We start from the raw sequence: 56380 nt of genomic DNA on the forward strand, positions 1-56380 counted from the left end.
GGCGGCATCTTCAACACGCCGTCGGCGCGGGCCGAAATCTACGACAGCTCGATCCTCGACAACATCGCCAACCGCGAGGGCGGGGGCATCCGCTTCGACGCCGCGGGGACCCTCGTCAACTCGACCGTCGCGCGCAACCGCGTTCTCGCCAGCTGCTGCCCGGGCGGCTCGTTCGACGGGAGCCTGGTTGGCGAGGGCGGCGGCATCGACACCCGCGGCGCGGGGCCGGTGACGATCATCAGCTCGACCATCGTGGACAACCACGCGGCCACCGGCGGCGGTGGGCTCAACGCTGCGACCGGCTACCAGGGCAACCCGGGCGGCTTGCTCCCCGCCATCGGCGGCAAGGTGACCGTCCGCAACACCGTCATCGCGCGCAACACCTCCGACAGCGGCGCCGCGAACTGCAAGCACACCGTCGCGCCGCTCGTCTCGCTCGGTCACAACCTCGAGGACGCCTCGTCCTGCCCGTTCACCGCGGTGGGCGACGTACGCGGCACGGACCCGCAGCTCGTTGGTCCGGCCGACTTCGGTGGTCCGACCGACACCTATCTCCCCGCGCAGACGAGCCCGCTGCTCGCGGCGGCGACGGCCGGGCCGGCGTACGACCAGCGCGGTGTGCCGCGTCCGGCCAGCTGCACGATCGGAGCCGTCGAGGGCTCCTCGCCGATCTGACTGCTCAGACTCAGCGCGTGATCAGCGGGTCGATCGCGACAGCGACGAAGAGCAGCGAGAGATACAGGTTGGAGTGGTGGAAGAGCCGCATCGGCTTGATCACCGACAGCTCCTCGGTGCCCTTGGCGCGGTGCGCCATGCGGTGCGCCTCCACGAGGAAGACAACGCCGAGCACGAGCGCGGCGGCCGGGTAGAACCAGCCCAGGTTGCCGATGGGCCACAGTGCCAGCGAGGTCGCGACCATCACCCACGAGTAGAGGACGATCTGGCGCCCCACCTCGGCGGCCGGCTTCACGACGGGCAGCATCGGCACGTCGACGTTCGCGTAGTCCTCGCGGTAGCGCAGCGCCAGCGCCCAGGTGTGCGGCGGCGTCCAGAAGAAGACCACGAGGAACAGGATGACCGGCGTCCACGCGAGGTGGCCCGTGACCGCGGTCCAGCCGATGAGCGCCGGGAAGCAGCCGGCGATGCCGCCCCACACGATGTTCTGCGTGGTGCGGCGCTTGAGGAGCATCGTGTAGATGAACACGTAGAACGCGTTGGCACCGATCGACAGCTCCGCGGAGAGCGGGTTGACCCCGAACCACAGGATCACGGTCGACAGCACGGCGAGCACGGTCGCGAAGATCAGCGCACCCCGCGCACCCACGAGGTGGCGCGGCAGCGCACGGCGGCGCGTGCGACGCATCTGCTCGTCGATGTCACGGTCGTAGACACAGTTGTACGCCGAGGCGGAGCCGGCGCTCAGCGTGCCACCGATGACCGTCCAGACGACGAGCATCAGGTCCGGGATGCCACGCGCGGCGAAGAACATCACCGGCACGGTGGTCAGGAGCAGCAGCTCGATGACGCGGGGCTTGGTGAGCCCGACGTACGCAGCGACCACGTCCTTGAACGTCGCGGGTCCGTCGTCGGTCGTCACAGCCGGAAGGGGCTGGTCCACGCCCGGGGCGGGCTGGTCGACGTACGTCACGGGAACCTCTGGGGAACGGGGTGGGATGCGGGTCGAGTCTAACGGCACGACCGACTAGGCTCGGACTCGTTGCCGAGACCGGGCAACGTGCCGATCGTCACCCTCAGGAGAGGACCCTCGTGAGCCCCGCTGCCACCCCGCTGGACTGGACCGATCTCGACCGGCAGGCGGTGGACACCGCACGTGTGCTCGCGATGGACGCCGTGCAGAAGGTCGGCAACGGCCACCCGGGCACCGCGATGAGCCTCGCCCCGGTGGCGTACCTGCTCTACCAGAAGGTCATGCGGCACAACCCGGCTGACACCTCCTGGATCGGCCGCGACCGCTTCGTCCTCTCGTGTGGCCACTCCTCGCTCACGCAGTACGTCCAGCTCTACCTGGGCGGCTTCGGTCTCGAGCTCGAGGACCTCAAGGCGTTCCGCACGTGGGGCTCCAAGACCCCCGGCCACCCGGAGTACGGCCACACCGCCGGCGTCGAGACGACCACCGGCCCGCTCGGCCAGGGCATCGCCACGGCGGTCGGCATGGCGATGGCCGCGCGCCGCGAGAAGGGCCTCTTCCACCCGGACGCCGTCGACACGGCCTCGCCGTTCGACCACGACATCTACGTCATCGCCTCTGACGGCGACCTGCAGGAGGGCGTCTCCGCGGAGGCCTCCTCGATCGCCGGCCACCAGCAGCTCGGCAACCTCACCGTCATCTACGACGCCAACCGCATCTCCATCGAGGGCGACACCGACGTGTCGTTCTCCGAGGACGTGGCGGCGCGCTACGCGGCGTACGGCTGGGACGTGCACCACATCGACTGGACCAAGGGCGGCAACCACGCCGACGGCGCCGGCTACCACGAGGACGTCGAGGCGCTCTACGCCGCGATCCAGGCCGGCCGCGAGGTCACGGACAAGCCGACCCTGATCGTGCTCAACACGATCATCGCGTGGCCCGCGCCCAATGCGCAGAACACCGAGGCCTCCCACGGCTCCGCGCTCGGCGATGCCGAGGTCGCGGCCACCAAGAAGCTGCTCGGCTTCGACCCCGAGCAGACCTTCGAGGTCCCGGCCGCGGTGCTCGAGCACTCCCGCAGCCTCGTCGCCCGCGGCAAGGAGGCCGAGCAGGCCTGGGCCAAGGAGTACGACGCCTGGGCCGCCGCTCACCCCGCCGAGCTCGCGATCCTCGAGCGCACCAAGACCCGCGCCCTGCCTGCGGGCCTCGCCGACGTGCTGCCGACGTTCCCGGCCGACGCGAAGGGCGTTGCCACCCGCGCCGCGTCCGGCAAGGTCATCAACGCCATCGCGCCGCTGATGCCGGAGCTGTGGGGCGGCTCGGCCGACCTCGCCGGCTCCAACAACACCACGATTTCCGACGCCCCGTCGTTCCTGCCGGCCGCGCACGCGACGCACGACTGGAAGGCCGACCCGTACGCCGGTCGCGTGCTGCACTTCGGCATCCGCGAGCACGCCATGGGCGCCATCCAGAACGGCATCACGCTGCACGGCGGCACCCGCGTCTTCGCGGGCACGTTCCTCCAGTTCGCCGACTACATGCGTCCGGCGGTCCGCCTCGCCGCGCTCATGAAGGCGCCGGCGATCTACGTCTGGACCCACGACTCCGTCGGTCTCGGCGAGGACGGCCCGACCCACCAGCCGATCGAGCACGCCGCGGCGCTGCGCGCGATCCCGCACCTCGACGTCGTCCGCCCGGCCGACGCCAACGAGACCGCAGCTGCCTGGCTGACGATCCTCGGCCACACCGACCGCCCGGCCGGTCTGCTGCTGAGCCGCCAGAACCTCCCGACGTTCCCCCGTGGCGAGCAGGGCTTCTCCACGACGGACGACGTCGCCAAGGGCGGCTACGTCCTGATCGACGCCGACGGCGGCGAGCCCGACGTGATCCTGATGGGCACTGGCTCCGAGGTGCAGCTGGCCGTCGCAGCCCGCGAGCAGCTGGCGGCGAAGGGCATCAACGCCCGCGTCGTCTCGCTCCCCTGCATCGAGTGGTTCAACGCCCAGACGCAGGCCTACCGCGACTCCGTCATCCCGCCGATCGTCAAGGCCCGTGTCTCCGTCGAGGCGGGCATCGCCCAGGGCTGGCGCGAGCTGGTCGGCGACCACGGCCGGATCGTGTCGATCGAGACCTTCGGTGCGTCGGCGTCGGCCGAGCGCATGTTCGCGGAGTACGGCATCACTGCCGAGGCGGTCGTCCGCGCCGCCGAGGACAGCATCGCCGCCACCGCCTGATCCAGACCCCGCTACACGAGGAGCAAGACTCATGTCCGCACGTCTCGAAGCACTCTCCGCAGCCGGTGTCTCCATCTGGCTCGACGACCTCTCCCGCGAGCGTCTCGAGACGGGCAACCTCGCCGACCTCGTCGCGACGTCGTCGGTCGTCGGTGTCACCACCAACCCGACGATCTTCGCCGGCGCCCTCTCCAACGGAGAGCGCTACACCGCCCAGCTGCGTGAGGTCGCTGCCGCGAGCGGCACGGCCGCGGACGCGATCTTCGCGCTCACGACCGAGGACGTCCGCAACGCCTGCGACGTGCTCCGCCCGGTCTACGACGAGGACGCCTTCGACGGCCGTGTCTCGATCGAGGTCGAGCCCGGTCTGGCCATGGACACCGACGGCACGATCACGCAAGCGCGTGAGCTCTGGCAGGCGGTCAGTCGGCCCAACGTGATGATCAAGATCCCGGCGACGAAGCCCGGCCTGCCGGCCATCACGGCCGCCATCGCTGCGGGCATCAGCGTCAACGTGACCCTGATCTTCAGCAACGAGCGATACCGCGAGGTCATGGACGCCTACCTGACCGGTCTCGAGCGGGCCGTCGAGGCAGGCATCGACATCTCGACGATCCACTCCGTCGCGTCGTTCTTCGTCTCGCGCGTGGACTCGGAGGTCGACAAGCGCCTCGACGCCATCGGCAGCTCCGAGGCGACGGCGCTCAAGGGCAAGGCCGCGCTCGCCAACGCCTGGGCCGCGTACGCCGCGTACCAGGAGGTCTTTGGCAGCGAGCGCTTCGCGGCGCTCGCCGGCGCCAACGTGCAGCGTCCGCTGTGGGCGTCCACGGGCGTCAAGGACCCGGCGTACCCGGACACGTTGTATGTCAGCGAGCTCGTGGTCGACGGCTGCGTCAACACGATGCCGGAGAAGACCATGCAGGCCTTCGCCGACCACGGTGAGGTCACGGGCGACACCGTCACCGGACGCGGCACCGAGGCGGACGAGGTGTTCGCCGCCCTGGCCGCGGTCGGCATCGACTTCGACGACGTCCTCGAGGTGCTCGAGCGCGAAGGCGTGGAGAAGTTCGACGTGTCGTGGGGCGAGCTCGTCGACACCGTCACGGCGCAGCTGGCGGCGGTCGCCCAGTGAGCAAGCGGCCGCCGGTCGACGCCACCCTGACGACCGCGTGGCAGGAGCTCAGCCAGCACGCGACGGCGTTCCAGCCGGACCTGCGCGGCTGGTTCGCCGCGGACGCCGGCCGCGTCGAGCGGATGACGCTCGACGCCGCTGACCTGCACGTCGACCTGTCGAAGAGCCTGGTCACGCCGGAGATCGCGCAGACCCTGCTCGACCTCGCGGAGCAGGTGGGGCTGGCCGAGCGTCGCGACGCGATGTTCAGCGGCGAGCGGATCAACGTCACGGAGAACCGCGCTGTCCTGCATACCGCGCTGCGCGCTCCCGCCGACGCGACGGTGATGGTCGACGGCAAGAACATCGTCGCCGACGTCCATGCCGCGCTCGAGCACATGTACCACTTCGCGACCGAGGTCCGTTCGGGTGAGTGGAAGGGCATCACCGGCCGCCGGATCCGCACCGTCGTCAACATCGGCATCGGCGGCTCCGACCTCGGTCCGATGATGGCGTACGAGGCCCTCGCGCCGTACCGCCACCTGGACCTCGAGTGCCGGTTCATCAGCAACATCGACCCGACCGACGCGGCCCGCAAGCTGGCCGACCTCGATCCGGCGTCGACGCTCTTCATCGTGTCCAGCAAGACGTTCAGCACGCTGGAGACGCTCACCAACGCGCGCCTGTGCCGCGACTGGCTGATCAGCAACCTGCGTGCCCGCGGCCTGATGCGGGTCGACGACAAGGCCGCGATCTCGCGCCACTTCGTCGCGGTGTCGACCGCTCTCGACAAGGTCGCCGAGTTCGGCATCGACCCGGCCAACGCCTTCGGCTTCTGGGACTGGGTGGGTGGCCGCTACTCGGTCGACTCCACGATCGGCACGTCGCTCGCGATCGCCATCGGTCACGACCGCTTCGCGGAGTTCCTCGGCGGCATGCACATGATGGACGAGCACTTCCGGACGGCGCCGATCGAGCGCAACGTGCCGGCGCTGATGGGCCTGCTCAACGTCTGGTACCGCAACTTCCTCGACGCCGGCACCCACGCCGTACTCCCCTACTCGCAGCTGCTGCACCGCTTCCCGGCGTACCTCCAGCAGCTGACGATGGAGTCCAACGGCAAGTCGGTCCGCTGGGACGGCTCCCCGGTCACGTCGGACACCGGCGAGGTCTTCTGGGGCGAGCCCGGCACCAACGGCCAGCACGCGTTCTACCAGCTGATCCACCAGGGCACGGACCTCGTGCCGGCCGACTTCATCGCGTTCGCCAACCCGGCGTACCCGCTGGTCGACGGCGAGCAGGACGTGCACGAGCTCTTCCTGGCGAACTTCTTCGCCCAGACCCAGGCGCTCGCCTTCGGCAAGACGGCCGGCGAGGTCCGCGCGGAGGGTACGCCGGAGCGGATCGTCGCCGCGCGGGTCTTCCCCGGCAACCGCCCGACGACGTCGATCATGGCGCCGGACCTGACCCCGACGGTCCTCGGCCAGCTGATCGCGCTCTACGAGCACATCACGTTCGTGCAGGGCACGGTCTGGGGCATCGACAGCTTCGACCAGTGGGGCGTCGAGCTCGGCAAGCAGCTGGCGCAGCAGATCGTTCCCGCCCTGGGTGAGGACGATGAGGCGCTGAAGGCGCAGGACGCGTCCACGCAGGCCCTGATCGACTACTACCACCGGCACCGGAGCGAGTGATGACCATCTCCGTCGAGGTCTCGGCCGACGCGGCGACGCTCGTCGGCGACGTGGCACGAGCGCTCACCTCTCGCCTGGCTGCCGTGCAGGCCTCGGGCCGGGTGCCGCGCGTGGTGCTGGCCGGCGGATCGATCATCGAGGAGCTGCACCGCGCCCTCGCCGCGTCACCCGGGGCCGTCGACTGGTCGCGCGTCGAGTTCTGGTGGGGCGACGAGCGGTACGTCGAGTCGTGGAGCGCCGAGCGCAACTGTCTGGCGGCTTCGCGCGACCTGCTGGGGGTGGTCGGCGCTGCTGCTGAGCTGGTGCACGTCCCGCCGGCCACCGACTCCGGTCAGCCGGTGCAGGACGCCGCTGCGACGTACGCGCAGGAGTTCCCTGCTGAGGACTTCGACGTGGTCCTGCTCGGCATGGGACCGGACGGCCACACCTGCTCGCTCTTCCCGGGCCGCTCCGACGACGTGCTCTCGGCGCGTGACGCTGTCGCCGTCGTCGACTCCCCCAAGCCTCCGGCCCTGCGGCTCTCCATGACGCCTGCACGTCTGTCTCGCTCGACAGTTGTCTGGCTGGTCGCGTCGGGCTCGGCGAAGGCTGCGGCTGTGGGCTCGGCGCTGGCGGCTCCGGGCGGCACCGTGGACCCGGTCGAGGTGCCCGCAGTGGCTCCGCGTGGTCGCGAGGCGACCGTGTGGTGGCTCGACCAGGACGCTGCCGCTCTGCTCTGAGGATGGGCGGGGCTGCGAGCGCCGTCCGCGCGGTGCCGGGCGCCGCGCACCGTACCTGACCTGCGGAAACTCTTTTCCACAGTCGGACATATCGGGTCGACATCGAACACACGTTCGATAGAATGAGGTCATGACCTCGGCCCCCGAATCCGCCCCCGACGTGCTGGCGTACGCGCTCGCCGAACGGCGCGCAGCGGACCACTCCGAGGCCAACGTCTTCCTCGCCGCAGCCACCTGGGCCGACCAGCACACCGCCGACACCCTCGCCCGCGCCCGCGCCGACTGGGACGAAAAAGCCATGCCCCTGGCCGGCGAAGGCACCCCCGAGGTCGCCGAGTTCTGCATCGCCGAGTTCGCCGCCGTCCTCGGCTTGACCACTCACGCCGGACGCGCCCTGATCGGCGACGCCCTCGAAACCCGCCACCGCCTGCCCAAGGTCTGGCACCGCGTCACCACCGGCACCCTGCAGGTCTGGCGTGCCCGACAGATCGCCCACCTCACCTACGGCCTGCCACCCGACGGCGCCACCTACGTCGATGACCACGTCGCCGCGTTCGCCCACCGCATCGGCTACGCCGCCCTCCAACGCCTCCTCGAAGAGGCCCGGATCCGGTTCATCGCCGGCTACGAACCCCAAGGCGGCCCCATCCGGCCCGACGGCCGCAAGGTCACTATCAAGCTCGGACAGATGTCCACCAACGGCACCGCCGACATCTTCGGCGAGCTCGGCTACGCCGACGCGTGCGACCTCGAACAAGCCCTCGCCCGCCGCGCCTCCCACCTCGCCGCCGAAGGCGCGATCGGTGAAGGCCTCCCCCTCGACGCCCGCCGCGCCCTCGCCCTCGGCGAAATGGCCCGCGACGACCTCACCCTCAACCTCACCACCGGCGAACGCTCACCCCGCACCGGCGTAGAGCTCAAGGTCCACGTCAACGCCGACGACCTCACCACCAACCCCACCGGCGCCCCGAACACCTCAGGCCTGGCCCGGGTCGAAGGCACCGGCGGCAACGGCGCCTTCATCACCCTCGACACCCTCCGCACCTGGCTGCAGCGACCCGACGCGAAGATCTCGATGCGCACCGTCATCGACACCACCGCCACCATCCGCGTCGACCAATGGGAAATCCCCGACCGCCTCCGCCACCAGATCACCGAACGCGACGGCACCTGCCGCTTCCCCCACTGCAACCACCCCGCCAGCACCAGCGACATCGACCACATCACGCCCTACGACGCCGGACCAGACGGATCAGGCGGCCCACCGGGCCAGACCGCGAGCGACAATCTCGCACCGTGCTGTCGCACCCACCACCGCCTCAAGACCCACGCCGGCTGGAGCTATTCGATGCTTGACCCCGGCCACTACCTCTGGCGCTCCCCCAACGGCCACCGCTTCCTCGTCACACCCCACGGCACCCGGATCCTCTGAGAAGTCCGGGCCGCGGGCCTGCGTTCGTCGCACTACCGTGGCGCTGTGACGATCACGCGCGAGTCCTCCAGCTGGTTCGGTACCGAGCAGGCTGACATCCAGGCCTACCTCGAGGCGATCGCTGCCGAGGGTTATCCGGTGCAGGAGGTTGTCGACGCCCGCTGCTCGGCGTGCGGCGGGAACGTGTTCGACATCGAGATCGACGACGACGAGGGCTACGTCCTCCGCTCCTGCGCGGGCTGCGGCGAGCGCTTCGAGATGCTCGACTCTGCGGACGTCGCCGAGGAGGCCGAGATCGGTGACGCTCAGTGCCCGTGCGGCTCGGAGCAGTTCGAGATCGCCGTGGGGTTCGCGCTCCGCGAAGACCAGGAGATCAGGTGGGTCTACGTCGGCGCCCGGTGCGTCGCCGACGGCCAGCTCGGTGTCTATGCGGACTGGAAGATCGACTACTCCCCCAGCCGGCACCTGCTGCAGCAGGTCTGACGAACACACGAGGACGCACCAATCGCGCATGAGCGGCCGCGACGAAACCTAGTCGGCTAGCTCGGCGCCGCGCGCGACCCTCATCCGTTACTAGGTTCGCTGCTATCGCGCTGCTCGGCAGTTGCCGGTGCAGGCCCTTGCAGCGCCCAGAGGCTCACCGCCACGACAGCCAGCCCGATGTAGATGCCCCGCACATCGCCTGCCCACACGCCGAGTCCGCAGATGGCAAGCCCAACGTACGTCCCGAACGGGACTGCCAGGAGCCAGGCGAACCAGCGAGTCATGCGGCCAGTGTCGCAGTCGCCTGCGCATTCGCTGCACAGATTCGGCGTTCGAAACTCGGCATGAACCGAACTGCTCGCGGCGTGAGCGGTCACGCTGCGCCGTCCTGGCCGCGGCAGAACTGATTGGTAGGTCTCAGCTGCCGACGATCAGAAAAAGACACCACATCGCTGAAAGGATGGCCGGAAGGCTCAACGCAGCGCCCGCCACGCAACCAAGGCCGAAGGGTCGCCATTCAGACGTCACCTGCAGGGCAAGCCCGCCTGCAGCCGTAACGGCTGCAACTACCAGCGTCGGCTTGAAGAACGCATCCCCGTCCGGCCCCGAGCGAAACCAGAGGTAGTTGGCGCCGACTGCAACCACCAAACCCGTGACAAGGCCAGCGAAGAACCGCGCGCCACCCCAATCCTCGCCGAAGCTCGACGGTTCGGTCGCCATGCGTTGACGCTAATGCCGGCTGTGCGGCGTCATTGGCAGAACCGAACTATTCGCGGCATGTCCGAGCGGTTCGCCATGTGCTTCCGTCACGATGTCGACATGACGAATCTCGTCCGCGTTGGGTACTGGCGGAGCGCACTGGAGCCTGATTTGCCGCACCCAAGCTCCTACGTCGACCTGGCGTGGAACGAGGAAGAGTGCAACGTCGTTGTCGACTATCTGCGCGGCGGGCTACCGGTGCTGCACATGCTTGGCTTCTCGCCTTGTCGTATGTGCGACCTCGCCCAGAACGGAAGCGCGGAGCTGACTGACGGTGCCTATCTGTGGCCAGAAGGGCTTGCGCACTACGTCGAGCGCCACCGGGTGCGTCTTCCAGGGGAATTCGAGCGTCATGTGCTCCAGCGCTGGGAGACCCTCGAAGCGGCGGCAGTGGCGAGTCGCCAGGTTGCTCCTTCGGACTGGCTGCGCATGACGCAATAGCGGCAGATCCGCAGGCTAGCGCCTGGGCCGCAATACCGCCGCTGAGTACTGACGAGCCCATGAATTGACCTCACACTCAGCTGCGAAGTCGCGTGCGGCGCCTTCGCTCTCGAAGTGGAGAGCCTGCGTGACTCGCGGGGTCCATTGCGACTGCCCGGAGCGCTCGGACTCAGTCGAGTAGAACAGCACCTGACCGTCGGCCACACGCACCGTCACCGTCCAGGCGTCTTGGTAATGCTCCGCGCGACGCGTTCGACTACCCACAGCCACATGATCCCTTAGATGCGCGTATCGCGGCATGAGCAGTCACGCGGTGCCGCACTGATCGCCGCATAAGCGCGTGTTTTCAGCATGGGCGAACAGCCGCCGCGGTATCGGCACTTCCGAGACTCAGTGCGACGGCGCCCCTATGCTCGCGGCATGCATCGGTCGAGCCTTCTCGGACTCCTGGTAGCACTGCTCGTCACCGCCGCGTGCAATCCCGCCGAGGACCCGACGGCGACGAGCCCAGGCGCAGGCATAAACGAGCCGAGCATGTCCCCGTCGGTGTTCCCTTCGCCAAACGACGTCACAGACGGTCCCTCGGCTTCTGGCGGAAGCTACGTCCCTTGGGAAGCGATCGTCGACGAGGCAACCGGGATCCGATTCGTGACGTCCAGCCGCATGGGAAGTGCCGAGAGTCGCAAGCCGAGGATCCAGCAGCAGGGGACACAGACCGCGCGGTACTACGAAGGCGGCGACCTACGCTTCCCGGACCGGCTGGGCATGAACGTTGCGATCTTTCCGGAGGATCCTCGCTCAGCCCGCGAGGTGGCCCAGCAGAGCCGTTCGCTTGCAGCGACCGCATTCTCTGCAGACGGCGAAGTCAGCCCCGTCGGTCCCGTGATCCACAGACCGACCGCCCACGAAGATGCATACAACTACGAACTAGCAATTGACCTTGGGCACGGCGCAGGGCTGCCAGCACTATTCACCGCGGTCAGGTGCGACACCGGAACCGTTCTTCTCGAGACCCTCGCGTTCGGCACGACGCCAAACCGCCGCCAGCTCGCCAAGTTCCACGACGCGTTCCGGGACGGCGTTCGCTGCCCGACCTGAGCCGCATCGGTAGAGCCGCGCCAACCGCGGCAGATCCGAGTGCCGCAGCGCGGTGTCTGCCGGTCGCTCGACCTCCCTCCGAGGGACACTTCACTTTGTGTCCCTCATTCAGTACGCCGACCCTGACTTTCGGATCTGTCGCCTCCGTTCGAGGGGCTAGTTGCCCTCCAGCGACGGGCTGAAGCACTGGAGTGGGGCACGCGGTGGTCCTCGGAGGCAGCACTTCGGGCACAGTTGCGCGACGACGAAGTGCTGCTGATGACCTTCATGCGCGAAGAACTGGGAGGCGGCGTCCGCGCCATCCGGTGCCTTGTACTCGCAGCGCTCGCCGAGGACTCGGCTGGAGGTCTTGCGACCATCGACGTCGAGCCGGAACGACTGCCGTCGATGGGCCGGGAGGTAGCCGACGCCGCAGTGCGCCGCTCGCTGCATCGTGTCTTTCGGCTCGGGTTGAACGGCATCCAGGTCGTTTCCAAGCCCTGAGCCCGGCATTGGGACATCGGCAGATCTCTTCAGTGCTCCCGGAACAACAACGACTCCACTAGGTTCACGGCATGGGCGCTTGGGGACCTGCGATCTTCTCGGACGACACGGCCTGTGACATTCGTGGTGACTATCGCGAGCTTCTTGAGGATCAGGTTCCGGACGACGAAGCGACGCAACAGACCATTGATGCATACGCCCACCTCGGCGAGGACGAGAAGCACGCCTTTTGGCTTGTCCTGGCTGCCGCCCAATCAGCCCTTGGCCGGCTCGACGACAACGTCAAGACGCGTGCACTTGAGGTGATCGACCGCGGAATCGGCCTCGAACTGTGGGAGGAAGAAGGACCCCGCGAACTCGCTAAGCGCAAGGCTTCTCTGGCGAAACTCCGCACTCAACTCACAGGCGAGCAGCCGGTCCGCAAGGCGGTCCGTCGTCCGTGGCGCGACGTCACCGAACTGGCGGCGGGCGACGTTCTCGCTTTCGAAACGGCCGGGACCCTCAGATTGCTTCGCGTACTTCGGATCGACGATCACCGAGTTGGCATTGCGCCAATCGTCGGCTGGCTCGACTGGGCCGGAAATCGGGTTCCGTCAGAGCGCAAGATTCGCAAACTCAAGGTCCGAATGCGCGCACACGACGGCCTTCGCAGCACGCAGGCGCGAAGCGACACCTATCGAGTCGCCCGTCACCGGAAGAAGGACCCCGACTGGGCCGGACTCGGCTTCAAGGTCGTCGCCCACCTCCGCCCTCGACCGGAGGACACACGCGCCGAGGCATGGAGCTACACCGCATGGACGGGCTTGGCGCGAATCCTCGAAAGCGACCGTGGCGCCTAGCTGGCACAGCCACGGGAGTGAAGATCACGGGATGCCAGTTGACCTCGGCAACGCCCTCAATTCGGTAGATCCGCACGCATGCCCTCAAGACGCACAACGGGCGGCCACCCACGAAGGGTGGCCGCCCGGCGTACAACGGAGCAGAAGCTCAGAAGATGATGTCGCCCGACTTGCGGCGCGAGCGGAGGAGCTGCAGCGCCTCCTCGAGGATGTCCTTGGCCTCGTCCTCGGAGCGGCGCTCCTTCACGTAGGCCAGGTGCGTCTTGTACGGCTCGATCTTGACGGCCGGCGGCGCGTTCTCCGCGTCGAGACCGGCGGGCAGACCGCAGCGCGGGCAGTCCCACGACTCGGGCGCGACGGCCTCGAGCGCGAAGGTCACCACAGAGCGGTGCTCCTTCGAGCAGAAGTAGGTGACACTCTGTCGCGGTGCGGCATCGCCGCGCTCCGCCTCACCCATCGGACCGGCACCGACCCGACTACCGCGGATCGCGTTTCCAGCTCCAGCCAACTTCGTCGTTCTCCTCGTGAAAAAGCGTGTGGCTCAGGCGCCGTAGGCGTAGAGCAGGCCCAGCGCGACGATGCACGCCGACCAGACGAGACCCAGCCCGACCGTCAGGCGGTCGAGGTTGCGCTCCGCGACGGACGAACCGCCGAGCGTGCTCGAGACGCCGCCGCCGAACATGTCGGACAGGCCTCCGCCGCGGCCCTTGTGCAGGAGCACGAGGATGACGAGCAGGAAGCTGGTGGCGACGAGCAGGATCGTCAGGAGCAGGGTCACGATGCGGAACTCTACTTCACGTCTGGTCGGGTTCTGCGCCCCGGCTCAGAGCACCGGCATGTCGTAGAAACGGCAAATGCCGCCGAACTCGTCCGCCTGCAGGCTGGCACCGCCCACAAGCGCTCCGTCGACGTCGGCCTTGGCCATGATTCCGCCAATGTTGCCGGCCTTGACCGAGCCGCCGTACAGGACGCGTACGGCGTCAGCCGTGGCGTCACCGTGCGTCTCGCGGATCCGCTCGCGGATCGCGTGGCAGACCTCCTGAGCGTCGTCCGGGGTCGCGACCTCGCCCGTGCCGATGGCCCAGACGGGCTCGTAGGCGATGACGAGCGCGCCGACCTGCTCAGCGGTGAGACCGGCGAGCGAGCCGTCGACCTGCGCGAGGCAGTGACCGACCTGCTCCCCCGCCTTGCGGACGTCGAGACCCTCGCCGACGCACACGATCGGCGTCATGCCGGCCTTGATGGTCGCCTTCGCCTTGGCGTTGACGATCTCGTCGGTCTCCGCGTGGTACTCGCGACGCTCGGAGTGGCCCACGACCACGAACGTGCAGCCGAGCTTGGCCAGCATCGCCGCGGAGATCTCGCCGGTGTAGGCGCCGGACTCGTGCACGGAGACGTCCTGCGCGCCGTACTTGATGCCGAGGCGGTCGCCAGAGACGACCGACTGCACCGAACGGATGTCGGTGAACGGCGGGATGACGGCGACCTCGACCCGGGCGAAGTCGTGCTTCTTGTCCGACAGCGTGACCGCGAGCTTCTGCACCAGGACAACGGCCTCCTGGTGGTTGAGGTTCATCTTCCAGTTGCCCGCCATCAGCGGGACGCGCGGCGCGCGAGCCATGAGTCAGCCCCCCAGAACGTCGATGCCGGGGAGGGTCTTGCCCTCGAGGTACTCCAGCGAGGCACCGCCACCCGTGGAGATGTGGCCGAACGCCGCCTCGTCGAAGCCGAGCGTGCGGACCGCAGCAGCGGAGTCGCCACCACCCACGACCGACAGGCCGTCCGTCGTCGTCAGGGCCTCGGCGACGGCACGCGTGCCCTCGGCGAACGCGGCCTGCTCGAAGACGCCCATCGGACCGTTCCAGAAGACCGTCTTGGCGTCAGCGAGCGCCGCAGCGAACGCCTTGCCGGACTCCGGACCGATGTCCAGGCCGAGCGCCTCCGCCGGGATCTCGGACGCCGCGACGACGCGCGCCGAAGCCTCGTCACCGAACGCGTCGGCCACCACGATGTCGGTCGGCAGGATGATCTCGACGCCGGTCTCCGCAGCACGGGCCAGGTAGTCGAGGCAGACCGGGATCTGGTCCTCCTCGAGCAGCGACTTGCCGACCTCGTGGCCCTGGGCCTTGAGGAAGGTGAAGACCATGCCGCCGCCGATCAGCAGCTTGTCCGCCTTGCCCAGCAGGTTGTCAATGACACCGAGCTTGTCGGAGACCTTCGAGCCACCCAGGACGACCGCGTAAGGACGCTCCGGAGTCTCGGTGAGACGCTTGAGGACGTCGATCTCCGCAGCGACGAGCGTGCCCATCGCGTGCGGGAGACGCTGCGCCACGTCGTACACCGAGGCCTGCTTGCGGTGGACGACACCGAAGCCGTCGGAGACGAACGCGTCCGCCAGGGACGCGAGCTCATCAGCGAAGGCACCGCGCTCCGCATCGTCCTTGGACGTCTCGCCGGCGTTGAACCGGACGTTCTCCAGCAGCGCCACCTGGCCGTCAGCCAGACCCGCCACGACGGCCTGCGCCGACGAGCCGACCGTGTCGGCCGCGAACGCCACCGGCGCACCCAGCAGCTCGCCCAGACGCGCGGCGACCGGCGCCAGCGAGTAGCGGTCCTCCGGCTCACCCTTCGGGCGGCCCAGGTGGGCGGTCACCACGACACGGGCGCCGGCGTCGGCAAGGGCCTTGATCGTCGGCACCGAGGCGCGGATGCGGCCGTCGTCGGTGATGGTGGTCCCGTCGAGCGGAACGTTCAGGTCGCTGCGGACGAGGACGCGCTTGCCGCGCACGTCGCCCAGGTTCTCGATGCCAGTCACGCGTCAGAGAGTAGTGCCAATGTGCCGCACGAGGTCGGCAAGCCGGTTGGAGTAGCCCCACTCGTTGTCGTACCAGCCCACCACCTTGACCTGCTGGGCCTGCACCTTGGTCAGGGGCGCATCGAAGATGCACGACGACGCGTCGGTGACGATGTCGCTGGAGACCAACGGCGCCTCCGAGTACGTCAGGTACGGCGCGAGGTCGCCCGACTCCGCCGCAGCGCGCATCAGCGCGTTGACCTCCTCGACACTCGTCTCGCGCTCCGCCTCGAAGGTCAGGTCGGTCAGCGACCCGGTCGGCGTCGGCACCCGGACGGCGTACCCGTCGAGGCGGCCGCTCAGCTCCGGCAGGACCTTGCCAATCGCCTTGGCCGCTCCGGTCGACGTCGGCACCAGGTTGAGCGCCGCAGCACGGGCGCGGCGCAGGTCGGTGTGGATGTTGTCGTGCAAGTTCTGGTCAGCCGTGTAGCTGTGCACCGTCGTCATCAGGCCGTGCTTGATGCCGAGGCCGTCGTGCAGCACCTTCGCCATCGGCGCCAGGCAGTTCGTCGTACAGGAGGCGTTGGAGACGACCACGTGCCGCTCCGGGTCGTACGCCGCGTGGTTGACGCCCATGACGAGCGTGACGTCCTCGTTGGTCGCCGGCGCCGAGATGATCACCTTGCGGGCGCCACCGCCGAGCACGTGCGCACGCGCCTTGTCCGCATCGGTGAAGAAGCCGGTCGACTCGATGACCACGTCGACGTCGAGATCACGCCAGCCGAGCGCCGCGGGGTCGCGTTCGGAGAACGCCCGCATCTCCTGCTCGCCCGCCACGATCGTGTCCGCCGTCGCGTGCACGGGTACGTCGAGGCGCCCCAGGATGGTGTCGTACTCGAGCAGGTGCGCCAGTACGCCGTGGTCGCTGAGGTCGTTGACCCCGACGATCTCGATCTCCGTGCCCGAGGGATCCAGGGCATGCACTGCCCGGAAGAAGTTGCGTCCGATGCGGCCGAAGCCGTTGATGCCCACCCTGACAGCCATGAACCGACGTTAGCGACGTCGGGCGCGAGGCAACAGGGTGAGCGCGGGTCAGGCCTCGTCGGCCAGCATCTCGGGCGTCAGCGACGCCTCGGTGTCCGGGATGCCGAGGTCCTTGGCCTGCTTGTCGGCCATGGCCAGCAGGCGGCGGATCCGGCCGGCGATCGCGTCCTTGGTGAGGACCGGGTCGTGGAGCTGGCCGAGCTCCTCGAGGGAGGCCTGCTTGTGCTCGAGACGCAGGTGGCCCGCGAGCTTGAGGTGGTCCGGGACGTCGGCGCCGAGGATCTCCAAGGCCCGCTCGACGCGCGCACCGGCGGCGACAGCTGCCCGGGCCGAACGACGCAGGTTGGCGTCGTCGAAGTTGGCCAGGCGGTTGGCGGTCGCGCGCACCTCGCGGCGCATGCGGCGCTCCTCCCAGGCCATGAGCGTCTCGTGGGCACCGAGTCGGGTCAGCAGCTCGCCGATGGCGTCGCCGTCACGGATGACGACGCGGTCGACGCCGCGGACCTCGCGGGCCTTCGCCTGGATACCGAGGCGGCGGGCAACACCGACGAGGGCCAGCGCGGCCTCGGGGCCGGGGCAGGTCACCTCGAGGGACGACGACCGGCCGGGCTCGGTCAGCGAACCGTGAGCGAGGAACGCACCCCGCCAGGCCGCGACCGCGTCGCAGGCACCGCCGGAGACGACCTGCGGCGGCAGGCCGCGGACCGGGCGGCCACGCTGGTCGAGGAGACCCGTCTGGCGAGCCAGCTGCTCGCCGTCACGGACGACACGGAGCACGTAGCGGCTGCCGCGACGGATGCCGGCACCCTGGACGACAGCGACCTCGGAGTTGTGGCCGAACATCTCCGCGATGTCCCTGCGCAGACGGCGCGCTGCACCGCCCGTGTCGAGCTCGGCCTCGACCACGATCCGTCCGGAGACGATGTGGATGCCACCAGCGAAGCGGAGCATCGTCGAGACCTCGGCCTTGCGGCAACACGTCTTCGTGACCACGCTGCTGGCCAGCTCGGACTTCACCTGTGCCGTCATCGCCATGGCGCGAATGATTCCACACCGCCGAAGATCCGGGCATACGCATCCGCGAGCCTGACCGGGTCGTGCTGCGTCGTGCTGCCGGCCACCGCCACCTCGGCGAGGACGAGCTGGGCACCGTGGGTCCCCAAAGCCCCCTCGAGGGCGACGGGATCGGGCACGCTGGCGACGTCGGCGAGCACCGTGTGGATCCTCAGCCCGGGAGCGTGCTCGAGCAGCGCGGCAACGTGGTCCTCAGGGGCGTAGCCGTCGGTCTCGCCCTTCTGCTCTCCCAGGTTGAGGACGACGAGGATCTTCGCGTCGGTCTCGACGAGGGCCTGCCGGAGCTCGGGCACCAGCAGGTGCGGGATCACCGAGGAGTACCAGGAGCCGGGGCCGAGCACGATCCAGTCGGCAGCGAGCACGGCAGCCACCGCCTCCGGACAGGCCGGGGCGGTCGCCGGGTCGAGACTGACGCTGGTGATGCGTCCGGGAGTCGTCGCCACCTGCACCTGTCCGCGCACGGTCGACCGCGCGTCCCTCTGCGTGGGGTCGTGGCCGATGACCTCGGCACAGAGGTCCACGCCGGCAAGCGTCATCGGCAGCACCCGTCCGCGGGCGTCGAGCAGCCGACCGACCCAGTCGAGGCCGTCGACGTGCTCCCCCAGCTGCTCCCAGAGGGCGACGATGAGCAGGTTGCCGAGGCTGTGCCCCTTCATCTCCCCCTCGCCCGCGAAGCGGTGCTGCAGCACCTTGGCCCAGGTCTGGCCCCACTCGTCGTCGCCGCACAGCGCCGCAAGAGCCATCCGCAGGTCGCCCGGAGGCAGCACCCCGAACTCCTCGCGGAGGCGGCCGGAGGAGCCGCCGTTGTCGGCCACCGTCACGACCGCCGTCAGGTCGTCGACGACACGACGCAGCGCGGCGAGCGACGCGGAGAGGCCGTGGCCGCCACCGAGGGCGACCACGGCGTCGGGAAGGATCGGCTGACCCGTCAGGCCGGCCGCAAGCTCTGGCGTCACTCGCGCCCCAGGTCCCGATGCGTCGCGGTGGCGTCGAAGCCGAGCTCGCGCAGACGGCGCGCCATCTCCTCGGTCATCGCGACGCTGCGGTGCTTGCCACCGGTGCATCCGATCGCGATCGTGGCGAAGCGCTTGCCCTCGCGGAGGTAGCCCTCGGCGACCGTCTGGATGACCGGGACGTACTGGTTGAGGAAGTCCTGGGCGCCCGGACGCTCGGTGACGTACGCCGCGACGGCCTCGTCTCGGCCGGTCATCGGGCGGAGCTCCGGAATCCAGTGCGGGTTCGGCAGGAAGCGCATGTCGGCGACCAGGTCGGCGTCGACGGGGATGCCGTACTTGAAGCCGAAGCTGGTGCAGGTGATCTTGAGCCGGAGGTTGTCCGGGGCACCGAACGCCTCGGCCACCCGGGCCGTCAGCTGGTGCACGTTGAGGTTGCTGGTGTCGATGACGACGTCGGCGTCGCTGCGCAGGTCGGCGAGGACCTGGCGCTCGCGCTGCAGTCCGTCGAGCAGCCGGCCACCGGCCTGCAGCGGATGCGGTCGGCGGGCGGCCTCCTGGCGGCGTACGAGGACGTCGTCGGTCGCCTCGAGGAAGAGCAGCGTCGTACGCCGACCGGTCGCGCCCTGCGCGAGGTTGGCCTGCAAGGTCTCGAAGAACGAGCCCGAGCGCACGTCGACGACGACCGCGATCGGCTGCTCGAAGCCACGCGTCTCGTCGACGAGCCGCACGACGTCGCGCAGCAGCGTCGGCGGCAGGTTGTCGACGACATAGAAGCCGAGGTCCTCGAGCTCCTTCGCGGCGGTGCTGCGGCCGGCTCCGGTCATGCCGGTCACGACCACGAGCTCGCCGCGGTGCGACGTGCCGCCGTCCTCGGGTGGGTACATGCTTCCTCCTCGACTCAGGCGTGGACGTTACTCGCCGACCTCGAGCGCCGCCTGCATGTCCGGGACGGTGAGCATCCGGGCGTTGTCGTTGGCGGCGTTGAGCGCGAGCGGGAGCCCTTCGGCGACGAGGTGACCGAAGAGATCACGGCCGGAGGCAGCGTGGGCGACGAGCTTGCCCTCGGGCCGGTCGCCCGACGCGGTCGCCGCGCCCAGCCAGCGGTCGAGCCGACCCGGGTGCGTGAACGCCAGCACAGCGGGGCCGTCGCCGAACTCACGCACCTCCGGCGAGAAGACACCGGCAGCGTCCTCCTGGCCGGGCATGCCGAGGTGTGCCTCCAGCAGGGCTGCGGCCACCTCCTCGAGCGGTGCGTCGTCGTGGAGCAGCTGCTCGACGTCGTTCTGCGGCGGGAGCTCGGGGGCGAGCGGATCGAAGGTCATCTCTCTCCTGGTCAGGACTCGGTGATCTCACCGGTGGTCATGTTGATGGTCGGGGCGGTCGGCTTCGCCGCAGCGACGGCCGCGGCGATCGCCTCGGCCGTGCGCGGCCCGATGCCGGGAACGACGGCGATCTCGTCGACCGTCGCAGCACGCAGCTTCTTGAGGGAGCCGAAGTGCTTCATGAGCACCTTGCGACGCACCTCGCCCAGGCCCGGTACGTCGTCGAGGACGCTCTCGACCATCGACTTGCTGCGCCGGTTGCGGTGGTGGGTGATCGCGAACCGGTGCGCCTCGTCGCGGATCCGCTGCAGCAGGTAGAGGCCCTCGGAGCTGCGGGCGAAGATCACCGGATCGTCGTCCTCGGGGAGCCAGACCTCCTCGAGCCGCTTGGCCAGCCCGACGACCGGGATCTCGTCGGCGAGACCCAGCCCGGTCAGCGCGTCGACCGCCGCCGCCACCTGCGGCGGACCGCCGTCGACCACGACCAGCCCCGGCGTGTACGCGAAACGACGCGGGCGGCCGGTCTCCGGGTCGACCAGCAGGGGGCCGTCCTCGACGGCAGTGCCGCGCTCGTCGAGCAGGCGCCGGAAGCGTCGGGTGATCACCTCGTGCATCGACGCCACGTCGTTCTGGCCCTCGACGGTCTTGATGACGAACCGGCGGTAGTCGGACTTGCGGGCGAGGCCGTCCTCGAAGACGACCATGCTCGCGACGACCTCCGTGCCCTGCAGGTTGGAGATGTCGTAGCACTCGATCCGGAGCGGCACCTCGGCCAGGCCGAGCGCCTCCTGGATCTCTGCCAGCGCCCGGTTGCGCGTGGTCAGGTCACTCGCGCGCTTGGTCTTGTGCAGCGCCAGGGACTGGGCCGCATTGCGCGCGACCGTCTCCTGAAGCGTCTTCTTGTCGCCGCGTTGCGGGACGCGGATCTGCACGCGGCTCCCCCGGCGTTCGGACAGGAGCTCCTCGAGGACGCCGGCCTCCGGCGGCAGCGCGGGCACCAGGATCTCCCGGGGTACGCCGTCGCCCTCCTCGCCGCCGTAGAGCTGGACCAGGAAGTGCTCGACCAGCTCGGGGGTCTCGCCCTCTTCGACGCGGTCGGCGACCCAGCCGCGCTGACCCCGGATCCGGCCCCCGCGGACGTGGAAGACCTGCACCGCCACCTCGAGCGGGTCCTCGGCGAGCGCGATGACATCCGCGTCGGTGCCGTCGCCGAGGACGACCGCCTGCTTCTCCAGCGCAGTGCGCAGCGCCCCGACGTCGTCACGACGGCGCGCCGCCTTCTCGAAGTCCATGGCCTCGCTGGCGGCGTACATCTCGCGCTCGAGACGCTTCACGAACCCTGTCGTGTTGCCGGCCATGAAGTCACAGAAGTCGCGCGCGATCTGGCGGTGCTCCTCGGCGCTCACCCGTCCGACGCAGGGCGCCGAACACTTGTCGATGTAGCCGAGCAGGCACGGCCGGCCAGTCTGCTCGGCTCGCTTGAAGACGCCCTGGCTGCAGCTACGCATCGGGAAGACCCGGAGCAGCAGGTCGACCGTCTCGCGGATCGCCCACGCGTGGCTGTAGGGGCCGAAGTAGCGGGTGCCCTTCTTCTTCGCGCCGCGCATCACCTGTACGCGTGGGAACTCCTCGTCGAGGGTCACGGCCAGCCAGGGGTACGACTTGTCGTCGCGATACTTCACGTTGAAGCGCGGGTCGAACTCCTTGATCCAGGAGTACTCCAACTGCAGCGCCTCGACCTCGGTGCCGACGACCGTCCACTCGACGCTGGCGGCCGTGGTGACCATGGTCGCCGTCCGCGGGTGGAGGCTGTGGATCGGCTGGAAGTAGTTGGAGAGCCGTGCGCGGAGGTTCTTCGCCTTGCCGACGTAGATGACCCGGCGGTTGGTGTCGCGGAAGCGGTAGACACCCGGCTGGGTCGGGATCTCCCCCGTCTTGGGGCGATACGTCAGCGGATCGGGCACGCCCCAACCCTAGTGCGGAGGACTGACAGCGTCAGTCGCGCACGGTTCGTGCTCGAAGGCGCCTCCACCGCTCGGCCAGGACCAGTCCCGCAATGAGTGGAACCACGAGCACGAAATGACGCGTGTCGTCGCGTACGAGCGAGGCGCTGCCGTCCATCGGCACCAGGAGTACGAGCCCGACGACGACAGCAAGTCCTGCGATCACCGTCAGCCGCTCCGCGAGGTCATGCGGGTCGACGAGTTGCCAGAAAGCACCAAGCAGCAGGGCCAGCCCGTAGGCACCGCCAGCACCCATCCGCGAGCCGGCGTCCTCGAACCACCTGGTAGCAATCGTGAAGCCGACATAGACAGGAAGCCACGCCCACCAGATGGGCATGCCGCGAGCGAACGCCGGATTCTTCGTCGCGATGCCTTCACGCCATGGCCGCTTGCTCACGGCGTGAGAGTGCCACGCGGCCCGACGTGAATGCACACGTTCCCTCGATGCTCAGTCGCGCTTGCGCTGCCACTGCTCGCCCAGGACGAGACCGGCGATGAGGCCCGGCATCGCCATCAGGCTTGCGAGGTTCTTGTGTGACGGCTCGTCAAACCCGGGAATCGCGGGGAGCGTGCCCCACAGGATCATGGCGGTCACCAGCAGCCACGAGAGCCAGACAAGCCGGTCGGCGAGATCGCGCCGGTAACAGACCTGCCACGCCGCTCCCGCGCAGGCTGCAATAGCCAACCCGAGCGCGAGCCACACCGTCGACTGCTCATAACGCGCCGCGACACTGCCGCCGATGCTCAGACCCATCGAACCGATGACCCACGACCAGGGTCGGCGTTCGTCAGCGGACGCGTCAGTGACCAGACCGTCGCGCCACGGTGCAGAACTCATGAAGGCAGTCTTGCCTACAACGACGCGCTGTGCGGCGCAGGTCTTCACACGGGTGAAGATCTGCGCGGTTCCAGACCCGTCGGAACGTACAAGTCTTCGCCCGGGCGAGGACCTGCACCGACCTCAGGCTGGCATCGCGTACGCCGCGATGCCGGTGTCGAGGAAGACGCACTCCTCGTCGCCGTCGACCCACGCGTCGTGTCCGGGCGCGATGGTGACGACGTCACCGGGACCCATCTGGGCCTCCGAGCCGTCATCCATCCGCACTGTCATGTGCCCGGAGAGGCAGATGCCGCTGTGCGCGGTCTGGCAGGAGTCGGTGCCCGCGAGCGGCTTGACGTCGTTCGACCAGCGCCAGCCGGGTTCGAAGACGGCGCGTCCGAGAGTGAAGTCGCCGAGCGTGACCACGTCCAGGTGTCCGTGGCCATGGAACTGCCGCGTCTCGTGAGGCGCTTCCATGTTGCGTGTCGCGATGCCGGTCATGCTTCGACGGTAGGACTCACGCCACCTGCCGACGACCCCAGTGCGGGATCCCGGGGTCAGGCAGCCACGATGTCCGCGCCCGAGACCTTGATGGCCACTGAGGCGAGCTGGCCACCGGTGGGTGCCGGCGGACCGGTCACCTTGCCCGTGGCCGCGTCGTACGTCGAGCCGTGGATCGTGCAGGTGATCGTGTTGTCCTCGACCTTGCCGACGTCGAAGCCCTGGTGCAGGCAGCGCGAGCTGAACGCCTTGAACACGCCCTTGCTCGGCTGGGTGATGACGATGTGGCGGTCCTGCAGGACGATGCCGCCGCCGACGGGGATGTCTGCTGCGACGGCGAGCTTCTGGCCTGCGGCACCGGGGGACGCCGTCGCGCCGCTGCCCGAGGCGCCACCGCAGCCCGCGAGTGCAGCGGCGACGCCGAGGGCACCGAGACCCTGGAAGACGATCCGGCGGGAGTACGCGTCCTGACTCATGGCACCGACCCTAGAACGGCAACCTGAAAGCACCCCGTGAAATCCGGGCGTCAGCCCAGCAGCGGCTTCAGGAAGCGACCGGTGTGACTGTCGCCGTTGGCGGCAATCTCCTCGGGCGTGCCCGTCGCGACGACCGTGCCACCGCGCGAACCACCCTCGGGGCCCATGTCGATCAGCCAGTCGGCCGTCTTGATGACGTCGAGGTTGTGCTCGATGGTCAGCACCGTGTTGCCCTTGTCGACGAGGCTCTGCAGCACGCCGAGCAGCTTGCGGATGTCCTCGAAGTGCAGACCCGTCGTCGGCTCGTCGAGCACGTAGACGGTGCGCCCGGTGGACCGCTTCTGCAGCTCGGAGGCGAGCTTGACGCGCTGTGCCTCACCGCCCGACAGCGTCGTCGCCGGCTGGCCGAGCCGGACGTAGCCCAGACCGACCTCGCACAGCGTCTTCATGTGGCGCGCGATCGCCGGGACGGCGGCGAAGAAGTCCGCTGCCTCCTCGATCGGCATGTCCAGCACGTCGGCGATGGTCTTGCCCTTGTAGTGGACCTCGAGCGTCTCGCGGTTGTAGCGCGCGCCGTGGCAGACCTCGCACGGGACGTAGACGTCCGGCAGGAAGTTCATCTCGATCTTGATCGTGCCGTCGCCGGAGCACGCCTCGCAGCGACCGCCCTTGACGTTGAACGAGAAGCGCCCCTGCTGGTAGCCGCGCATCTTCGCCTCGGGCGTCTGCGCGAAGAGCTTGCGGACGTGGTCGAAGACACCGGTGTACGTCGCGGGGTTGCTCCTCGGCGTACGGCCGATCGGCGACTGGTCGACGTGGATCACCTTGTCGACGTGCTCGAGGCCGGTGATCTTGCGGTGTCGGCCCGGGACGGTGCGGGCGTTGTAGAGCGTCTTCGCCAGCGACGTGTAGAGAATGTCGTTGACCAGCGTCGACTTGCCCGAGCCCGAGACGCCGGTGATCGAGACGAAGCAGCCCAGTGGGAACTCGACCGTCACGTCCTTGAGGTTGTGCTCCTTGGCGCCGTGGACGACGAGCGAGCGGCCCTTCGTCGGAGGGCGACGGGTCAGCGGCACCTCGATCGACTTGCGACCCGACAGGTAGTTGCCGGTCTCGGACTTCTTGTTGGCCAGCAGCCCCTTGACGGTGCCCGAGTGGACGACGTGGCCGCCGTGCTCGCCGGCGCCCGGACCGATGTCGACGACCCAGTCGGCCGTCTTGATGGTGTCCTCGTCGTGCTCGACGACGATCAGGGTGTTGCCGAGGTTCTTCAGCCGGAGCAGGGTCTCGATGAGCCGCTCGTTGTCGCGCTGGTGCAGACCGATCGACGGCTCGTCGAGCACATAGAGAACGCCGACCAGGCCGGCGCCGATCTGCGTGGCCAGCCGGATCCGCTGGGCCTCGCCACCGGACAGCGAGCCGCTCGGCCGGTCCAGGGAGAGGTAGTCCAGACCGACGTCGAGCAGGAACGTCAGCCGCTCCTGGATCTCCTTGAGCACCCGCTCGGCGATCTGCAGCTCGCGCTCGCTGAGCACGAGGTTGTTGAGGTACTCCGCGGCATCGCTGATCGGGAGCGCGCAGACCTCGGCGATGTTCTTGCCGCCCGCCTCCTTGGCGCCAAGGGTCACGCCCATCGACACCGGCTTGAGGCGGGAGCCGTTGCAGGCGAGACACGGCACCTCGCGCATGAAGCCCTCGAACCGCTCGCGCGCCGTATCGGACTCCGACTCGCGGTGCCGGCGCTCGACGTACGGCCGGACACCTTCGTACGCCGCGAAGTAGCTGCGCTCGCGGCCGTAGCGGTTGGTGGTGCGGACGTGGACCTTGGACGGGTGGCCGTCCATGATCACGCGCTGGTGCTTCGCGGAGAGCTTTTCCCACGGGGTGTCGAGGTCGAAGCCGAGCTCCTCGCCGAGCGCCCCGAGCAGGCGCTGGAAGTACTCCGAGACGTGGGCGCCGGTCCACACCTGGATCGCACCCTCGGCCAGCGTCGCCGACGGGTCAGCGATGACCAGCTCGGGGTCGACCTCCATCCGCGTGCCGAGACCGTGGCACTCGGGACAGGCACCGAACGGCGAGTTGAACGAGAAGGAGCGCGGCTCGAGGTCGTCGGTCTCGATGGGGTGCTCGTTGGGGCAGGCCATCCGCTCGGAAAACTTGAGCTCGCGCGTCTCGTCCGGGCCAGCGTCGACCATGTCGAAGACGATCAGGCCGCCAGCCAGGTTGAGCGCGGTCTCGACCGAGTCGGTGAGGCGGCGCTTCGCGGTCTCCTTGACGGCGAGGCGGTCGATCACGACCTCGACGGAGTGCTTGAGCTTCTTGTCGAGCGTCGGAGGGTTGTCGAGGGGGTGGGTCTCCCCGTCGACACGGACCCGGCTGAAGCCCTGGGACTGCAGCGAGCGGAAGAGGTCGACGAACTCGCCCTTGCGACCGCGGACGACCGGTGCGAGGACCTGGAAGCGCGTGCCCTCGTCGAGCTGCATCATCCGGTCGACGATCTGCTGCGGCGTCTGCCGCTCGATCGGCTCGCCACAGGTCGGGCAGTGCGCGCGACCCGCGCGCGCATAGAGCAGGCGGAGGTAGTCGTAGACCTCGGTGATCGTGCCGACGGTGGAGCGGGGGTTCTTCGACGTGGACTTCTGGTCGATCGAGACCGCGGGCGACAGGCCCTCGATGAAGTCGACGTCAGGCTTGTCCATCTGCCCGAGGAACTGGCGCGCGTACGCCGAGAGCGACTCGACGTAGCGACGCTGGCCCTCGGCGAAGATCGTGTCGAACGCGAGGCTCGACTTGCCCGATCCGGACAGGCCGGTGAACACGATGAGGGCATCACGCGGAAGGTCGAGCGAGACGTCCTTGAGGTTGTGCTCACGTGCGCCACGGATGACGAGCTGATCAGCCAACGCTGGTCCCTTCGGGGGCCGGTTCGAACATGTGTTCGTCATCCTACACTGGCCCACATGAGCGAGCAGGCCACGGCCGACAACCCGATCACGGCCGTCCTGGAGGCGACTCAGCGCTACCTGACGACCGTCGCGGGCCTCACCGAGGAGCAGCTCCGCGAGCCGTCTGTCCTTCCCGGCTGGACCCGCGCCCACGTGGTCGCCCACGTCGCCCTCAACGCCCACGGATTCGCCGGCGCACTCCGCGGCCTGCGCACCGGCACGCCCACTCCCGTCTACGCGAGCGACGAGCAGCGCGACGCCGACATCGAGTCGTACGCCGCCGCGTCCCTCGAGCAGCTGCAGGCCTTCACCCAGATGCAGTGCCTCCGGATCGCGGGCGAGCTCAACATGCTCAAGGCCGTCGGCTCGGTCGAGCGCACCCCCGGCGGCACTGTGCTCTCCGTGGTCGACGTCGTCGAGCTGCGCTGGCGCGAGGTCGAGATCCACCACGCCGACCTGGGCCTCGACTACTCCCCCGCCGACTGGCCCGCGACGTTCGCGGCGTACCTCGTGGAGGAGGCGGCCTGGGACCGTGGCGAGGAGTTCACCGCCACGCTGCACGCCCAGGACATCGGCAAGACGTTCCGGGTCGGCGCCGGAGGACACGGAATCGCCGGCACCGCTGGTGCGCTCGCGTGGTGGCTGGTCGGTCGCGGCACCGGCGATGACCTCGTCGCCATCCGGGGCCTGCCTACGCTGGGCCCATGGAAGCGACGTACACGGGTGCAGTGACCCCGTCCGGCCAGCCCGCAGTCCGCGAGCTCACCGGCCTCACGATCACCAAGTACGCCGTCGATCCCCAGATGGCCAACAACTGCTATCTCCTGCGCTGTACGACGACCGGCGCGCAGCTGCTGATCGATGCGGCCGACGACGCCCCCGCCCTCATGGAGCTCACCGGCGGCATCGTCGACACCATCGTCACGACGCACCAGCACTGGGACCACCACCGGGCCCTCGCCGACCTCGCGGCCGTGACCCGGCCGATGACGGTGGCCGGCGAGCCGGATGCTGACGCGATCGCCGACGCCACGGGTGTCGAGGTGACCCGGAGAGTCGGCGACGGGGACATCGTCCACGTCGGCGACGTCGCTCTCGAGGTGATCGCCATCGCTGGCCACACCCCTGGCTCGATCTGCCTGCTCTACACCGATCCTGACGGTCACCCGCACCTCTGGACCGGCGACTCACTCTTCCCCGGTGGCGTCGGCGCGACCTTCGGCGACGCAGAGGCGTTCGCTACCCTGATCGACCAGGTCGAGACCAAGATCTTCGACCGGCTGCCCGACGAGACGTGGTTCTACCCCGGCCATGGCGGCGACTCCACGCTCGGCGCCGAGCGATCCAGCCTGCCGGAGTGGCGCGCCCGCGGCTGGTAGGGCCGCAGAGTCAGCCGGCCTTCTTCTCCGACGTGGGCGCCTGAACGACTTTGGCGCCCGGCGCCGCACCGCGCGGCGGCGGGGAGAGCTTGGTGACGAGCTTGGTCGAGGAACTGTAGCCACCGCGCTTCTCCACGGCGAAGCCCGTGGTCTTGCGAACGCTCTTGGACATGGCTGCCTCCTCAGGCATCGATGAATTCAAGGTACTCGACTTCCTCCCACCGAACGAGGACGCCACCCGTTCGCAGGCGGGGCGCACCGTCTTCGTCAAACAAGAACTCACCGGTCTCCGGATCGATGTCAGCAGCGGTCGCCAGGAAGACGTCCTGCGGCTCTGGGTAGCCCGCGGTGTAGGACTTGAGACCCGATTCCGTTGTGGCGAATGCGCCCCCAATCCACGACCCCGACTTGAGCCGCAATCGGATCCAGCCGTCGCGGCCACCTTGGAACAGGTAGTCCCACGCACGCGGAGCAGGGTCAGGTCCCGTGAACGCCCGCGCCCAGCCCCTGCCATTCCTACTACCCCATCCGATGGCCGTGCCGGCGGCCAGCGAGAGGAGGACGTAGGCGAGTGGCGCCAGCCACAGCCACCAAGTCACAGGGTCACCGTTGCGCACTGAAAGCCACTGGGAACGCCAGAGAAGGTACGTCGCGGGTGCCGCGACCGCGTGGAAGACGGCCGACGTACCGACGAACCGAAACAGCCGGTCGCTCAGCGCAACGCCCCACCGTCCAGCCATGCGCTCGACGGACCAGATGTAGAGCGCGCCAGGAAGGAGGCTCAGCACAAGTGCGGCAGCGGCCTGTATCGAAGTTGGCACGCAGGCACTGTCGCAGCAGCCACCGACATCCTGAGGTCGCCCTCCACAGCCTTACACCGAGAGGATCGCCAACCCCGCAAAGGTCCCGATCCACCACACCGTCCAGACCGCCGTGAGCCAGCGCGCCGAGCCGCGCACCTCGACGTACTCCGATGCGACGAGGGCGACCTTCGGGGCTGCCAGGCCGAGCACGGCGAGGCGCAGGGCAACGCCGGACGACACGTCCGCGAGCAACACCGAGAGCGCGAGCAGGCCGGCGAGCAGCACGAGCACGACCAGTGCAGGAAGGTGGCGACGAGTCGCCTCATGAGCACGCACGACAGCCTCCGTCAGCCGAGGTAGATGAGGGTGAAGAGCACGATCCAGACGATGTCGATCACGTGCCAGTACGTCGCCGCCGCCTCCTGCAGCACCATCGGCCGTGCCGCGCCCGCAGGACCGCGACCGACGCGCGCCCGAGCGACACCGAGCAGCACCATGCCGAGCACGACATGGAGTGCGTGGACTCCTGTGAACACGAAGTAGTCGATGTAGAACGGCCCGGCGAGCGCGTCCACGCCGTGCCGGAGGTGGCCGGCGTACTCGACCGCCTTGAGCACCAGGAAGACGGCACCGCCGAGGATCGCGAGTCCGTACGCCGCGCGGGCAGCCCGCTCGTCGTCGCGGCGCAGTGCGGCGATCGCCCGCACCACCGCCGCCGATCCGGCGAGCAGCACAAGCGTGTTGGCGATCCCGATCCCGCGGGCGAGCGTCGCGCGTCCGTCGGCGAAGTGTGCCGGGTCGGCGCGCTCCCCCGTCGTCCACACGAAGAAGAAGACGGTGAAGAGGGCCAGGTCACCGAGGACGAGGATCCAGAACTCCGGCTCCGCCGGCACCCGGCGGGCCGGTCGCTCTGCGACCGGATCAGGCTCGGTCGTCGTCAGCGAGGACACGGGCCACCGCCGGGGCGAGGACGAACGGCGACGCGGCGAGGTAGCCGATCAGCAGGACTGCGGGGATCCAGAAACCGACAGCGCCGTTCCACGCGAACGGGCCGGTCTGGAAGAGGAAGACCAGCACCTCCGGCAGGAAGCCGACCACCACGAGGACGCTGACGTAACCGACCCAGCGCGGGAAGAGCTGGATGCCGGTGCGCGGCTGGGTCACGAGGATCGCGTAGCCGAGCAGGCCCCAGATCGCCAGGAACATCGGAGTGCCGCCCATGAACTGGAGGAAGGCGGCGTCATCGAAGGCCTGCACGATCTCGGCCGACCGGCCCGTCCGGAACGCCGCCACGTCGAACGAGAGGCCCGTGTAGAAGGTCAGCACCATCGTGGTCGCGACCGTGAGGCCCATCATCAGCGTGAGGGCACCGACGCCCCGCTCGATCTTCGCGGTCAGCTGCATCAGCAGCGCGCCGAGCGGGAGGAGCATGACGGTCGAGACCATCATCGCGACGGCCGCCACCATCAGCGCCCAGTGGTGCTCGGTGTAGCGCGCGGCCACCGCCGCGGCCGACGCCGAGGGTGCGATCGGCGGCATGAAGTGCGCCAGCACCAGCCAGCCGAGTCCGAACATCGCGATGTAGGCGAACCCGGACCACGCGCCCAGGCGCATGAGGAACTTGTCGTGCACCATGGCGGCGCTCCCTTGCAGACGAGGAGGACCCGACGGCGATCGGCCGTCTGACCGATCGGTCATTTAACCGATCGGTCAGAACCATAGGCGCGCCAGGACAGCCGTGCCAACGAGACCTGCCTCACCCGCCCGAGAGTGCGACCGGCCCCGGACGCGACAGGGCCCCGCAACGAGCGTGTCGTGGCGGGGCCGTTGTCGACGGTCGGTGGCCAGAGGGGGGGGAAGTCACCGGGACCATCAGGAGGTGAAGGCCGGGAGGGGCTTTCGTGACCTCAGACTAGGCAGCGATCCGGCTACTGCGGCAGGGCCGTAAGTCTCTAGTTGTCCCGACTTTCGTCGGCGACGGTCGTCACACCCTCAGCGGAAGAGGCCACCAAGGCCGGGGACCTGCCCGGCCACGCCGCGTACGACGGCCGGCAGCTGCGACTTGACGACGTACTCCCCCACGCCGACGGCGGACGGCTTCGTGATCGCGGGCTCCTTGCCGCGGCCCATGCGCCACAGCTGCGTCGTGTACCAGACCACCTCGGCCATCGCGTCGAGCTTGCGGATGCCGATGGAGCGCGGCTCCATGCCCGCGACCTCCGAGCGCTTGCCCGCCAGGAGCAGGCGCGGGAAGTCGGGATCCACGGCGAGCGGGCGGCCCAGGCCGATCACGTCGACGGCGCCGGTCGCGATCGCCTCGTCCATGCCCTCCTTGGTGCGGAAGCCACCGGTGACCATGAGCGGCAGCGAGACCTCACCACGGAGGCGCTCAGCGAAGTCCAGGAAGTAGGCCTCGCGCTGCCGCGTCGACTCACGCTTGGTCACGCCCATCATGGCGCCAACCTCGTAGGTGCCGCCGGAGATCTCGAGCAGGTCGACACCGGCCGCCTCGAGCGCCTTCGCCACCACGATCGACTCGTCCTCACTGAACCCGCCGCGCTGGAAGTCGGCGCTGTTGAGCTTGACCGAGAGCACCTTGTCGGCACCGATCGCGGCACGCGTCGCGGCGGCGATCTCGAGGAGGAAGCGGGCCCGGTTCTCCGTGGAGCCGCCGTACTGGTCGGTGCGCTGGTTGGCGAGTGGCGAGAGGAACTGGCTGATCAGGTAGCCGTGCGCGCCGTGCAGCTGTACGCCGTCGAAGCCGGCCTCCACGCACACGCGGGCCGTCTCGGCGTACCGGGCGACGAGGTCCTGGATCTCGGCCACGGTCAGCTCGCGCGGGACGGCGAACGCACCACCCATGCCCTTCAGGCCGATCGCGGACGGCGCGACGGGACGCGGCGACAGCGAGCGCGGCGACTGGCGGCCGGGGTGGTTGACCTGGACCAGGGCGACGGCACCGTCGGACTTCGCCGCGGCGGCCCAGGCGGAGAGCGCCTCGAGGTCACGGTCGTCCTCGACGACGACGTTGGCCGGTTCGCCCAGTGCACGGCGGTCGACCATCACGTTGCCCGTGACCAGGAGGCCCGAGCCGCCCTGCGCCCAGCGGGAGTAGAGCTTGACCAGGCGGCCATCCGGGGCGTGCGACCCGATCGTGCCAAGCTGCTCGGAGAGCGCGCTCTTGGCCAGGCGGTTGGGCAGCGTGACGCCGCAGGGCAGGGTCAGGGAGGTCTCGATCACCGGCGCAATCTATCCACCCGTGAAGGACCCCGGCGTCCACCCACGGGAGGAACTTCGACGTACGCCTCCAGGTGGAGCCTCAGGCGCCGTCGGCGTCGGAGGCTCCGACCTCGTACTCCACGGTGTCGACGGAGAAGCCGTCACCGAACGGGTTGCCGGCAAGCGACACGAACTTCTCCTGGTGACGACGCTCGCGTGGGAACTCCAGCTCGCGCAGGGCCAGCGACACGGACTTCATGAACGGCCCCGGGCCACAGCAGAACGCGTCGTACGACGAGAACTGGGCGGCGAACGCCTTCAGCTGGTCCTGCGTCGGCAGGCCCTGGACGCTTTCGAGCCAGTGGACGACGAGCAGCCGGTCGGGGTGCATTGCAGCGAGCTCGGCGAACTCGCGCGCGAAGATGACCGACTTCTCGTCGCGGTTGGCATAGAAGACGACGATCCGCCCGGAGCCGTGCGCGAGCGCCGTGCGGGTGATCGACATGATCGGCGTGACGCCCGAGCCGCCGGCGAAGAGCAGCAGGTCGTCGTCGAGGTCCTTCGGCGTGAAGATGCCGGCGGGCGGCAGCACCCGCAGGCTGTGGCCGGGCTTGAGGTTGTCGGCGATCCAGTTGGACGCATAGCCCTCGGCAGTGCGCTTGATCGTCACGCGCAGCGGGCCGCCGTCATGCGGCGAGGACGACAGCGAGTAGCAGCGCGCAGCCAGCTCGTGGGTGTCGCTCGGCACGGCGATCGTCAGGAACTGGCCGGGCCGGTAGTCGAACTCCGCAGCAAACTCCGCGGGCACCTCGAGGGCGACCGTGAGTGCATCGTGGGTCTCTTCCACGACCTCGACGACAGGGAGGAGGTACGAGTCAATTTCGACAATCTGGCCTGACATGTAAAGCAGACTACGGGTTACCGGGACACCACGTCGCCGTGACCACCGTCACTTGAGCAGGGCCGCCGTGCCGTTGGTGAGCTGCACGACGTAGAAGCCGGAGTTGCCGTCGGTGTACCAGACCTGGCCGCGTGCCGCGTCGTACGCCGGAGCGCTCATCGCCCACGAGCCGATGGCCGGCGGGAGGATGACCGCGCCCTTCGCCTTGGTGAGCGGACGGTTGAAATACGCCGCCTCCTTCGGGTGCGCCAGGTCGCTGATGTCGAAGAGCCGCAGGCCCGACAGGATCATCGAGCAGCCGACCAGCTTCGGGGCGTTGGTCCGCGGGATCGAGCAGTAGTGGGCGGCGTACCCCTGCGCGGGGAACGACGCACCCGGGTCGCTCCACTCGGCGTCGCGGCGCTCGGGCTGCTGCGCCTCGAGGCGGAGGTTGGAGATGATCTTCGGGTGGACCGGGTCGGTCACGTCGATGATCCGGGCGGCTCCCACCGGCGCGGTCTTCATGCTGGTCAGGCCCTTGAGCGAGAACAGGTCGATGAACTCGTCGACCTCCATGACGTACTTCCGGCCGTTCTTGGTGAACGGCTCCGCGACCTGCGGGATCGACAGCTCACGCCAGGTCAGGCTGGAGAGCGTCTTGATCTGCGGGTTGCGCACGCGGTCCTGGACCTGGCTGACGTCGAGGATCCGGAGGCCGCCACCGGAGATGCCCGTGGCGGAGGGCGAGCCGATGTTGGCGACGTACATCGTTCGGCCGTCGGGCGAGAGCCGGACGCCGTGGTAGACGACGCCGGTCTGCAGCTTGAGCAGCTTGGGCGTGCGCGGGTTGGTCAGGTCGATGGCCGCCAGCGTGCCGGCGATGCCCGCGCTCCAGAACGTCTTGCCGTCCGGCGCGAAGCCGGACTCGTGGCCGAGGATGCCCATCGGCGAGGTGGAGAGCAGCTTCGGGTGCCGGCAGTCGGTCTTGACGTCGTAGACGTCCATCACGCCCGGGAGGGTGGCGAGCGTGCCCATGACCGCGACCAGCAGGCCACGCGCCGGGTTGACCAGCAGGGTCTCGTGGGGGCTGAGCATCGCCGGCGTGACCAGGCTCGCCGTCTTGACCGGCGCGGCCGGGTTGCTCATGTCCAGCACCTGCACGCCGAGGCCGGAGCCGTTGAGCGTGTTGCTGAGGATGTCGCGGCCGGCGACCAGCGTGGAGTCATAGAACGCGCACGTGTGACCGCTCGGGTCGGTGTAGCGCTGCACCTTGAAACCGCCGGACGAGCCCTGGTGGGCCACCTGCTTGGTGTTGCAGAAGTAGCCCTGCGCGGCGCGACCACTGTCGTAGTCGGCCTGCGGGACGCGGCCCTGCCACGACGTCTCGGGCAGCGAACCCGGGCCGCACACGGCCTTCGGGGTCGCGGCCGGCCAGGCGTCGTCCGCGCCCTGCGAGACACCCGCGACGCCGAGCGTGCCCAGACCGAGGGCGACGACGACGGGCGCGATGAGCCGACGGACGGCGTTGCGGTGATCCATGCATCCGTCAACGAACGACGGTGACGGCGGTCACGCGCCGACGTACTCCGCGAGGTGCTGGCCGGTAAGGGTCGAGCGGTCGGCGACCAGGGCCGCCGGCGTTCCCTCGAAGACCACGCGGCCTCCGTCATGTCCGGCGCCGGGGCCGAGGTCGATGATCCAGTCGGCATGGGCCATGACCGCCTGGTGGTGCTCGATCACGATCACCGTCTTGCCCGCGTCGACCAGCCGGTCGAGCAGCCGCAGCAGGTTGTCGACGTCCTTGAGGTGCAGGCCCGTGGTCGGCTCGTCGAGGACGAACACTCCCCCGGTGTCCTTCATGTTCATCGCGAGCTTGACGCGCTGGCGCTCGCCACCCGACAGCGTGTTGAGCGGCTGACCGAGGCGGAGGTAGCCGAGGCCGACGTCCTCGAGCCGGGCCAGGATCGAAGCGGCGGCCGGCGTCTTCGTCTCGCCTTCACTGAAGAACGCGAGCGCCTCGGTCACCGGCAGGTCGAGCACCTCGGCGATGTTGAGCCCGCCCCAGCGCAGCTCGAGCACGTCCGCCTGGAAGCGCTTGCCGCCGCAGTCCTCGCACGGCGTCGAGACCGTGTCCATGAAGCCCAGCTCGGTGATGATCACGCCGGCGCCGTTGCAGGTCGGGCAGGCGCCCTCCGAGTTGGCGCTGAACAACGCGGGCTTCACGCCGCACGCCTTCGCGAACGCCTTGCGGATCGGCTCGAGCAGTCCCGTGTACGTCGCCGGGTTGCTGCGGCGGGATCCCTTGATCGGTGCCTGGTCGACGACCACCACGCCTTCGCGGCCTGCGACGGAGCCGTGGATGAGCGAGCTCTTGCCCGATCCCGCCACACCCGTCACGACGGTCAGCACACCGGTAGGGATGTCGACGTCGACGTGGTCGAGGTTGTGCGACGTCGCATCGCGCACTTCGAGGACCCCGGTCCGCTCGCGGACCGTCTCCTTCAGCGCGGCGCGGTAGGCCAACGCGCGCCCGGTGTGCGTGTCGGCGGCCCGCAGCTCGTCGTACGTGCCCTCGAAGACGACCTCGCCGCCGTGTGTGCCGGCGCCCGGCCCCATGTCGACGACGTGGTCGGCGATCGCGATCGTCTCGGGCTTGTGCTCGACGACGAGCACCGTGTTGCCCTTGTCGCGGAGCTCGAGCAGGAGCGTGTTCATCCGCTCGATGTCGTGCGGGTGGAGGCCGATCGTGGGCTCGTCGAAGACGTAGGTGACGTCCGTCAGCGCCGAGCCGAGGTGGCGGACCATCTTCGTCCGCTGCGCCTCGCCGCCCGAGAGCGTGCCGGACGGCCGGTCGAGGGAGAGGTAGCCGAGGCCGATCTCGGTCAGCGCGTCGAGGAGGTGCAGCAGGCCAGCGACCAGGGGCGCGACGCCGGGCTCCTCGATGGTCCGGACCCAGGCAGCCACGTCGGTGACCTGCATCCGGCAGACGTCGCCGATGTCGACGCCCTTGATCTTCGAGGTGCGGGCCGAGTCGTTGAGCCGGGTGCCGTCGCAGGTCGGGCACTCGCCGAAGACCGCGGCCCGCTCGACGAACGCCTTGATGTGCGGCTGCAGGCTGTCGGGGTCCTTGCTGAACATGGACTTCCTGATCTTCGGGATCAGGCCCTCATAGGTCATGTTGATCTTGTCGACCTTGACCTTGCGCGGCTCGGCGTACAGCAGGTCCTGCTTCTGCGCGTCGGTCAGCTTGCCGACGGGCACGTCGGACGGGACGACCGCCTTGAACGCCGCCACCATCCAGCCGTCGGCGGTGTAGCCGGGCACCAGAATCGCGCCCTCCTCCAGGCTCCGGCTCTCGTCGACGATCGCACTCAGATCGAGCTCGGAGACCGTGCCGCGCCCCTCACAGGCCGGGCACATGCCGCCGAGGTAGACCTGCTGCTTGATGACGTTCTTCTTGCCGCTTTCGGTGACGCTCACTCCCCCGACCTTGGTGGTCGGGATGTTGAAGGAGAACGCCGTCGGGCCGCCGATGTACGGCTGGCCGAGCCGGCTGAAGAGCGAACGCAGCATCGCGTTGGCATCGGTGACCGTGCCGAGCGTCGAGCGCGGGTTCGCCCCGATCCGCTCCTGGTCGACCAGGATCGCGGTCGTCAGGCCGGACAGGACATCGACGTCAGGCCGCGGCAGGTTCGGCATGAAGCCCTGCACGAACGTCGAGTAGGTCTCGTCGATCAGCCGCCGGCTCTCGGCCGCGACGGTGCCGAAGACCAGCGAGCTCTTGCCCGAGCCCGAGACACCGGTGAAGACCGTCAGCCTGCGCTTCGGGATCTCGACCGAGATGTCCTTGAGGTTGTTCTCGCGGGCGCCCTGCACCCGGATGACGTCGTGGTTGTCCGCAGCATGCACGAGGCCCATCATGCCGGTGCGGGCACAAGTAGCATCGCGCTCATGCGTTCAGCCAAGGACTTCTTCTCCCCGCTCGCCGTCGGCGCTCCGGCACCGGTCCGCGAGATCCCGGCCAAGCCGAGCCGTGCGATCCACTTCTTCGACCCGGGCAACCCCAAGATGGCCGCCAAGGTCCCGGACATGGTCGGCACCGTCGACGTCCTCCTCGGCAACCTCGAGGACGCCGTCAAGGCCGAGAACAAGGAGATCGCCCGCGAGGGCCTCGTGAAGATCGGCCAGGAGGTCGACTTCGGTCCGACCCAGTTCTGGACCCGCATCAACTCGCTCGACTCCCCGTGGGTGCTCGACGACCTGACCACGCTCGTCCCCGCCATCGGCGAGAAGCTCGACGTGATCATGGTTCCCAAGGTGCAGGGCGCCGAGGACATCCACTACATGGACCGGATCCTCGCCCAGCTCGAGGCGAAGGCCGGGATCACCAAGCCGATCCTCATCCACGCGATCCTCGAGACCGCTCGGGGCGTCGCCAACATCGAGGAGATCTGCGCCGCGTCGCCGCGCATGCAGGGCCTCTCCCTCGGCCCGGCCGACCTCGCCGCCGACCGCCGCATGAAGACCACCCGCGTCGGTGGCGGCCACCCGGGCTACCTGGTCCGTGCCGACGCCCCGCGCAACGAGGCCGGCGAGCTGCAGTACGACGCCGCCCGCACGACGTACCAGCAGGACCTGTGGCACTACACGATCGCCCGCATGGTCGACGCGTGTGCGATGCACGGCCTGTTCCCGTACTACGGCCCGTTCGGCGACATCAAGGACACCGTCGCCTGCGAGGACCAGTTCCGCAACGCGTTCCTGCTCGGCTGCGTCGGCGCCTGGTCGCTGCACCCGGTCCAGATCAAGATCGCCAACAAGGTCTTCTCGCCGTCTGTCGAGGACATCAAGCACGCGCGCCGCGTGATCGCCGCCATGGGCGACGGCACGGGCGCCGTTATGCTCGACGGCAAGATGGAGGACGACGCCTCCGTGAAGCAGTGCAAGGTCATGGTCGAGCTCGCCGAGCGTCTCGCCGCGACCGACCCCGACCTGAAGGCCATGTACGACGCGATCGAGGTGGACTGAATCCATGACTGAGCAGGCTTTCCGCCCCCGCCGTACGGTCCTCTACATGCCGTCGTCCAACGAGCGCGCGCTGGAGAAGGCGAAGACGCTGGCCGTCGACGCCCTCATCCTCGACCTCGAGGACGCCGTCGCCCCCGACGCCAAGCCGCAGGCGCGCCTCAACGCCGCAGCTGCGGTGAAGTCGGGCGAGTACGGCGCCAAGGAGCTCACGATCCGCATCAACGGTGCGGACACCGAGTGGCACGCCGAGGACCTGGCGGCCGCCGCTGCCGCCGGGCCGGACGCGATCGTCGTTCCGAAGGTCAACTCCGCCGAGCAGGTGCGCGAGCTCATCGCCTCCTTCGAGGCTGCCGGCGTCCCGGAGCACACCAAGCTCTGGGCGATGATCGAGTCGCCGCAGGCGATCCTCGACGCCCGCGAGATCCTCGGTGCCTCCGACCGCCTCACGGTCGCCGTCCTCGGCACCAACGACCTGGTCAAGGAGCTCTTCGTCGACCACGTCCCCGGTCGCACGAACCTGGTCACCTCGCTGCAGCACGCCGTCCTCGCGGCGCGCGCCACCGGCAAGGTCATCCTCGACGGCGTCTACAACGAGGTGAAGAACGAGGAGGGCTTCCTCGCGGAGGTCGAGCAGGGCCGTCAGTTCGGCTTCGACGGCAAGACGATCATCCACCCGGGCCAGATCGCGCCGGCCAACGAGGGCTTCGCCCCGTCCGAGGCCGCGGTCGAGAACGCCAAGGGCCTGATCGAGGCGTTCGAGTCCTCCGACGGTGGCGTCGTGACCTACAACGGCAAGATGGTGGAGAACCTCCACGTCGAGTCCGCCAAGCGCACGCTCTCCATCGCTGCTGCGATCGAGGCACTCGCCGCCAACTGATCCATCCGCGAAACCCGGGTTTTGGTCCGCCGAAACCCGGGTTTTGGCGTCTTCAGACCCGGGTTCTGGTCAGGAGAGGCGGCCGGTCAGCTTCCACTGACGGCGGGCATCGAGCCGGTGCGGCTCCGCCCGGGGGTACGGCGCGGCCTCGTCGTCCCAGGCCTCGATCTCGCCGACCGGCTCGGCCTGGAGCGCGCCACGCACCGCCGGAGTGAGCGCCTGGACCAGGTCCTCGAGATCCATCGACGCGAGCGGCTCGAGCTTCATCTGGTAGCGCATCATCGCCGCGGCGGAGAGCGTGCCGAGCGCGAGCTGGAGGCGCACGGTCGAGACGTGCAGGCCCGCGGGTCCCGCGAGCGGCACGAAGACGAGCCGGTTGAGCCGGCGGAAGACCTTCTGGCTGCGGCCCTCGCCCTCCATCGCCGAACGGATCGTCGCGATGACCGCCGCCTGGGTGCGCTGGTTCTCGCAGAAGCCGAAGAAGCGACGGGTCACCTTCTCGGCGAAGTCGTCCATCGTCACCGGAAGGCTCCACGGTGATACAGCAGCGGCTCCGCGTCGGAGAGCTTCGACAGCGCACGCACCTGACCGATCACGATGTCGTGGTCGCCCGCGCTGTGGACGGCCGCGATGGTGCAGTCGACGTACGCCAGCACGCCCTCGAGGATCGGCGCACCGCTCCCGGCCGGGCGCCAGGCGAGACCGGCGAACTTGTCCGCACCCTTCGACGCGAAGACTCCCGCCAGATCGGCCTGGTCGGCAGCAAGCACGTTGACGCAGAAGTGCCCGGCCTCACGCATCAACGGCCACGACCGCGACGTACGGGCGGGGATGAAGCTCACCAGCGGCGGGTCCAGCGAGACGCTGGAGAACGTCTGGCACGTCATGCCCACCGGCCGACCCTCGACGTACGCCGTCACCACGACGACGCCCGTCGCGAACTCGCCGACGACCTCGCGGAAGTAACGCGCCCGGACCCGCGCCGCAGCGGAGTCGTCGATGTCGACGGGTTCGCCCGGGCGCAGCTCGAAGTCGGAGGTGCCGGGCATGGGAGAAGTCTCCCAGACCGCTACGGTGACCCGGTGACCGAGACCCCCTCCGCTGCCCAGTCGACCCTGTCCGACGAGCTGCGTGACCTGATCCGTGGCACCAAGGGCTTCATGCCCGAGGACGAGGGGATGCTGCTGCACCGCTGGGCGCTGGCCCAGCTGCCGACCGGGCCGGCGCTCGAGGTCGGCAGCTACTGCGGCAAGTCCGCGGTCTACCTCGGCGCGGCGGCGAAGGCGGTCGGCGACGGCGTCGTCTTCGCACTCGACCACCACCACGGCTCGGAGGAGAACCAGGCCGGCTGGGAGCACCACGACACCGACGTCGTCGATGCCGAGACCGGCCGCATGGACACCCTGCCCTTCTTCCGTCGCACCATCGAGCGCGCCGGCCTCGAGGACCACGTCGTCGCGCTGGTCGGCCAGTCCGGCCCGGTCGGCCGCGTCTGGCGTACGCCGCTCGCGCTGTTGTTCATCGACGGCGGCCACGGTGTCGAGCCCGCGCGCACGGACTTCGAGACGTGGGTGCCGCAGGTCGCCGTCGGTGGCGTCCTGGTCATCCACGATGTCTTCCCCGACCCCGCGGACGGCGGCCGGCCGCCGTACGAGGAGATCTACCTGCCGACGCTGGCGCGCGGTGACTTCGAGGAGATCGAGGCGCTCGGATCCATGCGGGTGCTGCGCCGCACGCACTGACCGCATGCCGGCCGATCAGCCTGATCGATCGGGCTGAATTCCCGGGCAGACGGGTCATTTGTGTGACCCATGTCGCCAAAATGGCAGAAGTCACCTAGCGTGTCTTCCGTGATTCGTGGGAACAAGCGTGTACAAGGTGCGCGCGCAGCGCGGGCGTCGGTCGTGGCGACCCTGCTCCTCGCTGCACCCGTGGTGCTGTCGGGCAGCGCCACCGGATCGACCGCCAGCGGCGGCACGCTCGCCGTGAGCCGCACCTCGGGCATTCCCGGTGAGGCACTCACGGTCAAGGTCACCGCACTCCCCGGCCCGGCAGCCCGTTCGGTCCGCCTCGACCGCTGCGTGGGCTACAGCGGCTCGACCTGCAGCTACTGGGTCGCCGTCATGAGCGCCACGACGAGCAACCACGCCTACACGTTCTCCACGCGCGTCCACGCCATGGAGCAGAACCGCTACCGCGTCTACGCCGCCGCCACCTCGACCGACGGCGCCCGCCTCACGCCGAGCCTGCGCGTCGACGGCCTCCAGCAGGACGCCAGCATCGCGCTGCCGAAGACTGCCACCGTCGGCTCCACGGTCACGGTGACCCTCGGATCGGGCACCGGCCCGATCCGGGCCGGACGCGAGATGTCGCTGCAGCGCCGCAACGCCGACGGCACCTGGACCTGGGTGGCCGGCCCCTTCGCGCTCGACAGCACCGGAAAGGCGACGGCGTCGCTCACGCTCGACTCGGCCGGCACCCGGACCTACCGGGCCGTCGCCCGCGACTGGGCCCCCGCGGGCACCAACACCCTGGTCGGCTGGTTCCCGTCCTTCCCGGCGACGGTGGTCGTCTCGTGACCCGCCGCTTCCGCGCGGGCATCGCGACCGCAGCGGCCGCCCTCGTCGCCGCGGGCCTGAGCCCCTTCATCTCCCCGCTCGGCGGAGCGAACGCCGCGACGACCGCCAGCTCGACGTACGGCTGGGGCGGCGCCACCGAGGTCTGGGACTGGGAGCGCGGCGAGTCGACCGTCGGCTGGCGCGACTTCGTCGACGGCACCGGTCGCGTCGGGATCTACTACGGACAGCTCGGACTCGACAGCGGCCCCGCGTCGTACAACGCGACGGCGACGGGTGACGTCGTCACCTGGCTCGACGGCAACGCCCACAGCCGCGGTCGCTGGGAGTTCCGGATGAAGTCGAAGCAGTGGGCGACCGCGACGGCGTACCAGGTGCGGCTCGAGCTGGTCCCCGCCGGCACCCTGCCGTCGAGCTGCGGCACGACCGCGGTGACCCTGGCCAGCTGGAATGGCTACACGAGCAGCACAGCGACCCAGCTCGGCGTACGCAACGGCGCCTCGACCTGGACCCGCACTCCCCTGGCCCTGAGCCAGGCAAACGTGTTCCACACCTATGCGGTCGAGATCAAGGACACCGCGATGACGTGGTTCGTCGACGGCAAGGCCGTCGGCAGCCTGACGTCCGCCCAGGCTCCCGGCGCGTTCACGACCACGCCGCTCGTCCCGCGGCTCGTGCTCGACGGCACCGCCGGGAAGGCGATGACGCACACGCGCGCCACCACGGACTGGGACCGCTACTTCAGCCTGGCGAAGGCCGGCTCGACGATCCCGTCGACGACGCCCGCGCTCACCCCAGCGACCACACCGGTCACCGGGATGTGCTGACCTCGCTGCACCCGCACTCGAGCGCGATCTCCGGGAAGTCCGCGGCGAGCGTCTCGCCGCGCATGATGCCCGAACCCGGCGTGCTGCCACCGAAGCGCTCGCCGAGCGCATCCACCGCCAGCAGCACCGCTGCCGCCGTGTACGTCGTGTGCTCGACGGGCCAGTAGACGTTCGGGTTCTCGTTCTCGTAGCCCTCGAGCTCGTAGACCCAGCCGGTCCAGTAGGAGCCGTCCTCGGCGCGCAGGTGCTGCATGTCCTTGAGCAGGGTGAGGGCGCGCTCGTGGTCGCCGATGGCGTCGAGCGCCATCACCAGCTCGCAGGTCTCGGCACCGGTCACCCAGGGGTTGGTGTCGACGCAGCGGCAGCCCAGGTCGGGGACGACGAAGTCGCTCCAGCGCGTGGCCAGCAGCTCATGCGCCGCTCCACCGCGGACGGCGCCGCCGAGGACCGGGTAGTACCAGTCCATGGAGTACTTCGACTTGTCGGCGAAGCGCTCCGGGTGCTGCCGGATCGCATGGCCCAGCCGGCCGCCGGCGAGCTCCCACTCGGGCTGCGGCTCGTCGAGGAGCTCGGCGAGCGCGACGCCTGCGCGCAGCGACTGGTAGATCGACGAGCAGCCGGTCAGCAGGCAGAAGTCGTCCTGCGGCGTCCACTGGATGCCGCCCCAGTCCTGCTGGAGCGAGACCACGAAGTCGAGACCGGCGCGCACGCTCGGCCAGAGCTCCTGGACGAAGGCACGGTCACGACGGACCAGCCAGTGATGCCACACCCCCACCGCGAGGTACGCCGACATGTTGACCTCGCCGCGGTCGTCCTCGACCTCGCCGGCGACGATCTTCATCGGCCACGAGCCATCGGCACGCTGCAGGGTCGGCACCCAGCGCAGCGCCTTCTCGGCCGCCTCGACCTGCCCACCGACGAGCAGCGCCATGGCCGCCTCGACGTGGTTCCAGATGTCGGTGTGCTCCCCCGTGGTCCACGGGATGCCGCCGTCGGACTCCTGCATGCGCGCGATCGATGCGGCCGTCGCGGCCACGTCCTCGGCGGTCAGCACGCCCTCGACGTACGGGATCTGGGGGTGCATCAGGCAGCGTCCGGCTTGCGGAAGTAGAGCACCATCGACTTGCCGATGACCGGGTTGAGCACCTTCTCCGCACCGCGCGTCAGGGTGCTCCAGCCCTTCGTCTTCATGATGTCCCAGACGAGGACCTGGTGGTACGCCTTCACGAGCGGGTTGTCGTTGTTCTCGACACCGACCGCACACTTCAGCCACCAGTACGGCGCGTGGAGGCCGTGGGCGTAGTCCTTGCCCTCGAAGATCATCGCGTCGCCGTCGGTGCCGTCGTTCATCCGGCCGCCCTTGGTGACCTTGTCGACGAGCTCGTGGTCGGTGTAGATCCGGATGTGGCCGCCCTCGGCGTTGTGGTACGCCGACGACAGCTTCCAGTTGATGACCTCGGGGAGCCAGCGGGGCACCGTGATCGCCATCGTGCCGCCCGGACGCAGGACACGGATGAGTTCCTTGATCGCGTCGACGTCGCGGTGGATGTGCTCGAGGACCTCGGCACAGACCACGCGGTCGAACTCGCCGTCGGCGAAGGGAAGCGACAGCGCGTCACCCTCCTTGACGTCCGCCTCCGCCTCGGCCGGCGCCTCGCCGACCTCCTTCATCGCGTGGAACAGGTCGCGGACCTGCGAGAGCTCGTCGGCGTTCTGGTCGAAGGCAATGACGTTGCCGCCACGGCGGTAGATCTCGAACGAGTGGCGACCGGCGCCGGCCCCCATGTCGAGGACCCGGTCGCCAGCCTTGAGGCCCAGGCGGTCGAAGTCGACGGTCAGCATCAGTGGTTCTCCTGCTTCTTCTGCTCGATGACCCCGGCCAGGGCCTCAGCGGTGTGCGTGGCGGCGGCGCGCCAGCTGAACGTCTCGTCGACGCGCTTGCGGCCAGCGGCGCCGTAACGGGCGCGACGCTCGGGGTCGTCGAGCAGTGCGGCGATCGCATCGCGCAGCGCCTCGACGTCGCCGGGCGGGACGAGGTCGGCGCACAGGCCGTCGGGACCGACGACCTCCGGGATCGAGCCGGCGCGGCTCACGACGAGCGGCGTCTCGCAGGCCATCAGCTCGACCGTCGGCAGCGAGAAACCCTCGTAGCGCGAGGGGACGACGGCCAGCTCGGCCGAACCCATCAGGGCGACCAGGTCGGTCTGCGTCAGGCCGCTGCGGAACTCGACCGCGTCGCCGATGCCGAGCTGCTCGATCAGCTTGATGGTCGGGCCGTCCTCCTGAGGCTTGGACACCAGGATCAGGTGGAGGTCGCGCTCGGTGCGGAGCTTGGCGAACGCCTCCAGCAACACATCGATGCCCTTGAGTGGCGAGTCGGCGCTGGCCATCGCCAGCAGGCGACCGGGCACCCGCTCGACAACCGGCGGCTGGAACTCGTTGTCCGCGCCGAGGTGGATCACCTCGATGCGGTCGGGGTCCACGCCGAAGTCCTTCACGATGTCGGCGTACGACGACTCGCTGACCGTGATCACCTTGCGGGCAGCACGGGCGACCGTGCCCTGCATGCCGAGGAAGCCGTACCAGCGGCGCAGGCTGAGCTTGCGCCGGAGCGTCTTCGCCGCCGCGATGTCGATCCGGCGGTCGAAGGTGATCGGGTGGTGGATGGCGGTGACCATCGGCAAGCCGAGCTCCTCGACCTCGAGGAGGCCGCCGCCGAGCACCTGGTTGTCGAGGACGACGTCGAAGTCGTCCTTGCGCTCGCGGAGCAGCTTGATGACGCGCTTGGCGAAGGTGCGCGGCTCGGGGAACCCGGCCGTGCACATGATCGCGAACTCCTGCACGTCGATCAGGTCGCGGAACTCGCGGAGCTTCGGAATCCGGAACGGGTCGGGCTCGCGGTAGAGGTCGAGGCTGGGGACCTTGGTGAGCGTCACGCCCTCGTCCAGCTCGGGGTACGGCTGACCGGAGAAGACCTCGACCTCGTGACCGAGCGCAACGAGCTCGCGGCTGAGGTGGCGGACGTAGATGCCCTGCCCACCACAGTGGGGCTTGCTGCGATACGACAGCAGTGCAATGCGCATGCCGTCACCAACCTTTCAGACACTCGCGCCGCGACGGCACGAAGGACAAGCCTAAGCGCATCGAGAACGCCGGACAGGCCGTCCACCCTTCCGCGGTCAATCCGTGGCCTACGCCACATTCCTCAGCCGGCGTCGGTGGAGTGGCCCGGGAAGAGGTGCGCCGCCGGATCGATGGCGACAGTCGCGTTGTTGACCGCCGTCGCCGCCTCACCGAACCCGACCGCAATCAGCCGCACCTTTCCGGCGTACGACGTGATGTCGCCGGCCGCGAACACGCGCGGCAGGTTGGTGCGCATCGCGCTGTCCACCACGACGTGGTGATGGTCGAGCGCCAGCCCCCAGCGCTCCAGAGGACCCGGGTCCGCCACGAATCCGAGCGCAGCGACGATCCGCTGCGCCCGCAGGGTGCGCACCTCTCCCCCGACGTCGAGATCCACCTCCTCGACCCGGCCGTTGCCACGGACGGCGGCCACCTCCGCGGGGGTCACGACCTCGACCCCCGCCGCGCGGGCCTGCGCCAGGAGAGCCGCATGGGCGCGGAAGGTGTCGCGGCGATGCGCCAGCGTCACCGAGCGCGCGACCGGCGCGAGGTGCAGCGACCAGTCGAGCGCACTGTCGCCGCCGCCCACGACAAGCACGTCGGCGCCGACGTACGCGCTGGTGTCGGTGACGAAGTGGTCGACCCCGCGACCGGCCCAGGCCTCCCCCGCGGCTGGCAGCAACCTCGGCCGGAACCGGCCGATGCCGGTGGTCAGCAGGACAGCCCCTGCGGAGACCGAGGTGCCGTCGTCGAATCCGACGTCCACACCGTCCTCACGTGCGTCGAGCGTCGTCGCCACCCGCCCGAGCAGGTACGCTGGATCGGCCGTCGCCGCCTGTCGGATCAGTCCGTCGACGAGATCGGTGCCGCTGATGTCGGGGAAACCCGCGACGTCGCGGATCGGCTTGTGCGGGTACATCGCGGTGATCTGTCCGCCGAGCTCGGGCAGCGCGTCCGCGATCGCGACACTCAGGCCGCGAAAGCCGGCGTAGTACGTCGCGAAGAGGCCAGCCGGACCCGCCCCGATGACGAGGAGGTCGACGTCGTGGTGGAGCTGTCCCGCACGCGGACGATCCGTGCTCACACGATCGATGGTGGCAGGTCCCAGCCGTCGGGTCGATGCTTCTTCGGCAGCTTGCCGACGACGAGCGCATAGGAGTCGAGCACAGCCTCGCGGAGCTCGTCCTCGGGGATCGAGCCGCCCGAGCGCAGATCGTTCCACCCCGAGCGGCCGATGTACGCCATCACGCTGGCGTCCTCGGGATACCGCTGCAGCCACTCGTCGGCGATGTCGCGCGTGGCGCCGCACTTGATGCCGATGCCGTCCTCGCCGATGAAGACGAAGATCTTGCCGTGCTCAGCGGGGCCCACCTTGTAGACGAGATGGTCCTCACCCCACGGGCTGTCCGGCCAAGCCCCGGGCAGCGAGGCCGCGAACGCCGCCAGCGGACTCTCCTCGCGACTCACTTGGTCGCCTCGAGCATTTGGCGTAGTTCTTTCTTCAGCTCCGAGATCTCGTCACGCAGCCGGGCCGCGACCTCGAACTGCAGCTCGGCTGCCGCCGTCTTCATCTGGTCGGTCAGCTCCTGCACCAGCTGCGCGAGATCGCTGGTCGGCAGTCCGGCGGTGTCGGGGATGTCCTTGTGCAGCTTCGACAGGTTCGGCGTCGGCGACTTCTTCTGAGCGTCGGACTTCTGCCAGTCGGCGAGCAGCTCGTCGGTCGACTCGGCCTCGCGAGCGAGCATCTCGGAGATGTCGGCGATCTTCTTGCGCAGCGGCTGCGGATCGATGCCGTGCTCGGTGTTGTAGGCCACCTGGATCGCCCGGCGACGGTTGGTCTCCTCGATCGCCTTCTCCATCGAGGGCGTGATCTTGTCGGCGTACATGTGAACCTCGCCGGAAACGTTGCGCGCCGCACGACCGATGGTCTGGATCAGCGACTTGTCCGAGCGGAGGAAGCCCTCCTTGTCGGCGTCGAGGATCGCGACCAGCGAGACCTCCGGGAGGTCGAGGCCCTCACGCAGCAGGTTGATGCCGACGAGCACGTCGTACTCACCCAGGCGGAGGTCGCGCAGCAGCTCGATGCGCTTGAGGGTGTCGACCTCGGAGTGCAGGTAACGCGTGCGGATGCCGGCGTCGAGCAGGTAGTCGGTCAGGTCCTCCGACATCTTCTTGGTCAGCGTCGTGACCAGGACCCGCTCGTTCTTCTCCGTGCGGAGCCGGATCTCGTGGATCAGGTCGTCGATCTGGCCCTTCGTCGGCTTGACGATGACCTCGGGGTCGACGAGACCGGTCGGCCGGATGATCTGCTGCACGACGTCGCCCTCGACCTTGTCGAGCTCGTAGTTGCCCGGCGTCGCGGACAGGTAGACGGTCTGACCGATGCGGTCGAGGAACTCCTCGAAGCGCAACGGCCGGTTGTCCATGGCACTGGGCAACCGGAAGCCGTGGTCGACGAGGTTGCGCTTGCGGGACATGTCTCCCTCAAACATGCCGCCGATCTGCGGGATCGCGACGTGCGACTCGTCGACCACGAGCACGAAGTCCTCGGGGAAGTAGTCGAGCAGCGTGTTGGGCGCGGTCCCCCGCTCGCGGCCGTCCATGTGCATCGAGTAGTTCTCGATGCCCGAGCAGGAGCCGACCTGTCGCATCATCTCGACGTCGTACGACGTGCGCATCTGCAGTCGCTGTGCCTCGAGCAGCTTGCCCTGGCGCTTGAACGTCTCGAGCTGGTCGTCGAGCTCGGTCTCGATGCCCCGGATGGCGCGCTCCATCCGCTCCGGCCCCGCCACGTAGTGGGTCGCCGGGAAGATGTGCAGCTCCTCGTCCTCCGTGACCACCTCGCCCGTGACCGGATGCAGCGTCATCAGCCGCTCGATCTCGTCGCCGAAGAACTCGATCCGGACCGCGAGCTCTTCGTAGACCGGGAAGACCTCGAGCGTGTCGCCGCGCACCCGGAACGTGCCGCGGGTGAAGGCCATGTCGTTGCGCGTGTACTGGTTGTCGACGAGGCGCCGCAGGATCTGGTCGCGGTCGTGCTCCTCTCCGACCTTGAACCGCAGCATGCGGTCGACGTACTCCTGCGGGGTGCCGAGACCGTAGATGCAGGAAACGGTCGACACCACGATCACGTCGCGCCGGGTCAGCAGCGAGTTGGTCGCCGAGTGACGCAGCCGCTCGACCTCCTCGTTGATCGAGGAGTCCTTCTCAATGTAGGTGTCCGTCTGCGGCACGTAGGCCTCAGGCTGGTAGTAGTCGTAGTAGCTGACGAAGTACTCCACCGCGTTGTCCGGGAAGAGGTGCCGCAGCTCGTTGGCGAACTGCGCCGCCAGCGTCTTGTTGGGCTGCAGGACCAGCAGCGGACGCTGCACCTGCTCGGCCACCCAGGCGACCGTCGCCGTCTTGCCCGTGCCCGTCGCGCCCAGCAGCACGATGTCCTGCACGCCGTCGTCGAGGCGCTTGCTGATCTCGGCGATCGCGGCCGGCTGGTCGCCGGACGGCTCGTAGTCGGAGATCACGCGGAACGGCGCTACGCGTCGCTCCAGATCGGTCACTGGTCGCATGCGGCCAGCGTAGTTGTCACCACTGACAGCCCTCTGCCCTCGCGGTGATGCCTGCATGGCTACATTGAGCCCGTGAGCCGAGCCACTGCCCTCGAACGAGCCGCGCGCCATGCGCGCCGCGCCCTGCTCACCATCGTCGGCATCCAGGTGATCCTCGCGATCTCGCTGACCCTCGTGGACTCCTACCGACGACGCAACAAGAAGCCGAAGCCGTTCCCGATCACCGCGCCGATCGAGGTGCCGGTCGGCGACGGCACCATCACGACGTACACCTATGGGCAGGACCTGTACGACGACATGCTGGCGGCCATCGACTCCGCCGAGCGCCAGATCCTCTTCGAGACCTACATCTGGAAGGACGACGAGATCGGCCAGCGCTTCAAGCAGGCGCTGGTCCGTGCCGCGCGTCGGGGTGTCGCCGTCCACGTCATCTACGACGGCTTCGCCAACCTCGTCGTGCCGCCGTCGTTCAAGCGCTTCCCGGCGGCCATCAAGGTGCTGCGCTACCCCGTCTACAACGCCGGCCTCCGCTTCTTCGACCTGCGCCACTACGGCCGCGACCACCGCAAGATCCTCGTGGTCGACGACGCCGTCGGCTTCGTCGGTGGCTACAACATCGGGTCGGCCTACGCGACCGAGTGGCGTGACACCCACTGCCGCATCACCGGCCCCGGCGTCTGGGACCTCCAGCGCACCTTCGCCGACTTCTGGAACCTGCACCGCAAGCGCCGCTTCCGTGCCAACGAGCGGCCGCTGCTGCTCGAGACCGCCTCCGAGTGGGAGCCGCGGATGCGCTTCCACCGCAACATCCCGACGCTGTGGAGCTTCCCGATCCGGTCGATGTACCTCGAGGCGATCAACCGCGCCACGAGCCGGGTGTGGATGACGCACGCCTACTTCATCCCGGACGCGAACTTCGTCGACACCCTCCGCGAGGCGGCCCGCCGCGGCGTCGACGTACGCATCCTGCTGCCGCGCAAGTCCAACCACATCGTGGCCGACTGGATCTCGCGCGGCTACTTCGCGCAGATGCTCGACGCCGGCATCCGGATCTTCCGCTTCCGCGACGCCATGGTGCACGCCAAGACCGCCACCATCGACGGCAGCTGGTCCACCATCGGTACGGCGAACGTCGACCGCCTCAGCATGCAGGGCAACTACGAGATCAATGTCGAGATCATCGACCCCGCCCAGGCGCAGGTGATGGAGACGATCTTCGAGACCGACCTGTCGAACTGCGCCGAGCTGACCATGGACGAGTGGGAGTCCCGCGACGTCTACCGGCGCTTCACCGAGGCGATCCTCGGGCCGCTGCGCCCCCTGCTCTGACGCAGAGCGCAGCTACTGAGCTGCGGTGCTGCCCTCTCGGCACTGCGGTGCTGCCCTCTCGGTGCTGCGGTCCTGCCCCTCACCACTGCGCTGCTGCCCTCTGCACTCCGTGAAATGGGACGAGGCCCGGTCCCCTGTCGGGGGCCGGGCCTCGGTCCGTGCTGCTAGGCGTCGATCACTTGTTGATCGGCGGCAGGGCGTGGTTCGCACCGCGCCAGCGGGCAGGGTTCGAGCCACAGTGGCCGTTGCGGTTCATCGGGTTCGGGTCGAACCGCGACGGGTCGGACTTCGGGCCGCCGTAGTCACAGAGCGACTCGCCGTCGAGGAACGCCCGCAGGTACCACGAACCACCGTGGATGCTGCTCATGGCCTTGCCGAGAGAGCCCGGCGTCACCTGGGCCAGGGCCCGGAGGCTGGCGTCACGGTCGGCCAGGATGTCCGTGGTGGCGTTCAGGTTCTTCAGGAGCGCCGGCAGGATCGGGCCGAGCTCCTCGACGAGGCTGCCCACGGTCTTGAGGTCCGCCGGAGCGTTCTTCAGGATCCGCTGGAACGTCGGGTCGAACTTCACCAGCCAGGCCGTCAGGGACTTTGCGGACTTCGAGAAGTTCTGCAGGTCCGCCGTGTGGCGCGCCAGGATCTGGTTGACCGTCAGACCGTTGGTCAGCAGCTCGTTGGTCTTGCCCCAGGAGCTGTCGAGGGTCGTGACCAGCTGGTTGCTGGAGGTCAGCAGTCGATCGAGGTCGTCGCCGCTGTCCTTGACCGCAGCGTTGAGCTCGGTCATCAGGATCTTGACGTCCTTGTCGTTGATCTCGTCGAGCAGGTTGTCCAGGTTGTCAGCCGCCGACGCGACCGTGATCGGCAGCGACACCGCCTGAGCACTGATCTGGTCGCCACCCTCGAGGTACGGGCCGGAAGCGGACTTCGGCGACAGGTCGAGGAACTGCTCACCGATCGGCGACAGGCTGATCACCTTGGCGTCGACGGTCTTCGGCACCTTGGCACCGTTGCGGAACGTGACCGTCGCATCCGGGCCGGTCTTGCCGACCTTGATGTCCGTCACGGTGCCGACGTTGACGCCGCGGTACGTGACAGCCGAGCCCTTGAAGAGGCCGCCGGTCTGCGCCATGTGGACCGTGATCCGGTCCGGAGCGCCGGTGAGCGGGAGCTTCAGGACCGAGGTGACCATGTAGGCCATCAGCAGCAGGAAGACCGCCACCAGGGCGACGAAGCTGAGCGTGAGCTTGTCGAACTTCTTCAGCATCGTCAGCCTCCCAGGCCCGAAAGAATGCCGGTCACGGAACCGAGCGGATTCGTGCTGCCCGTCGAGCCGCCGGTCAGCCCACCGGTGAGGCCACCGAGCAGGCCACCCGTGCCACCCGTGCCACCGGACGAGCCACCGAGGGCACCGCCGGTGAGACCACCGAGCAGCGTGTTGGCGCTGAGGTGGACCGTCGCGTACAGGTTCGCGTAGCTGGGCCGCGCGACCTGCTTGACGAGCGGAGCCGCCGCGCGGAGGTTCGCGAGCGCGCCCAGGATCGAGTTGCTGTTGGCGTTGATCGTCTGGAGCACGGGACCGAGCTCCTTGACGGTCAGCTCGACGTTGCCGCGGTTGGCGTCGACGATCCGCTTCGCGGTCGCACCGAGCTTGTTGGCCTCCTTGAGGAGGGCGACGAGCTGCGGCGTGTTGTCGGTCAGCGTCTTCGCCGCAGGCCGGATCTCGACGAGCGCCTTGTTGATCGTGTCCTGGCGGGCGTTCAGCGTCTTCGACGTCGACGCGAGCGCGGTCAGGATCCGGTCGATCTGACGCTGGCTGCCCGTCACCGTCCGCATGAACGTGTCGAGCTTCGAGATCAGCGCGTGCGTGGTGGGCACGCGACCGTCAACGGCCTTGTTGAGCTCCGTCACGATCGTCTCGATGGAGCCGAGGCCACCACCGTTGATCAGCAGGGACGCCGAGGCGAGCGCGTCCTCGACCGACGGAGCGGTCTCGGACTGCGTACGCGCAAGCATCTCGCCACCCTGGAGCGGGGTACCGCTCGACGACGGCTCGATCTGGACATACATCTCACCGAGGGCGGTGGTGTAGCGAAGCCGCACCTTCGCCTGGTCGGTGAGGTGGGTCTCCTTCTTGATCTTGAGCGTGACGATGGCCTCGTAGTTCTTGGCCTTCACGGAGTCGACCTTGCCGACGGAGACGCCACCGATGCGGACGGGCGAGCCGTCCGGAAGGTTGAGCGCGTCCGGCACGGCGAGCGACACCAGGTAACCGTCGCCACGGCTGTTGTTGGCACGTGCCAGGTCACCGGCCGTGAAACCACAGCCCGAGACGAGGAGGCCGACGCCGGCGAGTGCGGCAGTTGCGAGACGGGCGTTCACAGGAGGCCACCTCCCAGGAGGTTGAGCAGATCGTTGAGGGACGTAGCCGCATCAAGGCTCAGCGCGTTGCAGAGAGCCGGAGGCAGTGCCGCACAGATCGCGTTGGTCAGGTCCGGAACCGGGGAGAGATCCTGCAGCGGGATACGCACGTTGACGTAGCCGTTGACCGTCACCGCGCGCCCGAGGTTGTCGAACGCGACCGGCAGGGTCTCGACGCCCTCGGCCAGCTGCGAGCTGTGCTGCAGGAGGTTGCCGGTGACCGTCGTCAGACCCGTCAGCGACGTCTTCAGCGCCTTGCGGTTCTCCTTGATGAAGCCCGCGAGCCCGTTGAGCGCCGAGGCGAGGGACTTCAGCGCGGTGCCGAACTCCTCCTTCTCGTCGTTGAACAGCGAGGCAGCGGTCGTCACGCTCGCCGCGAACTCGTCGATCGTGCGGCCGTTGGCAGCAAGAACCTGAGTCAGCGAAGCAAGGTTGTCGATCGACGAGGAGATGTCGCCCCGGTGGTCTGCAAGCGCCGTGGCGGCCTGCGCGACGTCCGTGAGCGTCTGGTTGGCCAGCTCACCCGTGCCCGAGAGCGACTTGGCGCCGACGGCGATCAGGTTGCTCAGCGCACCTGCCTTGCCGTCCTTGCCGCCGAGGCCCTTGGTGAAGCGGTCGAGCGCGGCGATGATCTCGTCCCACTCGACAGGGGTGCGGGTCTTCGCGAGCGGGATCGTCGCGTTCTCGGCCATCTCGGAGTCGCCCGAGTGGAAGACCGGGGTCAGCTCGACGTAGCGGTCGGTCGCGACGGAGCGCGCCACGATCAGCGCGCCGGCGTCGGCCGGAACCTTCAGGTCGTTGTCCGTGATGGACATCGTGACCTTGACCTGGGCCCCGTCGGCCTCGATGTCGGTCACCTCACCGACCGGCACGCCGAGGACACCCACCTGGTTGCCCACGAAGAGGCCGGCGGTGTTCTCGAAGTACGCCGTGACCGTGCGCGAGCCGCCCCCGAAGGGGAAGCACGCGGTGGACGTGGCGCCGGTGAGTGCCAGGGCAGCGATGGCCCCGACGATGCGGTGGCTCTTCGTCAGCACAGGATGCCCCTTCCGCACGAAGCAGCGTCGGGCAGCAGGCCGCCCTTGGAGTAGAGGTTGACCCAGGGGCCGCCGCCCGTGGCGTTGCTGACGTAGCGACCCGCGATGGCGAGGTTGTCCACCGCGCGACCGATCGCCTTGTCATTGGACTTGAGCGTGCCGATCACCAGGTTGAGGTTGTGCAGGATCGGACCGAGGTCGGCGCGGTTGTCCTGGATGATGCCGTTGAGCTGCGTGCCCAGCGTGCTCAGGTCGGCGAGCAGCTTGTGGATCGCGGCCCGGCGGGTGTTGAGCGTGTCGAGGATCAGGTCCGACGCCTTCATCAGGGCGATGATGTCGTCGCTGCTCTCGGTGAGCTGCTGGGAGACCTGCGAGGTCGCCTTGAGCAGGTCACCCAGGTCGTCACTGCGCTTGGCGATGAGGGACGACAGGGCGCTGACCTGCTGGAGGGCGGGCTTCACGTCGTCGCCGGCCACGCTCAGGACCTGCGCCATGGAGTTGAGCGACTTCTCGATCTTGTTCACGTCGAAGGCGTTGACCGTCGGCGTGCCCTTCTCGATGACGTCCTGCAGGTTGAACGGGACGCGGGTCTGCGAGACCGGGATCGGCGTGTCGCCGATGTCGCCGGCTCCCCCGGGAACGACCGAGAGGAAGTGCGTGCCGAGCAGCGTCGAGATCTTGATCTCGAGACGCGTCTGGTCGCCCAGCTTGATGTCCTTGTCGACGGTGAACGTGATCTTCACCTTGTCACCGTCGAGCTTGACGCTGGTGACCTTGCCGACGTCGACACCGGCGACCTGCACCGGCTCGGAGTTGCGGAGGCCACCCGTGTTGGCCAGCTCCGCGGAGTACCCGCGGGCTCCGATGTTGAGGCGGCTCGCACCGATGACGAGCGCCACCAGCATCGCGAGCGCGCCTACGGCGACGAGACCGGTCCGGTACTTGTCGTACTGGTAGATCGGCTTCACTTGCACACCTCCGAGTACGGGCCACCCGTGCCACCGATCCAGAAGGTCGGCGCGAGCGGCTTGCCGTTCGGTCCGACCACGTCGAGGCCGAAGTTGCAGAAGTAGATGTTCAGCGCCGAGTAGTACGACGTGATCTGGGCGAGGTTTCCGGTGATGCTGCCCAGCGCTGTGACGCCCTTGACGACGTCGTTGCGGTTGGTGGCGAGGATCCCGGAGGTCTGCTTGAGCGCCGTGACGTCCGTGCGGACGTCCGGGCGAATCGTCTTGAGCAGATCGGCCGTCGTGCCCGTCAGGCCACCGAGCGTGTCGATCGAGTTGGCGAACGTGCCGCGCTCCTTGGCCAGACCGCCCATCAGCAGCGTGAGCTGCTTGACGGTCGCGTCGAGGTCGTCGGAGTGGGCTGCGAGGTTCTTCAGGACCGGCGTGAGGTTGTCCAGGACCTGGGTGAAGGCCTGGTCACGCTGGGAGAGGAACTTCGCGGTGGACGCCGTGGACTGCAGGAGCGACTCGACGGCCGGGCCCTGGCCCTGCAGGACGTCGATGATGTTCTGCGCGAACTTGTTGACGTCGGCAGGCTGCAGGGTGTCGAACAGCGGCTTGAAGCCGTTGAGCAGCGCCGTCAGGTCGAAGCCCGGGTCGGTCATGCCGACACCGATGACCTTGCTCGACGACAGCTCCTGGCCGCGGTCCGCTCCCGCGGTCAGCGACAGGTAACGCTGGCCGAGGAGGTTCTGGTAGCGGAGCTTCAGCAGGGTCGAGGAGTAGATCTTCTGGTCGTCGACGAGCTTGAAGGTGACCTGGGACTGGTTGTCCGGGGTGACCTCGATGTGCTCGACGCGGCCCACCTTGACGCCGGCGATACGGACGTCGTCACCGGCACGGAGGCCGGAGGTCGAGGTGAAGTTGGCCTTCCAGACGTTGGCGTTGCCTTCGACGACGTTGCTCATCGTGTTGTAGAGCATCACGAAGAACACGAGGCAGATCGTGGCGAAGACCAGGACCTTGATCATCGTTGAGCGGAATCCGGTCATGTCAGCACCCCCGTCCGCGCACGCCGTTGTAGGACGGGCACTGACCGCGTCCGTAGTCGGCCGGCGTCGGAGCGACAGCCGTCGCGTCGACGCGGACCATCGCGTTGTCCTTGACCAATGAACCGAGCTTCCTTGCGAGAGAGCCGATGGCGACGACGCCGCGGACAAGGTCCGAACGCTCGTCATAGAGGGCGTCGACGACGATCGCGGTGTGCGCGAGCGTGTTGGAGAGGGCCTTCTCGTTGGCGGACAGCAGCGCATCCGTCTTGGCCATCACCGGAGTCGCAGTCGAGACCAGGTTGTGGAAGTTGTCCTGGTTCTGCGCGAGGGTGCGAGCCGTCACGAGCAGGTTGTCCGTGGCCTCGAAGAGGTCCGGAGCGGCCTTCTGCAGCGCCTCGAGGTTGCCCGCGAGCAGGTCGAGGTTCTGCGTGACGAGCGGCAGCTTCGGG

59 protein-coding genes (2 of these 59 only partly in view) are annotated in these 56380 nt (G+C 68.8%); 19 read left to right on the forward strand and 40 right to left on the reverse strand.

Going from position 1 to position 56380, the window contains the following annotated elements; translation table 11 throughout:
• On the forward strand, positions 1-675 hold the 3' portion of the coding sequence (locus tag EPD65_RS01695; RefSeq protein WP_131581339.1) for a choice-of-anchor Q domain-containing protein. The gene continues 570 nt to the left of window position 1, outside the view; the window shows 675 of its 1245 coding nt (coding positions 571-1245); the start codon falls outside the window, past its left edge; the stop codon is at positions 673-675.
• 10 nt (positions 676-685) lie between these two features.
• On the opposite strand, the gene EPD65_RS01700 is transcribed toward EPD65_RS01695, so the two are convergent.
• Positions 686-1648, reverse strand: a complete 963-nt coding sequence (locus EPD65_RS01700) for a heme o synthase (protein ID WP_131581341.1) — start codon at positions 1646-1648, stop codon at positions 686-688.
• A 119-nt stretch (positions 1649-1767) separates the two neighbouring features.
• Between EPD65_RS01700 and tkt the strand changes: the two genes are divergently transcribed.
• The 6 genes from tkt (at position 1768) to EPD65_RS01730 (ending at position 9321) form a co-directional block, all read left to right on the forward strand.
• A complete protein-coding gene (gene tkt, locus EPD65_RS01705; RefSeq protein WP_131581343.1) occupies positions 1768-3885 on the forward strand; it encodes a transketolase in 2118 nt (705 codons plus the stop codon).
• Positions 3886-3916: 31 nt separating this feature from the next.
• Positions 3917-5017, forward strand: coding sequence for a transaldolase (tal, locus tag EPD65_RS01710; protein WP_131581345.1), 1101 nt, complete (start codon positions 3917-3919; stop codon positions 5015-5017).
• Positions 5014-6687: a glucose-6-phosphate isomerase gene (gene pgi / locus EPD65_RS01715; RefSeq protein ID WP_131581347.1), complete on the forward strand. Its 1674-nt coding sequence runs from the start codon at positions 5014-5016 to the stop codon at positions 6685-6687. Before tal ends, pgi begins: the two co-directional genes overlap by 4 nt.
• Positions 6687-7406 carry a 6-phosphogluconolactonase gene (gene pgl / locus EPD65_RS01720; RefSeq protein WP_131581349.1) on the forward strand — a complete coding sequence of 240 codons (720 nt, stop codon included), beginning with the start codon at positions 6687-6689 and terminating at the stop codon, positions 7404-7406. The genes pgi and pgl overlap by 1 nt, the downstream gene beginning before the upstream one ends.
• Positions 7407-7536: 130 nt before the next feature.
• Positions 7537-8838, forward strand: a complete 1302-nt coding sequence (locus EPD65_RS01725; RefSeq protein WP_131581351.1) for an HNH endonuclease signature motif containing protein — start codon at positions 7537-7539, stop codon at positions 8836-8838.
• A gap of 45 nt (positions 8839-8883) precedes the next feature.
• Positions 8884-9321: a hypothetical protein gene (locus EPD65_RS01730; protein ID WP_131581353.1), complete on the forward strand. Its 438-nt coding sequence runs from the start codon at positions 8884-8886 to the stop codon at positions 9319-9321.
• Between the two features lie 417 nt (positions 9322-9738).
• On the opposite strand, the gene EPD65_RS01735 is transcribed toward EPD65_RS01730, so the two are convergent.
• A complete protein-coding gene (locus EPD65_RS01735; protein WP_131581355.1) occupies positions 9739-10041 on the reverse strand; it encodes a hypothetical protein in 303 nt (100 codons plus the stop codon).
• Positions 10042-10098: 57 nt separating this feature from the next.
• On the opposite strand from EPD65_RS01735, the gene EPD65_RS01740 reads away from it, so the two are divergent.
• From EPD65_RS01740 to EPD65_RS01755, 4 genes are all read left to right on the forward strand, one after another.
• Entirely contained in the window at positions 10099-10521 is a 423-nt protein-coding gene (locus EPD65_RS01740; protein ID WP_131581357.1) for a hypothetical protein, read from the forward strand.
• Positions 10522-10941: 420 nt separating this feature from the next.
• Positions 10942-11619, forward strand: coding sequence for a hypothetical protein (locus EPD65_RS01745; RefSeq protein WP_131581359.1), 678 nt, complete (start codon positions 10942-10944; stop codon positions 11617-11619).
• 234 nt (positions 11620-11853) lie between these two features.
• Positions 11854-12102 (forward strand): hypothetical protein, encoded by a 249-nt coding sequence (locus EPD65_RS16395; protein ID WP_207891376.1) that lies wholly within the window; start codon positions 11854-11856, stop codon positions 12100-12102.
• Between the two features lie 71 nt (positions 12103-12173).
• Entirely contained in the window at positions 12174-12941 is a 768-nt protein-coding gene (locus tag EPD65_RS01755; protein ID WP_131581361.1) for a hypothetical protein, read from the forward strand.
• 148 nt (positions 12942-13089) lie between these two features.
• Here EPD65_RS01755 and EPD65_RS01760 read toward each other — a convergent pair whose 3' ends face one another.
• The 15 genes from EPD65_RS01760 to uvrA all read right to left on the reverse strand — a co-directional run bounded on the left by EPD65_RS01760 (position 13090) and on the right by uvrA (position 26834).
• Positions 13090-13449: an RNA polymerase-binding protein RbpA gene (locus EPD65_RS01760; protein WP_131581363.1), complete on the reverse strand. Its 360-nt coding sequence runs from the start codon at positions 13447-13449 to the stop codon at positions 13090-13092.
• A gap of 33 nt (positions 13450-13482) precedes the next feature.
• Positions 13483-13719, reverse strand: a complete 237-nt coding sequence (gene secG / locus EPD65_RS01765) for a preprotein translocase subunit SecG (protein WP_131581365.1) — start codon at positions 13717-13719, stop codon at positions 13483-13485.
• A 45-nt stretch (positions 13720-13764) separates the two neighbouring features.
• Positions 13765-14562, reverse strand: a complete 798-nt coding sequence (gene tpiA, locus EPD65_RS01770; RefSeq protein ID WP_131581367.1) for a triose-phosphate isomerase — start codon at positions 14560-14562, stop codon at positions 13765-13767.
• 3 nt (positions 14563-14565) lie between these two features.
• A complete protein-coding gene (locus tag EPD65_RS01775) occupies positions 14566-15756 on the reverse strand; it encodes a phosphoglycerate kinase (protein WP_131581369.1) in 1191 nt (396 codons plus the stop codon).
• A gap of 3 nt (positions 15757-15759) precedes the next feature.
• Positions 15760-16779 (reverse strand): type I glyceraldehyde-3-phosphate dehydrogenase, encoded by a 1020-nt coding sequence (gap, locus tag EPD65_RS01780; RefSeq protein ID WP_131581371.1) that lies wholly within the window; start codon positions 16777-16779, stop codon positions 15760-15762.
• A gap of 48 nt (positions 16780-16827) precedes the next feature.
• Positions 16828-17814 (reverse strand): DNA-binding protein WhiA, encoded by a 987-nt coding sequence (gene whiA, locus EPD65_RS01785; protein WP_131581373.1) that lies wholly within the window; start codon positions 17812-17814, stop codon positions 16828-16830.
• Complete coding sequence (locus tag EPD65_RS01790; RefSeq protein ID WP_424450229.1) at positions 17805-18785, reverse strand: gluconeogenesis factor YvcK family protein; 981 nt, start codon at positions 18783-18785, stop codon at positions 17805-17807. Before EPD65_RS01790 ends, whiA begins: the two co-directional genes overlap by 10 nt.
• 20 nt (positions 18786-18805) lie before the next feature.
• Positions 18806-19693 (reverse strand): RNase adapter RapZ, encoded by an 888-nt coding sequence (gene rapZ / locus EPD65_RS01795; protein ID WP_131581377.1) that lies wholly within the window; start codon positions 19691-19693, stop codon positions 18806-18808.
• A 27-nt stretch (positions 19694-19720) separates the two neighbouring features.
• Positions 19721-20131, reverse strand: coding sequence for a hypothetical protein (locus tag EPD65_RS01800; protein ID WP_165872847.1), 411 nt, complete (start codon positions 20129-20131; stop codon positions 19721-19723).
• Positions 20132-20142: 11 nt separating this feature from the next.
• Positions 20143-22095 carry an excinuclease ABC subunit UvrC gene (gene uvrC / locus EPD65_RS01810; protein ID WP_131581383.1) on the reverse strand — a complete coding sequence of 651 codons (1953 nt, stop codon included), beginning with the start codon at positions 22093-22095 and terminating at the stop codon, positions 20143-20145.
• Positions 22096-22126: 31 nt separating this feature from the next.
• Positions 22127-22531 (reverse strand): hypothetical protein, encoded by a 405-nt coding sequence (locus EPD65_RS01815; RefSeq protein WP_131581385.1) that lies wholly within the window; start codon positions 22529-22531, stop codon positions 22127-22129.
• Between the two features lie 51 nt (positions 22532-22582).
• Positions 22583-22972 carry a hypothetical protein gene (locus EPD65_RS01820; protein WP_131581387.1) on the reverse strand — a complete coding sequence of 130 codons (390 nt, stop codon included), beginning with the start codon at positions 22970-22972 and terminating at the stop codon, positions 22583-22585.
• 123 nt (positions 22973-23095) lie between these two features.
• Complete coding sequence (locus EPD65_RS01825) at positions 23096-23455, reverse strand: cupin domain-containing protein (protein ID WP_131581389.1); 360 nt, start codon at positions 23453-23455, stop codon at positions 23096-23098.
• Positions 23456-23511: 56 nt separating this feature from the next.
• The gene (locus EPD65_RS01830; RefSeq protein ID WP_131581390.1) at positions 23512-23931 is read right to left on the reverse strand and encodes a Rieske (2Fe-2S) protein; all 420 of its coding nucleotides are present in this window, start codon (positions 23929-23931) and stop codon (positions 23512-23514) included.
• 50 nt (positions 23932-23981) lie between these two features.
• A complete protein-coding gene (gene uvrA / locus EPD65_RS01835; RefSeq protein ID WP_131581392.1) occupies positions 23982-26834 on the reverse strand; it encodes an excinuclease ABC subunit UvrA in 2853 nt (950 codons plus the stop codon).
• Between the two features lie 57 nt (positions 26835-26891).
• Here uvrA and EPD65_RS01840 point away from each other — a divergent pair, with 57 nt between their 5' ends.
• Both EPD65_RS01840 and EPD65_RS01845 read left to right on the forward strand, forming a co-directional pair.
• On the forward strand, positions 26892-27608 hold the full coding sequence (locus EPD65_RS01840; protein ID WP_131581394.1) for a DinB family protein: 717 nt from the start codon (positions 26892-26894) through the stop codon (positions 27606-27608).
• Positions 27581-28255, forward strand: coding sequence for an MBL fold metallo-hydrolase (locus tag EPD65_RS01845; RefSeq protein WP_131581396.1), 675 nt, complete (start codon positions 27581-27583; stop codon positions 28253-28255). Before EPD65_RS01840 ends, EPD65_RS01845 begins: the two co-directional genes overlap by 28 nt.
• 10 nt (positions 28256-28265) lie before the next feature.
• On the opposite strand, the gene EPD65_RS16145 is transcribed toward EPD65_RS01845, so the two are convergent.
• The 9 genes from EPD65_RS16145 to EPD65_RS01885 all read right to left on the reverse strand — a co-directional run bounded on the left by EPD65_RS16145 (position 28266) and on the right by EPD65_RS01885 (position 37075).
• Positions 28266-28427 carry a hypothetical protein gene (locus EPD65_RS16145; protein WP_165872848.1) on the reverse strand — a complete coding sequence of 54 codons (162 nt, stop codon included), beginning with the start codon at positions 28425-28427 and terminating at the stop codon, positions 28266-28268.
• A 10-nt stretch (positions 28428-28437) separates the two neighbouring features.
• On the reverse strand, positions 28438-29076 hold the full coding sequence (locus EPD65_RS01850) for a DUF6338 family protein (RefSeq protein ID WP_131581398.1): 639 nt from the start codon (positions 29074-29076) through the stop codon (positions 28438-28440).
• Between the two features lie 51 nt (positions 29077-29127).
• On the reverse strand, positions 29128-29394 hold the full coding sequence (locus tag EPD65_RS01855; protein WP_131581400.1) for a hypothetical protein: 267 nt from the start codon (positions 29392-29394) through the stop codon (positions 29128-29130).
• 11 nt (positions 29395-29405) lie between these two features.
• On the reverse strand, positions 29406-30008 hold the full coding sequence (locus tag EPD65_RS01860; RefSeq protein WP_131581402.1) for a cytochrome c oxidase subunit 3: 603 nt from the start codon (positions 30006-30008) through the stop codon (positions 29406-29408).
• The gene (locus EPD65_RS01865; protein ID WP_131581404.1) at positions 29980-30693 is read right to left on the reverse strand and encodes a hypothetical protein; all 714 of its coding nucleotides are present in this window, start codon (positions 30691-30693) and stop codon (positions 29980-29982) included. Before EPD65_RS01865 ends, EPD65_RS01860 begins: the two co-directional genes overlap by 29 nt.
• A gap of 357 nt (positions 30694-31050) precedes the next feature.
• Positions 31051-32298, reverse strand: a complete 1248-nt coding sequence (locus tag EPD65_RS01870) for an NADH:flavin oxidoreductase/NADH oxidase family protein (RefSeq protein WP_243640387.1) — start codon at positions 32296-32298, stop codon at positions 31051-31053.
• A gap of 79 nt (positions 32299-32377) precedes the next feature.
• Positions 32378-33178: an FAD-binding oxidoreductase gene (locus tag EPD65_RS01875; protein ID WP_131581408.1), complete on the reverse strand. Its 801-nt coding sequence runs from the start codon at positions 33176-33178 to the stop codon at positions 32378-32380.
• A gap of 48 nt (positions 33179-33226) precedes the next feature.
• Entirely contained in the window at positions 33227-34696 is a 1470-nt protein-coding gene (locus EPD65_RS01880; RefSeq protein ID WP_131581410.1) for an LVIVD repeat-containing protein, read from the reverse strand.
• Positions 34697-34726: 30 nt separating this feature from the next.
• Positions 34727-37075, reverse strand: a complete 2349-nt coding sequence (locus tag EPD65_RS01885; RefSeq protein ID WP_207891379.1) for an ATP-binding cassette domain-containing protein — start codon at positions 37073-37075, stop codon at positions 34727-34729.
• A 33-nt stretch (positions 37076-37108) separates the two neighbouring features.
• On the opposite strand from EPD65_RS01885, the gene EPD65_RS01890 reads away from it, so the two are divergent.
• Both EPD65_RS01890 and EPD65_RS01895 read left to right on the forward strand, forming a co-directional pair.
• Positions 37109-38185 carry an HpcH/HpaI aldolase/citrate lyase family protein gene (locus EPD65_RS01890; protein WP_131581414.1) on the forward strand — a complete coding sequence of 359 codons (1077 nt, stop codon included), beginning with the start codon at positions 37109-37111 and terminating at the stop codon, positions 38183-38185.
• Between the two features lie 4 nt (positions 38186-38189).
• Positions 38190-39062: an HpcH/HpaI aldolase/citrate lyase family protein gene (locus tag EPD65_RS01895; RefSeq protein WP_131581416.1), complete on the forward strand. Its 873-nt coding sequence runs from the start codon at positions 38190-38192 to the stop codon at positions 39060-39062.
• Positions 39063-39131: 69 nt separating this feature from the next.
• On the opposite strand, the gene EPD65_RS01900 is transcribed toward EPD65_RS01895, so the two are convergent.
• Positions 39132-39578, reverse strand: coding sequence for a TetR/AcrR family transcriptional regulator (locus EPD65_RS01900; RefSeq protein ID WP_243640404.1), 447 nt, complete (start codon positions 39576-39578; stop codon positions 39132-39134).
• A 2-nt stretch (positions 39579-39580) separates the two neighbouring features.
• Positions 39581-40111, reverse strand: coding sequence for a flavin reductase family protein (locus tag EPD65_RS01905; protein WP_131581420.1), 531 nt, complete (start codon positions 40109-40111; stop codon positions 39581-39583).
• 33 nt (positions 40112-40144) lie between these two features.
• On the opposite strand from EPD65_RS01905, the gene EPD65_RS01910 reads away from it, so the two are divergent.
• The 3 genes from EPD65_RS01910 to EPD65_RS01920 all read left to right on the forward strand — a co-directional run bounded on the left by EPD65_RS01910 (position 40145) and on the right by EPD65_RS01920 (position 42465).
• On the forward strand, positions 40145-40804 hold the full coding sequence (locus tag EPD65_RS01910) for a class I SAM-dependent methyltransferase (RefSeq protein ID WP_243640388.1): 660 nt from the start codon (positions 40145-40147) through the stop codon (positions 40802-40804).
• Between the two features lie 162 nt (positions 40805-40966).
• Complete coding sequence (locus tag EPD65_RS01915) at positions 40967-41641, forward strand: hypothetical protein (protein ID WP_131581422.1); 675 nt, start codon at positions 40967-40969, stop codon at positions 41639-41641.
• Positions 41638-42465 (forward strand): family 16 glycosylhydrolase, encoded by an 828-nt coding sequence (locus EPD65_RS01920; protein WP_131581424.1) that lies wholly within the window; start codon positions 41638-41640, stop codon positions 42463-42465. Before EPD65_RS01915 ends, EPD65_RS01920 begins: the two co-directional genes overlap by 4 nt.
• Here the strand turns inward: EPD65_RS01920 and EPD65_RS01925 are convergent.
• The 6 genes from EPD65_RS01925 to uvrB form a co-directional block, all read right to left on the reverse strand.
• Entirely contained in the window at positions 42449-43549 is a 1101-nt protein-coding gene (locus tag EPD65_RS01925) for a prenyltransferase/squalene oxidase repeat-containing protein (RefSeq protein ID WP_131581426.1), read from the reverse strand. The genes EPD65_RS01920 and EPD65_RS01925 overlap by 17 nt on opposite strands.
• Positions 43549-44307, reverse strand: coding sequence for a class I SAM-dependent methyltransferase (locus tag EPD65_RS01930; protein WP_131581428.1), 759 nt, complete (start codon positions 44305-44307; stop codon positions 43549-43551). Before EPD65_RS01930 ends, EPD65_RS01925 begins: the two co-directional genes overlap by 1 nt.
• Complete coding sequence (locus EPD65_RS01935; protein WP_131581430.1) at positions 44307-45548, reverse strand: glycosyltransferase family 4 protein; 1242 nt, start codon at positions 45546-45548, stop codon at positions 44307-44309. The genes EPD65_RS01930 and EPD65_RS01935 overlap by 1 nt, the downstream gene beginning before the upstream one ends.
• 122 nt (positions 45549-45670) lie before the next feature.
• The gene (locus EPD65_RS01940; RefSeq protein ID WP_131581432.1) at positions 45671-46672 is read right to left on the reverse strand and encodes an NAD(P)/FAD-dependent oxidoreductase; all 1002 of its coding nucleotides are present in this window, start codon (positions 46670-46672) and stop codon (positions 45671-45673) included.
• Positions 46669-47055 carry an MmcQ/YjbR family DNA-binding protein gene (locus tag EPD65_RS01945; protein ID WP_131581434.1) on the reverse strand — a complete coding sequence of 129 codons (387 nt, stop codon included), beginning with the start codon at positions 47053-47055 and terminating at the stop codon, positions 46669-46671. Before EPD65_RS01945 ends, EPD65_RS01940 begins: the two co-directional genes overlap by 4 nt.
• Positions 47052-49151, reverse strand: coding sequence for an excinuclease ABC subunit UvrB (uvrB, locus tag EPD65_RS01950; protein WP_131581436.1), 2100 nt, complete (start codon positions 49149-49151; stop codon positions 47052-47054). The genes EPD65_RS01945 and uvrB overlap by 4 nt, the downstream gene beginning before the upstream one ends.
• Positions 49152-49223: 72 nt before the next feature.
• Here uvrB and EPD65_RS01955 point away from each other — a divergent pair, with 72 nt between their 5' ends.
• On the forward strand, positions 49224-50480 hold the full coding sequence (locus tag EPD65_RS01955; protein WP_131581438.1) for a phospholipase D-like domain-containing protein: 1257 nt from the start codon (positions 49224-49226) through the stop codon (positions 50478-50480).
• Positions 50481-50655: 175 nt separating this feature from the next.
• Here EPD65_RS01955 and EPD65_RS01960 read toward each other — a convergent pair whose 3' ends face one another.
• The 6 genes in view from EPD65_RS01960 to EPD65_RS01985 are tightly spaced (at most 2 nt apart) and all read right to left on the reverse strand, a layout consistent with a single transcriptional unit that may run on beyond the window.
• Complete coding sequence (locus EPD65_RS01960) at positions 50656-51741, reverse strand: MlaD family protein (RefSeq protein ID WP_131581440.1); 1086 nt, start codon at positions 51739-51741, stop codon at positions 50656-50658.
• Between the two features lie 2 nt (positions 51742-51743).
• Positions 51744-52856 (reverse strand): MCE family protein, encoded by a 1113-nt coding sequence (locus tag EPD65_RS01965; protein ID WP_131581442.1) that lies wholly within the window; start codon positions 52854-52856, stop codon positions 51744-51746.
• On the reverse strand, positions 52853-53932 hold the full coding sequence (locus EPD65_RS01970) for an MCE family protein (RefSeq protein WP_165872849.1): 1080 nt from the start codon (positions 53930-53932) through the stop codon (positions 52853-52855). Before EPD65_RS01970 ends, EPD65_RS01965 begins: the two co-directional genes overlap by 4 nt.
• Positions 53926-54900: an MCE family protein gene (locus tag EPD65_RS01975; RefSeq protein ID WP_131581446.1), complete on the reverse strand. Its 975-nt coding sequence runs from the start codon at positions 54898-54900 to the stop codon at positions 53926-53928. The genes EPD65_RS01970 and EPD65_RS01975 overlap by 7 nt, the downstream gene beginning before the upstream one ends.
• Entirely contained in the window at positions 54897-55931 is a 1035-nt protein-coding gene (locus tag EPD65_RS01980; RefSeq protein ID WP_165872850.1) for an MCE family protein, read from the reverse strand. The genes EPD65_RS01975 and EPD65_RS01980 overlap by 4 nt, the downstream gene beginning before the upstream one ends.
• Before the next feature lies 1 nt (position 55932).
• Positions 55933-56380, reverse strand: partial view of an MCE family protein gene (locus tag EPD65_RS01985; protein WP_131581450.1) — the 3' end only. Its footprint extends 620 nt past the window's final position; only the last 448 of its 1068 coding nucleotides appear in the window; its start codon lies off the right edge, out of view — the gene reads right to left on this strand; the stop codon is at positions 55933-55935.

The organism is Nocardioides jejuensis, from assembly GCF_004337475.1.
In the GTDB taxonomy this organism is placed as follows: domain Bacteria; phylum Actinomycetota; class Actinomycetes; order Propionibacteriales; family Nocardioidaceae; genus Nocardioides; species Nocardioides jejuensis.

What these genes read in the sequence shown, in the direction of transcription:
- EPD65_RS01895 (WP_131581416.1), top strand. Translation starts at nt 38,190, where the DNA reads ATGACTGAGCAGGCTTTCCGCCCCCGCCGTACGGTCCTCTACATGCCG.
- EPD65_RS01825 (WP_131581389.1), bottom strand. Translation starts at nt 23,455, where the DNA reads ATGACCGGCATCGCGACACGCAACATGGAAGCGCCTCACGAGACGCGG.
- EPD65_RS01740 (WP_131581357.1), top strand. Translation starts at nt 10,099, where the DNA reads ATGTCCGAGCGGTTCGCCATGTGCTTCCGTCACGATGTCGACATGACG.
- whiA (WP_131581373.1), bottom strand. Translation starts at nt 17,814, where the DNA reads ATGGCGATGACGGCACAGGTGAAGTCCGAGCTGGCCAGCAGCGTGGTC.
- tpiA (WP_131581367.1), bottom strand. Translation starts at nt 14,562, where the DNA reads ATGGCTCGCGCGCCGCGCGTCCCGCTGATGGCGGGCAACTGGAAGATG.
- EPD65_RS01830 (WP_131581390.1), bottom strand. Translation starts at nt 23,931, where the DNA reads ATGAGTCAGGACGCGTACTCCCGCCGGATCGTCTTCCAGGGTCTCGGT.
- EPD65_RS01925 (WP_131581426.1), bottom strand. Translation starts at nt 43,549, where the DNA reads ATGCACCCCCAGATCCCGTACGTCGAGGGCGTGCTGACCGCCGAGGAC.
- pgl (WP_131581349.1), top strand. Translation starts at nt 6,687, where the DNA reads ATGACCATCTCCGTCGAGGTCTCGGCCGACGCGGCGACGCTCGTCGGC.
- EPD65_RS01875 (WP_131581408.1), bottom strand. Translation starts at nt 33,178, where the DNA reads ATGTCAGGCCAGATTGTCGAAATTGACTCGTACCTCCTCCCTGTCGTC.
- EPD65_RS01735 (WP_131581355.1), bottom strand. Translation starts at nt 10,041, where the DNA reads ATGGCGACCGAACCGTCGAGCTTCGGCGAGGATTGGGGTGGCGCGCGG.
- EPD65_RS01800 (WP_165872847.1), bottom strand. Translation starts at nt 20,131, where the DNA reads ATGACCTTCGATCCGCTCGCCCCCGAGCTCCCGCCGCAGAACGACGTC.
- EPD65_RS01885 (WP_207891379.1), bottom strand. Translation starts at nt 37,075, where the DNA reads ATGGGCCTCGTGCATGCTGCGGACAACCACGACGTCATCCGGGTGCAG.
- EPD65_RS01930 (WP_131581428.1), bottom strand. Translation starts at nt 44,307, where the DNA reads ATGCTGACCGTCGACTTCGACCGCCTGGGCCTCAAGGCTGGCGACCGG.
- EPD65_RS01890 (WP_131581414.1), top strand. Translation starts at nt 37,109, where the DNA reads ATGCGTTCAGCCAAGGACTTCTTCTCCCCGCTCGCCGTCGGCGCTCCG.
- uvrB (WP_131581436.1), bottom strand. Translation starts at nt 49,151, where the DNA reads ATGCGACCAGTGACCGATCTGGAGCGACGCGTAGCGCCGTTCCGCGTG.
- EPD65_RS01935 (WP_131581430.1), bottom strand. Translation starts at nt 45,548, where the DNA reads ATGCGCATTGCACTGCTGTCGTATCGCAGCAAGCCCCACTGTGGTGGG.
- EPD65_RS01865 (WP_131581404.1), bottom strand. Translation starts at nt 30,693, where the DNA reads ATGGTGCACGACAAGTTCCTCATGCGCCTGGGCGCGTGGTCCGGGTTC.
- EPD65_RS01725 (WP_131581351.1), top strand. Translation starts at nt 7,537, where the DNA reads ATGACCTCGGCCCCCGAATCCGCCCCCGACGTGCTGGCGTACGCGCTC.
- EPD65_RS01900 (WP_243640404.1), bottom strand. Translation starts at nt 39,578, where the DNA reads ATGGACGACTTCGCCGAGAAGGTGACCCGTCGCTTCTTCGGCTTCTGC.
- EPD65_RS01840 (WP_131581394.1), top strand. Translation starts at nt 26,892, where the DNA reads ATGAGCGAGCAGGCCACGGCCGACAACCCGATCACGGCCGTCCTGGAG.
- EPD65_RS01845 (WP_131581396.1), top strand. Translation starts at nt 27,581, where the DNA reads ATGGAAGCGACGTACACGGGTGCAGTGACCCCGTCCGGCCAGCCCGCA.
- rapZ (WP_131581377.1), bottom strand. Translation starts at nt 19,693, where the DNA reads ATGTACCCACCCGAGGACGGCGGCACGTCGCACCGCGGCGAGCTCGTG.
- EPD65_RS01820 (WP_131581387.1), bottom strand. Translation starts at nt 22,972, where the DNA reads ATGAGTTCTGCACCGTGGCGCGACGGTCTGGTCACTGACGCGTCCGCT.
- EPD65_RS01980 (WP_165872850.1), bottom strand. Translation starts at nt 55,931, where the DNA reads ATGACCGGATTCCGCTCAACGATGATCAAGGTCCTGGTCTTCGCCACG.
- EPD65_RS01745 (WP_131581359.1), top strand. Translation starts at nt 10,942, where the DNA reads ATGCATCGGTCGAGCCTTCTCGGACTCCTGGTAGCACTGCTCGTCACC.
- tal (WP_131581345.1), top strand. Translation starts at nt 3,917, where the DNA reads ATGTCCGCACGTCTCGAAGCACTCTCCGCAGCCGGTGTCTCCATCTGG.
- EPD65_RS01755 (WP_131581361.1), top strand. Translation starts at nt 12,174, where the DNA reads ATGGGCGCTTGGGGACCTGCGATCTTCTCGGACGACACGGCCTGTGAC.
- gap (WP_131581371.1), bottom strand. Translation starts at nt 16,779, where the DNA reads ATGGCTGTCAGGGTGGGCATCAACGGCTTCGGCCGCATCGGACGCAAC.
- EPD65_RS01880 (WP_131581410.1), bottom strand. Translation starts at nt 34,696, where the DNA reads ATGGATCACCGCAACGCCGTCCGTCGGCTCATCGCGCCCGTCGTCGTC.
- EPD65_RS01960 (WP_131581440.1), bottom strand. Translation starts at nt 51,741, where the DNA reads ATGCTGAAGAAGTTCGACAAGCTCACGCTCAGCTTCGTCGCCCTGGTG.
- EPD65_RS01905 (WP_131581420.1), bottom strand. Translation starts at nt 40,111, where the DNA reads ATGCCCGGCACCTCCGACTTCGAGCTGCGCCCGGGCGAACCCGTCGAC.
- EPD65_RS16145 (WP_165872848.1), bottom strand. Translation starts at nt 28,427, where the DNA reads ATGTCCAAGAGCGTTCGCAAGACCACGGGCTTCGCCGTGGAGAAGCGC.